The 57,671-nt window shown below is 67.1% G+C and carries 51 protein-coding genes and 1 pseudogene (2 of these 52 cut by a window edge); 28 read left to right on the forward strand and 24 right to left on the reverse strand.

Annotation, left to right across the window (positions count from 1 at the left end; all coding sequences use genetic code 11):
* On the forward strand, positions 1–395 hold the 3' portion of the coding sequence (locus J3476_RS10080; RefSeq protein WP_207066350.1) for a cytochrome P450. Its footprint begins 1,087 nt before the window's first position; 395 of the gene's 1,482 nt are visible here — the last part of the coding sequence; the start codon falls outside the window, past its left edge; its stop codon occupies positions 393–395.
* A gap of 33 nt (positions 396–428) precedes the next feature.
* Here the strand turns inward: J3476_RS10080 and J3476_RS10085 are convergent, their stop codons facing one another.
* Positions 429–935: a homocitrate synthase gene (locus J3476_RS10085; RefSeq protein ID WP_373889046.1), complete on the reverse strand. Its 507-nt coding sequence runs from the start codon at positions 933–935 to the stop codon at positions 429–431.
* A gap of 200 nt (positions 936–1,135) precedes the next feature.
* On the opposite strand from J3476_RS10085, the gene J3476_RS10090 reads away from it, so the two are divergent.
* Entirely contained in the window at positions 1,136–1,900 is a 765-nt protein-coding gene (locus J3476_RS10090; protein WP_207066352.1) for a sulfite exporter TauE/SafE family protein, read from the forward strand.
* Positions 1,901–1,915: 15 nt separating this feature from the next.
* Here the strand turns inward: J3476_RS10090 and J3476_RS10095 are convergent, their stop codons facing one another.
* Both J3476_RS10095 and J3476_RS10100 read right to left on the reverse strand, forming a co-directional pair.
* On the reverse strand, positions 1,916–2,968 hold the full coding sequence (locus J3476_RS10095) for a phosphotransferase family protein (protein WP_207066353.1): 1,053 nt from the start codon (positions 2,966–2,968) through the stop codon (positions 1,916–1,918).
* Between the two features lie 83 nt (positions 2,969–3,051).
* Complete coding sequence (locus tag J3476_RS10100; protein ID WP_207066354.1) at positions 3,052–3,819, reverse strand: SDR family NAD(P)-dependent oxidoreductase; 768 nt, start codon at positions 3,817–3,819, stop codon at positions 3,052–3,054.
* Positions 3,820–3,960: 141 nt separating this feature from the next.
* On the opposite strand from J3476_RS10100, the gene J3476_RS10105 reads away from it, so the two are divergent.
* From J3476_RS10105 to J3476_RS10120, 4 genes are read left to right on the forward strand one after another with little or no spacing between them, the layout of a single operon-like run.
* Complete coding sequence (locus tag J3476_RS10105; protein ID WP_207066355.1) at positions 3,961–5,580, forward strand: molybdopterin-dependent oxidoreductase; 1,620 nt, start codon at positions 3,961–3,963, stop codon at positions 5,578–5,580.
* Positions 5,581–5,611: 31 nt separating this feature from the next.
* Positions 5,612–7,150 (forward strand): ATP-dependent DNA ligase, encoded by a 1,539-nt coding sequence (locus J3476_RS10110; protein ID WP_207066356.1) that lies wholly within the window; start codon positions 5,612–5,614, stop codon positions 7,148–7,150.
* Positions 7,151–7,201: 51 nt separating this feature from the next.
* The gene (locus tag J3476_RS10115) at positions 7,202–8,581 is read left to right on the forward strand and encodes an MFS transporter (protein WP_286182852.1); all 1,380 of its coding nucleotides are present in this window, start codon (positions 7,202–7,204) and stop codon (positions 8,579–8,581) included.
* Positions 8,582–8,620: 39 nt separating this feature from the next.
* Positions 8,621–9,919 (forward strand): amidohydrolase family protein, encoded by a 1,299-nt coding sequence (locus J3476_RS10120; RefSeq protein ID WP_207066357.1) that lies wholly within the window; start codon positions 8,621–8,623, stop codon positions 9,917–9,919.
* Here the strand turns inward: J3476_RS10120 and J3476_RS10125 are convergent.
* Together J3476_RS10125 and J3476_RS10130 are read right to left on the reverse strand one after the other, a co-directional pair.
* Positions 9,901–11,139, reverse strand: a complete 1,239-nt coding sequence (locus tag J3476_RS10125) for a cytochrome P450 (RefSeq protein ID WP_207066358.1) — start codon at positions 11,137–11,139, stop codon at positions 9,901–9,903. The two genes, J3476_RS10120 and J3476_RS10125, sit on opposite strands and share 19 nt — an antisense overlap.
* Positions 11,136–12,179 (reverse strand): LLM class F420-dependent oxidoreductase, encoded by a 1,044-nt coding sequence (locus tag J3476_RS10130; protein WP_207066359.1) that lies wholly within the window; start codon positions 12,177–12,179, stop codon positions 11,136–11,138. The genes J3476_RS10125 and J3476_RS10130 overlap by 4 nt, the downstream gene beginning before the upstream one ends.
* Positions 12,180–12,256: 77 nt before the next feature.
* Between J3476_RS10130 and J3476_RS10135 the strand changes: the two genes are divergently transcribed.
* From J3476_RS10135 to J3476_RS10170, 8 genes are all read left to right on the forward strand, one after another.
* Positions 12,257–13,753 carry an acyl-CoA carboxylase subunit beta gene (locus J3476_RS10135; RefSeq protein WP_207066360.1) on the forward strand — a complete coding sequence of 499 codons (1,497 nt, stop codon included), beginning with the start codon at positions 12,257–12,259 and terminating at the stop codon, positions 13,751–13,753.
* A gap of 180 nt (positions 13,754–13,933) precedes the next feature.
* Entirely contained in the window at positions 13,934–14,680 is a 747-nt protein-coding gene (locus J3476_RS10140) for a GntR family transcriptional regulator (protein ID WP_207066361.1), read from the forward strand.
* Positions 14,677–15,720, forward strand: coding sequence for an ABC transporter substrate-binding protein (locus tag J3476_RS10145; RefSeq protein WP_207066362.1), 1,044 nt, complete (start codon positions 14,677–14,679; stop codon positions 15,718–15,720). The genes J3476_RS10140 and J3476_RS10145 overlap by 4 nt, the downstream gene beginning before the upstream one ends.
* Positions 15,717–16,556 carry an ABC transporter permease gene (locus tag J3476_RS10150; protein WP_207066363.1) on the forward strand — a complete coding sequence of 280 codons (840 nt, stop codon included), beginning with the start codon at positions 15,717–15,719 and terminating at the stop codon, positions 16,554–16,556. Before J3476_RS10145 ends, J3476_RS10150 begins: the two co-directional genes overlap by 4 nt.
* 1 nt (position 16,557) lies before the next feature.
* On the forward strand, positions 16,558–17,403 hold the full coding sequence (locus J3476_RS10155; protein WP_207066364.1) for an ABC transporter permease: 846 nt from the start codon (positions 16,558–16,560) through the stop codon (positions 17,401–17,403).
* 24 nt (positions 17,404–17,427) lie between these two features.
* Positions 17,428–18,192, forward strand: coding sequence for an ABC transporter ATP-binding protein (locus J3476_RS10160; RefSeq protein ID WP_163673897.1), 765 nt, complete (start codon positions 17,428–17,430; stop codon positions 18,190–18,192).
* A gap of 23 nt (positions 18,193–18,215) precedes the next feature.
* Positions 18,216–19,754 (forward strand): aldehyde dehydrogenase, encoded by a 1,539-nt coding sequence (locus tag J3476_RS10165; RefSeq protein WP_207066365.1) that lies wholly within the window; start codon positions 18,216–18,218, stop codon positions 19,752–19,754.
* A 1-nt stretch (position 19,755) separates the two neighbouring features.
* Positions 19,756–20,508 (forward strand): enoyl-CoA hydratase/isomerase family protein, encoded by a 753-nt coding sequence (locus J3476_RS10170; protein WP_207066366.1) that lies wholly within the window; start codon positions 19,756–19,758, stop codon positions 20,506–20,508.
* Positions 20,509–20,565: 57 nt separating this feature from the next.
* Here the strand turns inward: J3476_RS10170 and J3476_RS10175 are convergent, their stop codons facing one another.
* Together J3476_RS10175 and J3476_RS10180 are read right to left on the reverse strand one after the other, a co-directional pair.
* Positions 20,566–21,609 (reverse strand): TIGR03857 family LLM class F420-dependent oxidoreductase, encoded by a 1,044-nt coding sequence (locus tag J3476_RS10175; RefSeq protein WP_207066367.1) that lies wholly within the window; start codon positions 21,607–21,609, stop codon positions 20,566–20,568.
* Positions 21,610–21,625: 16 nt separating this feature from the next.
* Positions 21,626–22,003, reverse strand: coding sequence for a nuclear transport factor 2 family protein (locus J3476_RS10180; protein WP_207066368.1), 378 nt, complete (start codon positions 22,001–22,003; stop codon positions 21,626–21,628).
* Positions 22,004–22,130: 127 nt separating this feature from the next.
* On the opposite strand from J3476_RS10180, the gene J3476_RS10185 reads away from it, so the two are divergent.
* Positions 22,131–22,751, forward strand: a complete 621-nt coding sequence (locus tag J3476_RS10185) for a TetR/AcrR family transcriptional regulator (protein ID WP_207066369.1) — start codon at positions 22,131–22,133, stop codon at positions 22,749–22,751.
* A 43-nt stretch (positions 22,752–22,794) separates the two neighbouring features.
* Here the strand turns inward: J3476_RS10185 and J3476_RS10190 are convergent.
* Positions 22,795–24,423: pseudogene (locus J3476_RS10190) on the reverse strand (flavin-containing monooxygenase).
* A 121-nt stretch (positions 24,424–24,544) separates the two neighbouring features.
* On the opposite strand from J3476_RS10190, the gene J3476_RS10195 reads away from it, so the two are divergent.
* The 4 genes from J3476_RS10195 to J3476_RS10210 all read left to right on the forward strand — a co-directional run bounded on the left by J3476_RS10195 (position 24,545) and on the right by J3476_RS10210 (position 30,186).
* Positions 24,545–25,579 (forward strand): aromatic ring-hydroxylating dioxygenase subunit alpha, encoded by a 1,035-nt coding sequence (locus J3476_RS10195; RefSeq protein ID WP_207066370.1) that lies wholly within the window; start codon positions 24,545–24,547, stop codon positions 25,577–25,579.
* Positions 25,580–25,715: 136 nt separating this feature from the next.
* The gene (locus J3476_RS10200; protein WP_207066371.1) at positions 25,716–27,368 is read left to right on the forward strand and encodes an acyl-CoA synthetase; all 1,653 of its coding nucleotides are present in this window, start codon (positions 25,716–25,718) and stop codon (positions 27,366–27,368) included.
* 219 nt (positions 27,369–27,587) lie between these two features.
* Positions 27,588–28,781, forward strand: coding sequence for a cytochrome P450 (locus J3476_RS10205; protein ID WP_207066372.1), 1,194 nt, complete (start codon positions 27,588–27,590; stop codon positions 28,779–28,781).
* 193 nt (positions 28,782–28,974) lie between these two features.
* Positions 28,975–30,186 (forward strand): CoA transferase, encoded by a 1,212-nt coding sequence (locus J3476_RS10210; RefSeq protein WP_207066415.1) that lies wholly within the window; start codon positions 28,975–28,977, stop codon positions 30,184–30,186.
* An 11-nt stretch (positions 30,187–30,197) separates the two neighbouring features.
* Here J3476_RS10210 and J3476_RS10215 read toward each other — a convergent pair whose 3' ends face one another.
* The gene (locus J3476_RS10215; protein WP_207066373.1) at positions 30,198–32,420 is read right to left on the reverse strand and encodes a molybdopterin-dependent oxidoreductase; all 2,223 of its coding nucleotides are present in this window, start codon (positions 32,418–32,420) and stop codon (positions 30,198–30,200) included.
* 45 nt (positions 32,421–32,465) lie between these two features.
* Here J3476_RS10215 and J3476_RS10220 point away from each other — a divergent pair, with 45 nt between their 5' ends.
* Positions 32,466–32,840 (forward strand): NYN domain-containing protein, encoded by a 375-nt coding sequence (locus tag J3476_RS10220; protein WP_207066374.1) that lies wholly within the window; start codon positions 32,466–32,468, stop codon positions 32,838–32,840.
* A 3-nt stretch (positions 32,841–32,843) separates the two neighbouring features.
* On the opposite strand, the gene J3476_RS10225 is transcribed toward J3476_RS10220, so the two are convergent.
* A complete protein-coding gene (locus tag J3476_RS10225; protein WP_286182859.1) occupies positions 32,844–34,064 on the reverse strand; it encodes a cytochrome P450 in 1,221 nt (406 codons plus the stop codon).
* A 330-nt stretch (positions 34,065–34,394) separates the two neighbouring features.
* Here J3476_RS10225 and J3476_RS10230 point away from each other — a divergent pair, with 330 nt between their 5' ends.
* The gene (locus tag J3476_RS10230) at positions 34,395–35,540 is read left to right on the forward strand and encodes a thiolase family protein (RefSeq protein ID WP_207066375.1); all 1,146 of its coding nucleotides are present in this window, start codon (positions 34,395–34,397) and stop codon (positions 35,538–35,540) included.
* A 207-nt stretch (positions 35,541–35,747) separates the two neighbouring features.
* On the opposite strand, the gene J3476_RS10235 is transcribed toward J3476_RS10230, so the two are convergent.
* The 8 genes from J3476_RS10235 to J3476_RS10270 all read right to left on the reverse strand — a co-directional run bounded on the left by J3476_RS10235 (position 35,748) and on the right by J3476_RS10270 (position 44,542).
* Positions 35,748–36,917, reverse strand: coding sequence for an acyl-CoA dehydrogenase family protein (locus J3476_RS10235; RefSeq protein ID WP_207066376.1), 1,170 nt, complete (start codon positions 36,915–36,917; stop codon positions 35,748–35,750).
* A 3-nt stretch (positions 36,918–36,920) separates the two neighbouring features.
* Positions 36,921–37,961 (reverse strand): acyl-CoA dehydrogenase family protein, encoded by a 1,041-nt coding sequence (locus J3476_RS10240; RefSeq protein ID WP_207066377.1) that lies wholly within the window; start codon positions 37,959–37,961, stop codon positions 36,921–36,923.
* Positions 37,962–37,963: 2 nt separating this feature from the next.
* Positions 37,964–38,728 (reverse strand): amidohydrolase family protein, encoded by a 765-nt coding sequence (locus tag J3476_RS10245; RefSeq protein ID WP_286182864.1) that lies wholly within the window; start codon positions 38,726–38,728, stop codon positions 37,964–37,966.
* A gap of 89 nt (positions 38,729–38,817) precedes the next feature.
* Complete coding sequence (locus tag J3476_RS10250) at positions 38,818–40,446, reverse strand: acyl-CoA synthetase (RefSeq protein WP_207066379.1); 1,629 nt, start codon at positions 40,444–40,446, stop codon at positions 38,818–38,820.
* Positions 40,447–40,488: 42 nt separating this feature from the next.
* Positions 40,489–41,715: an amidohydrolase family protein gene (locus J3476_RS10255; RefSeq protein ID WP_207066380.1), complete on the reverse strand. Its 1,227-nt coding sequence runs from the start codon at positions 41,713–41,715 to the stop codon at positions 40,489–40,491.
* Positions 41,712–42,536 carry an enoyl-CoA hydratase gene (locus tag J3476_RS10260; RefSeq protein WP_207066381.1) on the reverse strand — a complete coding sequence of 275 codons (825 nt, stop codon included), beginning with the start codon at positions 42,534–42,536 and terminating at the stop codon, positions 41,712–41,714. The genes J3476_RS10255 and J3476_RS10260 overlap by 4 nt, the downstream gene beginning before the upstream one ends.
* A 109-nt stretch (positions 42,537–42,645) precedes the next feature.
* A complete protein-coding gene (locus tag J3476_RS10265; protein ID WP_207066382.1) occupies positions 42,646–43,653 on the reverse strand; it encodes a dihydrodipicolinate synthase family protein in 1,008 nt (335 codons plus the stop codon).
* Positions 43,654–43,780: 127 nt separating this feature from the next.
* Complete coding sequence (locus tag J3476_RS10270) at positions 43,781–44,542, reverse strand: crotonase/enoyl-CoA hydratase family protein (RefSeq protein WP_207066383.1); 762 nt, start codon at positions 44,540–44,542, stop codon at positions 43,781–43,783.
* A 265-nt stretch (positions 44,543–44,807) separates the two neighbouring features.
* Between J3476_RS10270 and J3476_RS10275 the strand changes: the two genes are divergently transcribed.
* Positions 44,808–45,572, forward strand: coding sequence for a TetR/AcrR family transcriptional regulator (locus J3476_RS10275; protein WP_207066384.1), 765 nt, complete (start codon positions 44,808–44,810; stop codon positions 45,570–45,572).
* A gap of 30 nt (positions 45,573–45,602) precedes the next feature.
* Here J3476_RS10275 and J3476_RS10280 read toward each other — a convergent pair whose 3' ends face one another.
* The 3 genes from J3476_RS10280 to J3476_RS10290 all read right to left on the reverse strand — a co-directional run bounded on the left by J3476_RS10280 (position 45,603) and on the right by J3476_RS10290 (position 48,554).
* Positions 45,603–46,778 (reverse strand): thiolase family protein, encoded by a 1,176-nt coding sequence (locus J3476_RS10280; RefSeq protein ID WP_207066385.1) that lies wholly within the window; start codon positions 46,776–46,778, stop codon positions 45,603–45,605.
* Between the two features lie 78 nt (positions 46,779–46,856).
* The gene (locus tag J3476_RS10285) at positions 46,857–47,768 is read right to left on the reverse strand and encodes an enoyl-CoA hydratase/isomerase family protein (RefSeq protein ID WP_207066386.1); all 912 of its coding nucleotides are present in this window, start codon (positions 47,766–47,768) and stop codon (positions 46,857–46,859) included.
* Positions 47,769–47,780: 12 nt separating this feature from the next.
* Complete coding sequence (locus tag J3476_RS10290) at positions 47,781–48,554, reverse strand: FadR/GntR family transcriptional regulator (RefSeq protein ID WP_207066387.1); 774 nt, start codon at positions 48,552–48,554, stop codon at positions 47,781–47,783.
* A gap of 106 nt (positions 48,555–48,660) precedes the next feature.
* Here J3476_RS10290 and J3476_RS10295 point away from each other — a divergent pair, with 106 nt between their 5' ends.
* Genes J3476_RS10295 through J3476_RS10320 form a run of 6 tightly spaced genes read left to right on the forward strand, consistent with a single transcriptional unit; the run spans position 48,661 to position 55,613 of the window.
* The gene (locus J3476_RS10295) at positions 48,661–49,467 is read left to right on the forward strand and encodes an enoyl-CoA hydratase/isomerase family protein (protein WP_286182861.1); all 807 of its coding nucleotides are present in this window, start codon (positions 48,661–48,663) and stop codon (positions 49,465–49,467) included.
* A 14-nt stretch (positions 49,468–49,481) separates the two neighbouring features.
* Entirely contained in the window at positions 49,482–50,297 is an 816-nt protein-coding gene (locus J3476_RS10300) for an enoyl-CoA hydratase/isomerase family protein (protein ID WP_286188531.1), read from the forward strand.
* 10 nt (positions 50,298–50,307) lie between these two features.
* Entirely contained in the window at positions 50,308–51,090 is a 783-nt protein-coding gene (locus tag J3476_RS10305) for an enoyl-CoA hydratase/isomerase family protein (RefSeq protein WP_207066390.1), read from the forward strand.
* Positions 51,090–52,532, forward strand: coding sequence for a class I adenylate-forming enzyme family protein (locus J3476_RS10310; protein WP_207066391.1), 1,443 nt, complete (start codon positions 51,090–51,092; stop codon positions 52,530–52,532). The genes J3476_RS10305 and J3476_RS10310 overlap by 1 nt, the downstream gene beginning before the upstream one ends.
* A 5-nt stretch (positions 52,533–52,537) precedes the next feature.
* Positions 52,538–54,100, forward strand: a complete 1,563-nt coding sequence (locus tag J3476_RS10315) for a class I adenylate-forming enzyme family protein (protein ID WP_207066392.1) — start codon at positions 52,538–52,540, stop codon at positions 54,098–54,100.
* On the forward strand, positions 54,093–55,613 hold the full coding sequence (locus tag J3476_RS10320) for a class I adenylate-forming enzyme family protein (RefSeq protein WP_207066393.1): 1,521 nt from the start codon (positions 54,093–54,095) through the stop codon (positions 55,611–55,613). Before J3476_RS10315 ends, J3476_RS10320 begins: the two co-directional genes overlap by 8 nt.
* On the opposite strand, the gene J3476_RS10325 is transcribed toward J3476_RS10320, so the two are convergent.
* The 3 genes from J3476_RS10325 to J3476_RS10335 all read right to left on the reverse strand — a co-directional run.
* Positions 55,606–56,790, reverse strand: coding sequence for a CaiB/BaiF CoA-transferase family protein (locus J3476_RS10325; RefSeq protein WP_207066417.1), 1,185 nt, complete (start codon positions 56,788–56,790; stop codon positions 55,606–55,608). The genes J3476_RS10320 and J3476_RS10325 overlap by 8 nt on opposite strands.
* Before the next feature lie 61 nt (positions 56,791–56,851).
* Complete coding sequence (locus J3476_RS10330) at positions 56,852–57,520, reverse strand: GntR family transcriptional regulator (protein WP_207066394.1); 669 nt, start codon at positions 57,518–57,520, stop codon at positions 56,852–56,854.
* 4 nt (positions 57,521–57,524) lie between these two features.
* Positions 57,525–57,671 carry the 3' end of an acyl-CoA dehydrogenase family protein gene (locus J3476_RS10335; protein WP_207066395.1) on the reverse strand. Its footprint extends 1,047 nt past the window's final position, so only the last 147 of its 1,194 coding nucleotides appear in the window; its start codon lies off the right edge, out of view; it ends in the stop codon at positions 57,525–57,527.

Below are 57,671 nucleotides of genomic sequence, written 5' to 3' on the forward strand. Positions count from 1 at the left end.
AGACCCCGCTGCCCTTCAACTTCCGCCAGGCCGTGCGCGACACCGACCTGCTGGGGTATTACATCCCCGAGGGCACCGCGATCATGACGTGGCCGGCGCTGAACCACCGCCTTCCCGAGTTGTGGACCGACCCGGAGAAGTTCGATCCCGAACGCTTCGCCGAACCGCGCAACGAGCACAAGAAGCACCGTTACGCGTTCGCCCCGTTCGGCGGCGGCGCGCACAAGTGCATCGGCATGGTGTTCGGGCAGTTGGAGATCAAGACGGTCATGCACCGGCTGCTGCGCAAGTACCGCCTCGAGCTCACCCACCCGGGATATACGCCGCGCTACGACTACGGCGGCATGGCCGTCCCGGTCGACGGCATGCCCATCGTGCTGCGCCCGCTGCGCTGAGCGCTTCGGGGCGGGGGCGCTGCGGCGCGGATCTCAGGCCGACGCCAGCAACCGGTTCGCGCAGGCGATCACTGCTCGCAGGGCGGACTGGGTGGGGTCGGCTGACCAGCCCATCGCCCACTCGCTGCGGGTGCCGTCGCACCCCCGGATGAACGTCGCGGTGTGCTCACCGGCCGGGAGCTGGTGAAACGCGGTCATCTCGACGGCGATCCCCCGCTCGTAGAGCATCGCGGTCAACGCCGCGACGGGGCCCGTCGCCGCGGCCTGGGAGGTGTCGATGGAGTCCCCCAGCGCCAACGTCGCCTGATAGGTGCGGGCCTGCGGCCCGATGCGGCGGGCAGGGCGCTGCTCGTCGTCGCAGGACCACTGGCCCAATCGCACCGGTCCGGCCGTTGGTGCGTATTCGTCGACGAACTCGTCGAACGTCTTGGTGGCGGCATGCTCCCTAAGCGCACGCGGCATCGGATGGTCGATATGGGTCGCAAAAGGCATCACAGCGCGTGGTGCCGCACTGGCTGGGGAAGCGATCAGAGAATTCATGGTGCCGGCCTTCGGATGAGGAAGTGACCGACGAAGTAGCGACGACCCACAGCGAGGGGTCGGTCAGGATCAGACCCCGCTGCGGGTTGCTACTACGAGTCGACTCGGCACGGCAGCGATGCTACACCTCCGGGTGCCGGTGAGCGCAAACACATATCGCCGATGGGCTGGTGGCGGGATCGGGTTGTCACAATGTGCCGGTGTCCTGGTCGCAAGCGGTGCTGCTGTTCGCGGCCGGAATCCTGGGTGGATTGACCGGAAGCATCGCCGGTCTCGCATCGGTGGCCACCTACCCTGCGCTGCTCGCCATCGGACTGCCGCCGGTCACCGCCAACGTCACCAACACCGTGGCGCTGGTGTTCAACGGGGTCGGTTCGGTGGTGGGTTCGCGACCCGAACTGGCGGGTCAGGGCGCGTCTCTACGTCGCGTGCTGCCGGTGGCCGCGCTGGGCGGTGTAGTCGGTGCGGCACTGCTGCTGTCCACCCCGGCTGAGGGCTTCGAACGGCTCGTGCCGCTGTTGTTGGGGTTCGCCGCCGTGGCGATCCTGATCCCGGTACGGCCCACGCGCTATTCGCGGGTGTCCAGCCACAACCGGCACACCGTGAAAGTCGCCGCCCAGGCGGTGGCGATCTTCGCCATCTGTATCTACGGCGGATACTTCGGCGCTGCCGCCGGGGTGCTGCTGCTGGCCTTGTTACTCCGGGTCGGCGACGAGCGGCTGGCCCACGCCAACGCGGCCAAGAACGTCATCCTCGGCGTCGCCAACAGCGTGGCCGCATTGATCTTCGCGGTGATCGCGCCGGTGCAGTGGGGCGCGGTCGCGGCGCTGGGCCTCGGCTGCCTGCTCGGTGCGCGCCTCGGTCCGGTCATCGTGCGTCACGCACCGGTGCGGCCGATGCGGTTCGCCATCGGGCTGGCAGGACTCGCGCTGGCGGTCAAGCTGGGGTGGGACGCCTACCGGTGACGGCCCGAACGCGGGTCACAGAAACGGATTGTCGTCCCGGGTCACCCGAGTTCCCAGCTCGATCAGGTTGACCGCCGAGGCGTGCAGACGTTCGCCGGCTTCGGAGCTGGCCTGGCCGGCGAGGTAGCGCGACCACGTGCCCTCGATGACGATGGCCAGCTTGAAACACGCCATCGCCAGGTACCAGGTCAGCCGACCGGTGGGACGCCCGCCCGCATCCTGGTAGGCCTCGAGCAACTCCGCGCGGGTCGCCAGACCACCGAGCGCGCCCAGTTCGGCGCCGGCGTCGATCGGGTTCGGACCTTGCGGCCAGCAGATCAGGATCCAGCCGAGGTCCAGCAGCGGGTCCCCGACCGTGCACATCTCCCAGTCGATGAACGCCGCGAGCTCGGGGACCTCACGACGCAGCAGCACGTTGTTCAGATGGGCGTCGCCGTGCATGATGCCGGGCTCGGCGTCCGGGGGCCGGTTGGCCTCCAGCCACTCGGCCAGCGGGTGCACCGACGGGAACGACTCGGGTTCGTAGCGCTCGTGGCGGTAGCTGTCCAACAACCGCATGAATTGCGGAACCTGGCGCGCCAGAAAGGATCCCGGGCGTTTGAGCTCGGCGAGGGGACGGTCCTGCCACGCTACCCGGCCCAGCCGGGCCAGACTGGCCGCGTAGGACAAACCGACGCGATGTCGCATGCCGGCGTCCTGCACGTACGCGTCGTCGACGTCGGTGCCGGGGTTGAACCCGTCGACGGCCTCCATCAGGTAGAACACCACTCCGAGCACGTCGAGGTCCTCGCAGCCGGCGATCAGCTCCGGATGCGGCACATCGGAGCCGGCGAGTGTGCTCAGAACCGCGATCTCGCGGCGCATGGTGTTGTCGCTGGTCGGCCGGGGATGCTCGGGTGGGCGGCGCAGGACCATCGGCTGGCCGTCGACCCGCAGGCGCACGACGATGTTCTGCGAGCCACCGGTCAGCGGCTCGACATCGGTCACCGAATTGCCGATCCCGGTCCGTTGTACCCAGCGCTGCAATGCTTCCTGGTCGGTCTCGGTGAGCATCACGTCAATGGGCATCCCGTCATCCTGCCAGCGACTCCGACGTGGATGGCCCTGAACAGAGAACGTCCTCAGCGGCGACACCCACGCCGAATCACCGTTTACTTGGGGGCGAAGCGCTGTCCCGCGTCCAGCCGCAGACACTGTCCGTTGAGCATCGGGTTCTCCACGATCGCCAGTGCGAGCTTGGCGTACTCCTCGGGCTTGCCGAGGCGTTTGGGGAACGCCGCATCCTTCGTCAGCATCGACACGTACTCATCCGGGATGCCCTCGGTCAGACCGGTGGCGAACAGGCTCGGCGCGATCGCCAGCGCGCGGATACCCAGGCTTCCCATGTCACGCGCCATGGTCAGGCACATCCCGGCGATCGCCGCCTTCGAGGCGGTGTAGGCGACCTGCCCGATCTGGCCCTCGAACGCCGCGATGGACGCGGTGTTGATGATGACGCCGCGCTCCTCGGCTGCCTCATCGACGGGATCGTTCGTCGACATGTGCCATGCGGCCAGCCGGCTGATGTTGAAGGTGCCGATGAGGTTGAGGTCGATGCTCTTGCGGAACGAGTCGAGACTGTGCGGGCCGTCCTTCTTCAGGGTGCGTTCGGCGATCCCGCCGCCGGCGGTGGTGACCGCGATGTGCAGGCCTCCGAGAGCGTCGACGGCTGCGTTGAGCACGGTTTCGGTGCCCTCGAAGTCGGTGACGTCGACCTCGTGGAAAGTGCCACCGATCTCGGCGGCGACGTCCTTGCCGTTCGACTGGGGACGGTCCAGCACGGCGACGGCCGCGCCACGCTTGGCCAGCGCCTCCGCGGTCGCTCGACCGAACCCGGACGCGCCCCCGACGACGACGGCTTTCTTGCCCTCGATCTCCATCTAGCTCCCTTTCCGTGACTCTGCTGACGCTCTTCCAGGACTTCTCTGGACTTTCCAAACTGTGGTGGAACTGTAAAGCAACCTAGCGGATGACATAGTTCGGTAACCCTTTTGGGTACCTCCCGGCGGTAACTTGGCGGCATGAGCGCAGACGGCCCGCGCGCGGCGGGCGGCATCGCCGCAGCCGCAGTCGCCGTCGGTGTCGCGCAACTGCTCGCTGCCGCGTTCGGCCCGCAGGCCGATGTGCGTACCGCGGTCGGCTCTGCCGTCATCGAGCTGACCCCAGGCCCGGTCAAGGAGTGGGCGATCCAGCTGTTCGGCACCGCGAACAAGCTGGTTCTGTCGGTGGCCATCTTGGTGGTGATCGCGCTGCTCGCCGCGGTCGCCGGTCTCGCCGAACGCAAGCGCCGCCCGATCGGCAGCGCGATGATCGCGATCGCCGGTGTGGTCGGGTGCGCCGCGGTGCTCAGCCGTGCGCAGGGCTCCGCGGTGGACGTCATCCCGACCATCGTCGGCGCAGTCTGCGGCATCGGGACTCTGCGGCTGCTGATCTCGGACCGGTTTGCCACCACCGGCGGAGCCGGTGAGAGTGGTGAAGCCGGCGGAGCCGGTGAGAGTGGTGAAACCAGCCCAGCCGGCAGAGCCGGTGAAAGTGCTGAAGACAGCGAGGCCGGGCCTCCCGACCGTGCGAAACGCCGGTCGCTGCTCACGCTGGGCCTGATCGGCGCCGGGGTCGCCAGCGGCGTCGCCGGGGCCGTCATCACCCGGCTGACCTCGTCGGTGGCCGGTGATCGACAGCAGTTCGCGCTGCCCGAGGTAGACGTGCCCGCTGCCCCGATTCCGCCGACGGTGCAACCGAAGAACGTCGACCTACCGTCGTTCGTCACCGCCAACCCCGACTTCTACCGCATCGACACCGCGCTGACGGTGCCCCAGCTCAGCCGGGAGCAGTGGGAACTCAGAATTCACGGCATGGTCGATCGTGAGGTGACCTTCCGCTGGGGCGACCTGGACCGTTTCGAAGCCGTCGAGCAGGCCGTCACACTGACCTGCGTCTCCAATCCGGTGGGCGGCGAACTGATCTCGAATGCGGTGTGGACCGGTTACCGGGTGCGCGATCTGCTCGCCGAAGCCGGCGTCCGCGACGACGCCGACATGGTGCTGTCCCGGTCGATCGACGGCTGGACCGCCGGCACTCCGGTCGACGCCCTCACCGGCGAGAAGGCGATGCTCGCCGTCGCGATGAACGGCGAACCGCTTCCCGTCGAGCACGGTTACCCGGCCCGCCTCGTCGTGCCGGGCCTCTACGGCTACGTGTCGGCCACCAAGTGGGTGATCGACATGGAGGTCACCCGTTTCGACAGCGCCGAGGCGTACTGGACGCGGCTGGGCTGGTCGGCCCGCGGCCCGATCAAGACCGAATCCCGCATCGACGTCCCACGCAGCGGCCAGGACGTACCCGCGGGCCAGGTGACGTTCGGCGGTGTCGCGTGGGCGCAGGACCGCGGGGTGCGTGCCGTCGAGGTCCGCGTCGACGGCCCGGACGGCGAGGGCCGCTGGCAGCAGGCCACGCTCGGTGCCGCGTACTCCGACGAGACGTGGCGGCTGTGGAGCCTCGACTGGGAGGCCCGGCAACCGGGACCGCACACGATCACCGTGCGCGCCACCGACAACACCGGTTACACGCAGACCTCCGAGCGGGCCGATCCGGTTCCCGACGGCGCGACGGGCTGGCATTCCGTCGATTTCGCCGTGACGTGACGCTGTCGGTGCGTCATGTCAGGCTGACGCCGTGTTGTTGCTAGAGGTTGCCCGTGCCTCCGCGGACGTCGCCGGCACGTCGGCTCGGCTGGCCAAGGTCGCGCGCATCGCCGATCTGCTGCGGCTCGCCGGGCCCGAGCCCCGCGAGGTCGCCGTCATCGTGTCGTGGTTGTCCGGTGAGCTGACCCAACGCCAGATCGGTGTCGGCTGGGCCGCACTGCGCACCGTCCCGGAACCCGCGACGGTGCCGGTGCTGAAGGTGCTCGAGGTCGACGACAGGTTCGGCATGATCGGCGCGACCGCCGGGAAGGGCTCGCAGGCTCGCCGCGCCGAACTGCTGGCCGAACTGTTCGGTGCGGCCACCGATGTGGAACAGATGTTCCTGCGCCGCCTGCTCACCGGCGAACTGCGCCAGGGCGCCCTGGTCGGGGTGATGGCCGACGCGGTCGCCCGGGCCGCCGACCTGCGGGGTGCGGCGGTCCGTCGCGCCGCAATGCTCAGCGGCGACCTGCCGGCGGTGGCCGCCGCGGCGATGACCGACGGTGCGGCGGCGCTCGAGCGGTTCACGCTGCAGGTGGGCACCCCCGTGGGGCCCATGCTCGCGCAGACGGCGACCGGTGTCGGTGACGCTCTCGAGCGACTGGGCGGCACGGCCGTCTTCGAAGCCAAGCTCGACGGAGCCCGGGTCCAGATCCACCGCGACGGCCAGGCGGTGAGGATCTACACCCGCAGCCTCGACGACGTCACCGCACGGCTGCCCGAAATCGAGGCCGCCACCTTGGCCCTGCCGGTCAGCAGGCTGATCGCCGACGCCGAGGCGATCGCGTTACGCGCCGACGGCCGACCCCACCGCTTCCAGGTCACCGCTTCGCGATTCGGCCGGCGCGGCGGCGTCGCGGCGGCCGACGCCCAGCAACTGTCGGTGTTCTTCTTCGACGTGTTGCACATCGACGGCCGGGATGTACTCGACCTACCCGCCGGTGATCGGCTCGCGTTACTCGACGCCGCGGTGCCCGCACCGCAGCGCGTCGACCGATTGACCACCTCGGATACCGTTGCGGCCCAGCAGTTTCTGGACGCCACGCTCGCGGCCGGCCACGAGGGTGTGATGGCCAAGTCCCCCACTGCGCCGTACGAGGCCGGCCGCCGCGGCGCGGGCTGGCTGAAGGTCAAACCGGTGCACACGCTCGATCTCGTCGTTCTGGCTGTCGAATGGGGCTCGGGCCGGCGCACCGGCAGATTGTCCAACATCCACCTCGGCGCGCTGGACCCGGCGACCGGCAACTTCGTCATGCTGGGCAAGACCTTCAAGGGAATGACCGACGAGATTCTGGCCTGGCAGACCGAGCGCTTCCTGAGCCTGGCCGACGGCCCCACCGACGGTTACGTCGTCTCGGTGCGTCCCGAGCAGGTGGTCGAGATCGCGTTCGACGGGATCCAAACGTCGTCGCGCTACCCCGGGGGGATGGCGCTGCGGTTCGCCCGGGTGCTGCGCTACCGCGACGACAAACCCCCTTCCGAGGCCGACACCATCGACACGGTGCGCGCCATCTGGGAACGCGCCAACTGATCCGTCGCCGCGCTGGCATGATGTGGCTTTGCCCGACCACCTGGAGGTGCGGTGAACAGCAGTCACGGTTCGGACAGCAACACGATCGACGGGGTCCCCCGCCGCCGGATCGTGCTGGCCTCGATGGTCGGCACCACCATCGAGTTCTACGACTTCTACATCTATGCCACCGCGGCCGTCTCGGTGTTCCCCCACCTGTTCTTCCCGAAGGGCGACCCGACCACAGCGCTGCTGGCCTCGCTGGCCACGTTCGGCCTTGCGTTCGTCGCCCGCCCGGTGGGCTCCATCCTGTTCGGTCATTTCGGCGACCGGGCAGGGCGCAAGACCACGCTGGTCGCCTCGTTGTTGCTGATGGGTATCGCGACGTTCGCGATCGGGCTGTTGCCGACCTACTCCCAGGTGGGCCTTGTCGCGCCGGCGCTGCTCGCGGTGATGCGGTTCGCGCAGGGCCTGGCGCTCGGCGGCGAATGGAGTGGCGCGGCGTTGTTGGCCACCGAGACGGCGGCCCCCGGTAAGCGGGGGTGGGCCGCGATGTGGCCGCAGCTGGGGGCGCCACTGGGCTTCCTGTTGGCCAACAGCCTGTTCGTGGGACTGATCCTGATGCTGGGCCACAGCAACGTCGACCCCGACCCGGACGGCGCGTTCCTCACCTGGGGATGGCGGGTGCCGTTCCTGTTGAGCGCGGTGATGGTCGCCATCGGACTCTATGTGCGGCTGCGCATCCTGGAGACCCCGGTGTTCAGCCGGGCCGTCGCTCGCGGCGAGAAGGTCAAGGCGCCGCTGGCCGAGGTGTTCCGCACCAGTTGGCGGCAGCTGATCATCGGCACGTTCGTGATGCTTGCGACGTACACCTTGTTCTACATCGTGACGACGTGGGCACTGAGCTTCGGCACCGCCAAGCTGCCGCCCGACGGTGCGGGGCTCGGCTTCGCCTATGTCGACTTCCTGGAATTGCAGCTGATCGCGGTGCTGTTCTTCGCGGCCACCCTGCCGGTCGCCGGTCTGCTCGCCGATCGGTTCGGGCGGCGACGGACGTTGTTGGTGGTGACCGCCGGGATCATGGTGTACGGCGCGCTGTTCGCCCCGATGCTCGGCTCCGGCAACACTTCGGCGGGCACCATGCTGCTGTTCCTGATCATCGGAATGACGTTGATGGGCTTGACCTTCGGTCCGATGAGCGCGGTGCTGCCGGAGCTGTTCCCGACCAACGTCCGCTACACCGGGTCGGGGATCTCGTACAACGTCTCGAGCATTCTCGGTGCCGCGGTGGCTCCGTTCATCGCCACCTGGCTGGCTACCAGTTTCGGTGTCGCGTGGGTGGGGCTGTACCTGTTCATCGCGGCGTCACTGACCTTCGTCGCGATCCTGGTGATGCGCGAGACCCGGGACGCGTCACTGGACTCGGCCGACCGGATAGACCTGGCGCGCTAAACTGTCGTCCATACGGTAAGCGAATACAGGACGGCGGCCATGAACAAAGACGACATGATCCTGATCAGCGTGGACGACCACGTGGTGGAGCCGCCGGACATGTTCAAGAACCACCTGCCCAAGAAGTACCTGGAAGAGGCACCACGTCTGGTGCACAACGAGGACGGCTCCGACACCTGGCAGTTCCGCGATGTGGTGATCCCCAACGTGGCGCTCAACGCCGTCGCGGGTCGGCCCAAGGAGGAATACGGGCTGGAACCACAGGGTCTCGACGAGATCCGGCCGGGCTGCTGGAAGGTCGACGAGCGGGTCAAGGACATGAACGCCGGCGGCATCCTCGGGTCCGTGTGCTTCCCGTCGTTTCCCGGCTTCGCGGGACGGCTGTTCGCCACCGAGGACCCGGAGTTCAGCCTGGCGCTGCTGCAGGCCTACAACGACTGGCATGTCGAGGAGTGGTGCGGGGCCTACCCCGCCCGGTTCATCCCGATGACCCTGCCGGTGATCTGGGACGCCGAGGCCTGCGCCGCCGAGATCCGGCGCAACGCCGAACGGGGGGTGCACGCGCTGACTTTTTCCGAGAATCCCGCAGCCATGGGCTATCCCAGCTTTCACGACGGATACTGGGACCCGGTGTGGAAGGCGTTGGTGGACACCGACACCGTGATGAACGTCCACATCGGCTCCTCAGGCAAGTTGGCGATCACCGCCCCGGATGCGCCGATGGACGTGATGATCACGCTGCAGCCGATGAACATCGTCCAGGCTGCCGCCGACCTGTTGTGGTCCGCGCCGATCAAGAAGTATCCGGATCTGAAGATCGCGCTGTCGGAGGGCGGCACCGGATGGATCCCGTACTTCCTGGAACGGGCCGATCGCACCTACGAGATGCACTCCACGTGGACGGGCCAGGACTTCAGCGGCAAGCTGCCCAGCGAGGTCTTCCGGGAGCACTTCCTGACCTGTTTCATCTCCGACCCGGTCGGGGTGGCGCTGCGGAACCAGATCGGCATCGACAACATCTGCTGGGAGGCCGACTATCCGCACAGCGACTCGATGTGGCCCGAGGCCCCCGAGCAACTCGACGAGGTCCTGAAGGCCAACGACGTGCCGGACGACGAGATCAACAAGATGACGTTCGAGAACGCGATGCGCTGGTATCACTGGGACCCGTTCAGCCACATCGCCGAAGACCAGGCGACCGTCGGCGCGCTGCGCAAGGCGGCCGAAGGACACGACGTGTCCATCCAGGCCCTGTCGCACCACGAGAAGGGTTCCCGAGGTGCGGCGTTGCACGCGGCCGCCCGCGGCAACTCGGGTGGTCAGCCAGTCAGCGCGTAGCGGATGGGTAGGTGCTTGAGCCCGCCCACGAAGACGGTCGCCGTATGCTCGGCCGTTCCGGCCAGTTCCACCGAGGTGAGCCGGGGCAGCAATTCGGCGTAGAAGCTGGTGATCTCCATGCGGGCCAGCGCTGCGCCCAGACAGAAGTGCACTCCGTAGCCGAACGCGACGTGCTTGTTGGGGTCGCGACCGACGTCGAAGGTGAACGGATCGGTGAAGACGTCCTCGTCACGGTTGCCCGACGGGTAGGACAGCAGCACCGACTCCCCCGCGGCGATCGGGACGCCCCGAACGACGGTGTCTTGTCGGGCTGTCCGCATGAACACCTTGACCGGCGTGACCCACCGGATCATCTCCTCGACCGCGAGCGGCAGCAGCGCGGGCTCGCGCTGGAGCCGGTACAACTGGTCGGGATGTTCGATCAGGGCGTGCAGGCCACCCGAGATGGTGGCGCTGGTGGTGTCGTGCCCGGCGGTGGCGACGATCAGGTAGTAGGACACCGTGTCGATGTCGGACAGCGGCTCCCCGTCGATGCGGGCATTGGCGATCGCGGACGCGAGGTCCTCGGTCGGTTGAGCCCGCCGTGCAGCGGTGATCTCGTTGAAGTAGGTGAACATGTCGAACAACGCGAGCCCACGCTCCTCCATGGTCACGCCGCGCTGCAGCTCGGTGTCGTCGCTACCGAACAGTTCCTGGGTGTAGGTGAGCATGCGGGGAAAGTCGGACTCGGGTATGCCCAACAGGGACATGATGACGTAGAGCGGGAAGTTCACCGCGACCTCCTGGACGAAGTCGCACTCCCCGCCGCGCCGGAACATCTGATCGACGAAGTCCTTGGCCAGCTCGTCGACGCGGACCTTCAACGCGCGCATCGCTTTCGGGCGGAACCAGTCCGCACCGATCGACCGGATCTTGCGGTGCTGCGGATCGTCCATGTGGATCAGTGTGCTCACGCCCATCGCGGCCTGCTGGGCGTCGCCTTCGGCGGTGGTGAGCACCGGACGTGGCGCGTTGGTGAACACCGCGTCGTCGCGTTCGATCGCCATGATGTCGGCGTGTTTGGTGATCGCCCAGAAGGGGCGGTAGCCCTCGACATCGACCCACGACACCGGGGCGTTGCCGCGCAGATGCGTCATTGCCGCATGCAGCCGCGTTTCGTCGGCGTAGGCACTCGGGTCGGCGAACACCCTGGCTGCTTCGTCGGCGATCCGAACGCTCATCTCGTCTCCTTCGTCCCACTGCGCAGATCGGTCACCAGCTCGGCAATGGTGGTCTCGTCGATCGATGACGGAAAGCCCACCAGCACACGGTCGATCAGGCCGGCGCAGCGTGACCTGATCTTCGTCACCACGTCCCGGACCGGCGCCACCACCGCGAACTCGTCGAGGATCGTGTCGTCGATCAAGGCGCCCATCTCATCCCAGCGCCCGGCACGCGACAGGTGGTGCAGGTCGGTCTGCAGCTCCCCCCAGCCGTGGAGTTCCAGCACGCTGCGGTAGGCCGGGGTGGAGGCATAGAACGCGATCTGTTTGCGGGTGCCTGTCGCAGCCGTGGCGACTTCGGTGTCGTCGCGGCCGGTGACGACGAACATCGGGCAGGTGAGCTGGACGTCTGCGCGGGCCCGCCCCGCGCGTTGCAGACCCCGTGACAGCGTCGGCACCGTCACCTCCCGCAGGTAACGCTGCGTCGTGAACGCGTGGGCGAGCAGACCGTCGGCGACCTCGCCGACCATCTCGGTCATCCGATCCCCGACCGCGGCGACGAAGACCTTGGGGTCCCCGAAGCTGTGCGCGGGCGGGACGAACATCGGCGTCATCAACGTATGGGTGTAGAAGTCGCCGCGGAAATCCGGTGGTGTGTCGTTGCGCCAACACGACCAGATCGCGCGCATCGCCAGCACGAACTCCCGCATCCGGGCCACGGGTTTGCCCCACGGCATACTGAAGCGCTTCTCGATGTGCGGCTTGATCTGGGAGCCGAGGCCCAGGATGAGCCGGCCCCGGGAGTAGTCCTGGAGATCCCAGCCGATCTGGGCCAGTGTCATCGGATTCCGGGCGAACGCCACCGCGATGCTGGTGCCCAGGTCGATGCTGGTGGTGTGTTCAGCAGCCAGCGCCAGCGGCAGGAACGGGTCGTGGTTGATCTCGGCGGTCCAGCAGCCGTCGTAGCCCAGGCCCTGCAGGCGAATCGCCGCGTCCGCAGCGGTGGCGAGCGGACTGACGACGGCCGCATCCACCTTCAGGCCGCCTCCAGCACCCATGCTGATCGACGCTACAGTAAGCAATTCAGTATGGTCAACGCTGCAGGCCGCGTCGCCACCGAAGACAGGAGATACCGATGGCCGGGACCGGGGACTGGCAGGAAACTCTCGGCGAGCTCGCCCGTCGCCGGGATCACTCCCGCGCGATGGGTGGTGACGAGCGCCTGGCCAAGCATCACGGCAAGGGCAAGTTGGATGCCCGCGGCCGCATCGACCACCTCCTGGACAAGGGTTCATTCCGAGAGTTCGGCAGCCTGGTCGGCGGCGACATCGCCGCCGACGGAATCGTCGCCGGGGCCGGGTTGATCGACGGCCGGCCGGTGATGGTGGGCGCGGAAGATTTCACCACCCTGGCGGGCAGTATCGGCCCTGGCGGAAACGCGAAGCGTTATCGGCTGGCCGAACTGGCACTGTCGGATCGCATCCCGTTGGTGATGCTGTTGGAGGGCGCGGGTTTTCGTCCCAGCGGCGAGCACTACGGACGCACCCCGACCGATCTGTTGGCGCAGGCCCGGTGCTCGGGGAAGGTGCCCACTGTCAGTGGGCTGTTCGGGCCGTCGGCCGGGCACGGCGCCCTCGTTGCGCCGGTGTGCGACTGGACGATCATGACCAGCCAGGGCGCCATCTTCACCGCCGGCCCGCCGGTGGTCAAAGAGTCCACCGGAGAGGACATCTCGAAAGAGCAGCTTGGTGGACCGGACGTGGCGCTGAGCAGTGGCGTCATCCACAACCTGGGCAGCGACGATGCCGCGGTGCTCGACGACATTCGCCGCTACCTGTCTTATTTTCCGTCGAGCGCCTGGTCGTACCCGGCGTCGCGTGGCGCCGACGAGACGACCGGACCACGATCCACGCCCGAACTGCTCGAGATCGTGCCGCGGGGCAACCGCCGGGTCTATGACATGCGCGCGGTGCTCGACGCGGTGTTCGACAGTCCGGATTGGTTCGAGGTCCAACCCAAGTTCGGGCCGGCGATCATCTGCGCTCTGGCGCACCTGGGCGGGCATCCCGTCGCCGTGGTGGCCAACCAGCCGCGCGTGCTGGCCGGCTCGATCGACGCCGATGCGGCCGACAAGGCAGCGCATTTCATCACCGTGGCCGACTCGTTCCATCTCCCGATCGTCTTCCTCGCCGACAATCCGGGGATGCTGCCGGGCAGCCGTAGCGAGAAGAGCGGTGTATTGCGCAGTGGGGCACGCATGTTCGCCGCCCAGACCACGGCGACGACGATCAAGCTGCACGTGACGTTGCGCAAGGCCTACGGATTCGGGTCGATGGTGATGTCGTTGCTGGGATTCGACAATCAGAGCGCGACCTACGCCTACCCGGGCGCCACGATGGGCGCGATGAGCGCCGCCGCGCTGAGCCGGGCTTCGCACGCGGCCGAAGACGTGGAGGCGCGTCTGCGCCAGGCGGAAGTGGACGCGTCGTTCCGCTCGGCCGGCCACCTCGGCTTCGACGATCTGATTCACCCCGAGGAGACCCGCGACGCGCTTCTCGACGGCTTGTCACGGGGCATCCACCGCCGTCAGGCGGCCGCCGAGCCCGTCGCGCGCACCACGATCACACCCTGACCAACCCGACGGGCGTGACGTGTCACGCCTTTTTGCGCAGCGTCACGGCGGATCACCGCGCTTCGCCGAGGGCCGCAGCCTCGGCGTGGTGTGATGGGCCCCTCCAATCATCTCCGACGTGATTGACAGCACACCTTCCCGGTGTATACATTTTGGCCAGTAAGTAGACATGGAGGCCAAATGGCATACCAAAGCGCCGCGAGTCGGATCGCAAGCCAGCTGCGGAACGAGATTCTGCACGGGGAGGTGGCGCCCGGCTCGCGCCTCTCGCAACTGAGCATCGCCGAGCGCTTCGGAGTGAGCCGCATACCCGTGCGGGACGCGATCCAGCTGCTCGCCGGCGAGGGACTACTGCACCCGACATCGAAGGCGACCGCGATCGTCACCGGCATGTCGGTCCCCGAACTGCAGGAGCTCTACGAACTACGCGAAGCGGTCGAACCGCTCGCGACCCAGATTGCGGTGCCCAGCGTCGGGCGCGCGGACATCCTGTCGATGCGCAAGCACATGGAGCTGATGGAATCGAGCAACGAAGCGCCGATCTGGTTGGCAGCCAACGCCGAGTTTCACGCGTGCGTCTACAAACGGGCCAGCCGGCCCCGCATGATCGAACTCGTCGAACAATTGCGCCGGCTCACCGACCGGTACCTCTACATGCACCTCGAGGTCATCGGGCATACCGAACACCTCCACGCCGAGCACCTGGGAATCCTGCGCGCAGTGGAAAGCGGCGACGCAGCGCTCGCGGCGAGGCTCACCCGTGAGCATCTGGCGACCTCACATGACTACATCCTCTCCTACCTGCTCGAGCATCCCGGTGGAGCCGGGGTCGACGACGTCGTGAACTACCACGACCGCGGTAACCAAGAACCCGCACCCACGGCAAAGAAGCCGAGGGGCGCCCAAGTGAAGGGAACTCAATCGTGAACGGATTGGGACAACGGCTCGCAGCCGCTCTGCTCGCCGCGACCACCGCAATCACCATGTCCGGGTGTGTTTCCCGGCCAGGATCGGAAGCCAGCGGCGGCGAAGGGGGCGTCATCCGGTTCACGTTCGCACCGGATCCTGTCTGGGACTACATCACCGACCAGGGAATCCTGGCGGAGATGGAGGAACAGTCCGGGTTCACCATCGACGCGTCCTCGACCTGGGACGAGTTCGGCGTGTTCGCGGGCGGCCACGCCGACATCGTGTCCTCGGCCTCCTACGAGGTGCCCGTGATCGAACAGGAGACCGGGCGCGACACCGTAGTCATCGGCAAGTACAACATGGACCGCAGCGTGATCATCGCCCGCGCCGACAATCCGGCCACCACGCTGGCCGACCTGAAGGGTGAGGACATCTCGGCCTTCACCGCCGTATCGGCGACACTGGTCTGGGGCGCCTACGCCAAGAAGCTTCACGACGTCGACTTCCGTTCGGGAGGCGGCGACTACAACATCATCGTGTCGGACCCGCAGCAACAAGCCGAGCTCGTGGAGAAGGGCGAGGTCGCCGCGTGTGTGTGTCTGCCCGAGTTCGCCACCCCGGGGCTGCGCAGCGGCGAGCTGAAGGTGCTCTACGACGGCAAAGCTTCGTCTGACATGTATTCCGAGCTGGTGGTGCAAGGCCATGAGGGCCCGATGATCAACGTGTTCCTCGCCGGTGCCGAGTGGGCGGACCAGAATCCGGAGAAGGTGGAGTTTTTCCTCGACGTCTGGCAGCGCGGCCTGGAGGAGTGGGAGGCCAACCAGTCCACGATCATCGAGACCTATCCTCAGCACTTCGCGGTCGAGGCGCCTGAAGACATCACGTTCGTCCAGGAGTACGTCGGTGACCACGACTGGTTCGTCCGCGACGTGCGATTCGACCAGGCATGGGCCGACAACGAGTCCCAGGTGTTCCCGTTGCTCAAGGAGACCGGGTTCATGGAGCAGGACCAGGCACTGCCGAAGTTCCGGCCGTCTGAACAAGGCGGCGCTTCGTGACAGTAACCCAGAGCAGGCCCGAGAGCGGGGCGGGCGCGGCCCCCGATGAGGGCGCCGCTCCCGCCGCCCGCCCGAGGGCCGCGATGGCCCGCCGCGTCGGGCTCCAACTGGCCGGCTACGCAACGCTGTTGGCCATCTGGTCGATGTGCTCGCTGGTGGTGTTCACCGAGTACGTGCTTCCGGCACCGTGGACAGTCGCCGCCGAGATGTGGCATCTCGCCGCTGACGGCACCGCATTTGTCCAGTTCGGCTCCAGCATTGTCAAGATCGCCCTCGGGTTCGCCATCGGCACCGCGTTCGGGGTTCCGCTCGGCTTGCTGATGGGCCGCGTGCGCTACCAGAAGTACTTCTGGCAGCAACCTCTGCTGGTCCTGGGCAACGTACCTGGCTTGGCCTTCGCGGTATTCGCACTCATCTTGTTCGGCATCGGCGCCATCGGTCCGATCGTGGTGGTGGCGTTCGTTGCTCTTCCCTATGTGGCGCTCAACGTCGCCCAGGGCGTCGAGGAGGTGGACGCCAAGCTGATCGACATGAGCGCGGTGTACGGCATCGGACGAGCGGAGATCGTCAAGTCGGTGTTCCTGCCGTCTGTCATGCCGTTCCTGTTCGCCGCACTGCGATACGGGTTCGCCATGGCCTGGAAGGTGGAAGCGCTGACCGAGGTGTTCGGTGGTCGCAGCGGCATCGGGTTCATGATCCGTCAGTCCTATCAAGAATTTTCGGTGGCCGGTGTGCTGGCCTGGACCGGCTTCTTCGTGATCTTCATCCTGTTGATCGAACGAGTCTTCCTGGCCGGCCTGGAACGACGGTTCTTCGCGTGGAGAGGTGGACGGTGAGATGAGCGCACCTGCGATCAACCCCGGGCAGGCGGTCGACGGCCGAGTGACCCCGCGGCAGAACTGGCTGACCGGTCCGTTCGGGGCCAGTCTGGCGGCAGCGCTGGTATTTCTCGTGGCGTGGCAGCTGGCCGGCACGTTCGGGGAGCGAATTCCCGGGCCGATGCCGGTGGTGAATGCGGCGATCAGCGAGATCGAACGCGGCGAGTTCTTCTACAACTTCGCGATCAGCATGCAGCGCTTCGCGATCGGCATGGCACTGTCGATCGTTGTGGGCGTGGCCCTCGGCATCGCGATCGGCTCGTCGCGAATCTTCGACAACCTGTTCGGTGACGTCAATCTGGTCGGACTGGCGATACCGGCGGTGATCTGGGCGCTGTTGTGCACCATGTGGTTCGGGTTCGCCGACACGGCCCCGATCGTCACGGTGATCCTGTCGGCTGTTCCGTTCGTCGTCGTCAACGTCGCCGCAGGCGCCAGGTCGGTACCACCCGACCTCCTGGACATGTCGCAGTCCTACGACGTGCCGCGGACACGCCGATTACGCCACGCTGTCCTTCCCGCAGTGACCGGATACGTGGTAGCCGGCATCCGGTTCGGCGTGATGTCGGGCTGGAACGGATTGCTGTTGTCCGAGTGGTTCGGCTCCGCTGACGGCGTGGGTCACCGCGCGCGGTACTGGTACGACGCCAATCAACTTCCGGGCTTCGTGGCCTGGATAGCGTTCTTCATCGTCTTCATGGTGCTGACCGACCGTGTTGTGCTCGAGCGTCTTTCCCGGCGGGCGTTCCGGTGGCGTGACGGTGAATCCGCGCCCGGCAAACCATCCGCGGCAGCTGCCGCCTAGCAACCCGACATCAAGGAGACTGGCATGGCCAACGTCACTGTCACCGATCTGCTCAAAGTGTTCAACACGCCGACAGGTCCGCAGACCGTCATCAACCGAATCAACTTCGAGATCGCGGACCGTTCGTTCGTTTCTCTGGTCGGCCCGTCCGGCTGCGGAAAGACCACTCTGCTCAACATCATCGCCGGCATCGAGTCGGCCACGTCCGGAACGGTGAGCGTGGGCGCCGCAGGCCAGCAGGCCAAACTCGCCTACGTCTTCCAGGAGCCGCGGCTGCTGCCCTGGCGGTCGATCTTCGACAACCTGATGTACGTCCAGAAGGTGCGCGACGAGGCCGCCAAGGAGCGCGTCCATCAGGCGCTCACGCGCGTCGGATTGGGCCACGCCGAGCGCAAGTGGCCCGGGCAGCTCTCCGGCGGGCAGCAGCAGCGCGTCGGGATCGCCCGGGCCCTGTCCATCGAGCCCGACGTGTTGCTGATGGACGAGCCGTTCAGCCACCTCGACGCGATCACAGCGCGCGGTCTGCGCGAACACCTCCAGGAGCTGTGGGCCCAGACCCGGAAGACGGTGGTCTTCGTCACCCATGACGTGAGCGAAGCCGCGGAACTGTCCGACCGGATTCTCATGCTGGCGCCCGGCGGCACCATCCATGAAGACATCCCCGTCGACCTCGCTCGCCCGCGCAAGGCCTCCAACACCGAGGTCGCCGTGCTGGAGTCGTCGATTCTGCGCCGGTTCGAGGAACTCGAAGCCAGCTCCCGCCAACCCAGCGTCGCCACCAGCGCCTGACGACCTGACCGACAAGGAATCCCATGACTGACTCTTCGGTGGCTTCTGCCGCGTCCGCCACCTCGCGAAACGGCGAGCATGTCCACGGTCTTCTGATCGATGGCGAGCTGCGACCCGGCGGCGGCGAGATCCTCGAACTGATCAACCCTGCGACGGCAACCGTATTCGCCCGTTGTCACAGCGCCACCATGCAAGACACCGACGCTGCGGTGGTGTCCGCACGAACAGCGTTCGACTCCGGCGTGTGGTCGCAGATGCCGATCCATCAGCGTGCGCGGATACTGAACCGTTTCGGTGACCTTCTGGAACGCGACATGCACAAGCTGTATCGACTGGAGACCGACAACAACGGCCGGCCCATCACCGAAACCAAGGCCCAGATCACCCGACTGCCGGAGTGGTACCGCTACAACGCCGCGTTGCTGTTGGCTGACCGCACCTCCGTGGTCCCGATGTCCGGCTCCTATCACGCCTACACCTCACGGTTCCCCCTCGGCGTGGTCGCCACCCTGTCCTCGTTCAACCATCCGCTGATGATCGCCTCGAAGAGCGTTGCCCCGGCATTGGCCACTGGTAACAGCGTGGTACTCAAACCCTCTGAGCAGACGCCGTTGACGGCGTTGTTGATCGGCGAGCTGGCGCTGGAGGCCGGAGTCCCACCGGGTGTGTTCAACGTAATCCCCGGACTGGGTCCGGTCACCGGTGCCGGACTGGCCGAACATCCCCTGGTCGACAAGGTGGTGTTCACCGGCGGAACCGAGGTAGGCCGCAGCATCTCGATGGCCACCGCGTCGCGCTTTGCCAAATCGACGGTGGAGTTGGGCGGCAAGACACCGGTGCTGGTGTTCGAGGACGTCCCGGTCGAGGTATCCGCTCGCGGGGCGGCGTTCGGCGGTTTCGTCGGAGCCGGCCAAACATGCATCGCCGGAACTCGAATCGTGGTGCAGGAGAGCATCTATGACGAATTCGTCGCTGCCCTGGTTGCGCAGGCGGAGCGGATCAGAATCGGTGATCCGAGCCTACCCGACACCCAGCTCGGGCCGGTGATCTCCGAGCGCGCCCGCCAACGCATTCTCAACTACGTCGACATCGGCATCGGCGAGGGCGCGACGCTCGCCACCGGCGGCGTCGTTCCGGACGTACCGGGACTCGACGGGTACTTTCTCGCCCCCACCGTGCTGTCCAACGTGACCAACCAGATGCGGGTCGCACGGGAAGAGATCTTCGGGCCGGTGCTGGTGGTCATCCCCTTCACCGACGAAGCCGATGCGATCGGCATCGCCAACGACTCGCCGTACGGTTTGGGCTCGTCCATCTGGACGCGAGACGTCGCCCGTGCACATCGAGTCGCATCCAAGCTCGAGCAGGGCATCGTCTGGGTCAATGATCATCACCGGCTCGACCCGTGTTCCCCATGGGGTGGGGTTCGAGACAGCGGACACGGCCGGGAAGGCGGCTGGGAATCATTCAACGACTTCACCCACGTCCGCGCCGTCACGGTGCGCACCGCGCCCGACGACGTGGACTGGTACGGCGGCATCGCTCTGGAAAGGCTGAACTGACATGACCGCGCATCTGTTGAGCGAAAACTCGCTCCCCGCAGTACAGGGCCTCTCGTTCGAGCAGGACGGCTCGATACTGACCGTCCGGTTGGACAGTCCCGAGGGAAACCTGATGACCATGGACATGTGCGACGCACTGGTCGAGGTGCTCTCCGCTCCCCCGGATTCCGCACACATCATGCTCATCACAGGCGCCGGGGACCAATTCTGCATGGGTCGGGAACGCACGGCCGCCACTCCCGATGACCTACCCGCAGAAGTCCGCCGACTCGTCGCCCTCAATGAAGCGCTGACGGCGACACGTCTGGTCACCGTGGCGAGAGTGCACGGAGATGCAGCCGGGTTCGGTGTCGGGCTCGCCGCCCTGTGCGACGTGGCACTTGCCACCCGTGCAGCACAGCTCGGCTTTCCCGAGGTCCGCATCGATCTGGCACCGGCTCTGGTGTTGGCGTGGCTGCCGCGGATGGTCGGCAGACGCGCGGCCTTCTGGCTCACTGCCAGTGGGGCTCAGGTCTGCGCAGACGAGGCTGTTCGAATCGGGCTGCTCAACGACGTCGTCGACGATTCCGAAGCACTCGACGCCGCGGTCGAGCGGGCGATCGCGATGTTGTCGGCCGGACAACCTCGGGTCCACACCGAGATCAAAGCCATGCTCAACTCAGTGGAGTCGCTGTCGCAGCAACAGTCCTACGAGCTGGCCAGCGACAGGCTGGTACTCGGGTCACTCCGCCGCCGGCACGCGGCCGCCCCCTGAAAACTGCGAATTCGGCGTGGTTGTCGTCGCCGCCGAGCATCGACAACCACGCCGAATTCACTCGGATGCGCGGTAGGCCGTGACGATGGGTTCGAGTTCGTCGGGTGTGGCGCCGTGCATGATCAGCGCGTCGGCACCGTAGTCGAACTCCTTGCGGACCCGGTCCACGCACTGCTGAGGCGACCCGGTCGCCGACGGTTCCAGCCACTCCTCCGGGATCAGCGTGGCGATGTGCTCGATCTGCTCGGCGCTGGCCTTGTGGTCGATACCGCCGGGGATCGACTGCACCACCGCGTCGTCACGGAATCGTTGCAGCACTGCCGGATCCCAGCCGTTGGTGCTGACCAGCAGGTCTCCGTAACCCTGCAGATAGGTGGCCAGCCGGGCGACGGTCTTCTTCAGCCGCAACTCCTCGGGCAGATGATCGCCGACGGTGGCGAAGCAGGACCACACCCGCACGCTGGCGGGGTCACGACCAGCCTGCTCCGCGGCGTTCTTGACGGTTTTCACCGCGCGCTGCAGGGTCTCGGGGGTGAAGTAGGTGTGCAGGATGACGTCGTCGAACTCCCGCCCGCCCAGCGCCAGGGTCTTGGGGCCGAACGCGACCAATGCCAGCCTGATGTCCTCGTCGAAATCGGGGTCGAGGAACAGGATCTGGTACTTACCGATCGGCCCGTCGTGGTTGAAGATCATCTCGCCGTGCCAGAGCTTGCGCATGACCTGCGCGAAGTCCTCCATCTGGGAGGTCGTGACCGACGGGACTCCGAATGCCTGGTACATCGCGGCGATCCCACGTCCCAGCCCGAGCGTGAACCGGCCGCCGGAGAGTCGATGCATGGTGGTAGCCCACGAACCTGTGATGAGCGGGTGACGGGTGTTGTGGTTGGTCGCCGCCGTGGCGATTCGCATGCGCTCGGTCACCGCGAGCGCCGCGCCGGTCAGCGACGACGCTTCCTTGACGTTCCACCGCTCGGAGATGAACGCGGTGCCGAAGCCGAGTTGTTCACCGCGGCGAGCCTCGTCCATCAGCGTGGCCGGGCCTTCCCCGCCGGCGCCGGCCAGCAGGTAATACCCGAGTTCGTCCAAGATCCGCGCTGTCATCGGCGATTCGCTCCGCTCATGCCCACACTCCCTGCTTGTAGCCGCAATTCCAGACTTCGGTGATCCTGCCGTCGACCACCCGGAAGATCTCCATGCTGCCGATCGTCGTCTCGGTACCGTCCTTGAGGGTCATCGGTGACTGATAGACGACTGCGACATGCTCGCCGTCGTCGCCCGCGACCACGAGGTTGAGATCGAAGCGGATACTCTCGAACATCTCCCAGTGTCCGACCACCCGAGCGACGGCCTGCTCGTGGGTCAGCGTCGTCGACTCGCCCACGTCGTGGCGGATCACTGTGTCACCGAGGAGTTGTTCGGCGAGGGCGAAATCGCGCTGGTTCCAGACCACGAGGTTGTACTGCTCGACGACCTCGCGCGCCGACCGGTGCGTCATGCGAACACGGCGCCGCTCGGCACAGTGTCGGGCGTGCCTCTGGCCACCCCGCTCGAAGTCACGCCGACCTCCCGAGTTATTTGCCACTGCGCAACTAAGTTAGTTGTCGAGCGTCTAATATGCAAGGATGCCGTCCCCCGCCCGAGGCCTCTCCCAGCCCGAGCGCGTCGAGATGTCCAGTCGCCGCCTGGTCGAGGCAGCTGCCGCCCTGATCGTCGAAAAGGGCTGGGAAGCAACCACTGCCGCCGAGATCGGGCGGCGCGCCGGCTACAGCAGAGCGATGGTGCACGCCCGGTACGGCAACAAGGACGCCATTCTGGACGCATTCTTCCTGCACGAGTACGTCCGGGACCTCAGCCCGGAACCCGACCCGACCGCAACAGGACTGGCGGAGGCCGTTGGTCATTTCGACCGGGTGCGTCATCTGTTCGCCGAGGACAGCGAGTTCCTGCGGGCGATGTTCGTGGCCACGTTCGAGGCGGTCAAGAGCACCTCTCCGTTGCGGCCGCGGGTGCAGGCATGGCTGACGCGCGGCATCGACAAGGTGGAGGCGGGCCTGCGCCGTGGGGTACGAGACGGCTCGGTGCGCGCCGACACCGACATCGACAGGGCAACAGCCGATCTCAGCGCCGCAGTCTTCGGTTCGGCCTATCTGTGGACCGTGGGTGGCCAGAGCTACGACCTGGATCGTGAACTGCGCTATGTGCGTGACCGGTTCATCCGCGATTACGGCTCACCGCCGTACTGACGTCGCGCGGCCACGCCTCGGAAGCCGAGTGGACTCCGAGGCCTCACGCCAGCTTGAATCCGGCGTAGCCCGCATCGGCGATGTCATCGCACCGCCGCCGGTACTCCGGAATCCCCGCGGTGTAGCCCATGTACATGCGCTTCTTGCCGGGAACGTTGCCGCCGTTGTACCAGGATCGACAGTTCGGGTGTAGGAGCACGGTGGGCGCGACGAGTGCGGTGGCCTGCTCGATCCACTCCTGTTGCGCCTCGGGCAGCGCCTCGATCGTGCGGAAGCCGTGTTCGCGCAGCTACGACACGCAGGCACCGATCCATTCCACGTTCTGCTCCATGGCAGCCACGAAATTGGCTGCTGCCGAGGGGCTTCCGGGTCCCTGGATGGTGAACAGGTTCGGGAAGCCTGCTACCGCCAGACCGAGATAACTCAACGGCCCCTCCTCGGTCCAGAATTCTCGCAGCGACGCGCCGCCCCGACCCCGGACATCGATCCGGTTCAGCGCACCGGTCATCGCGTCGAATCCCGTGGCGTAGACGATCACGTCGAGTTCGTGCAGGCCAGTCGCGGTCTGGATTCCGTTTGGGCACACCGACTCGATCGGGTCGGTCCGCAGGTCGACCAGGGTGACGTCGTCCCGGTTGAAGGTCTCGTAGTAGCCCTGGTCGATGATCGGCCGCTTGCAGGCGAACGGATGACTCGGGGTCAGCGCCCGCGCTGTCTGAGGGTCGTCGACGATGCGCGCGATGGCTTGGCCGTACAGTTCGGCGGCCATCTGGTTGGCCTCGATGTCGAAGAACAGATCACCCCAGTTCAGCGCTCCCATGATGCCGTCGGTCTCGACCGCTTCCGCCCGCTCCTCGGCCGACGCCTCCTTCAGCGGCGGTTTGGCCAGCATGTCCAGCAGCACCGAGAAGGCGCTCAGCCGCGCCGCCCCGACCGGGTGTTCGCGCTGCGCCGCACGGATCTGGGGGTAGCTCGCCTTGAGCTCGTCGAGTTCGCCCGGCTCGAACGCGCGAACGTGCCAGGGCAGCGTGTACGCGGGTGAGCGCTGAAAAACGCTGAGGTGCTCGGCTTCCCGGGCCACCACCGGGATCAGTTGGACGCCGGTGGACCCGGTGCCGATGACGCCGACCCGCTTGCCGGAAAGGTCCACCACACCGTCGGGCCACCTGCTGGTGTGCAGCGAAGTGCCCGTGAAGCGGTCCATCCCGGGGATCGTGGGTTCCAGCGGCACCGAGAGAATGCCGGTGGCCGCGACGACGAACGGCGCGGCCACCGCGGCACCGCCCTCGGTGTGCACGGTCCACTCGGCTGCCTCGTCGCTGTAGGACATGGCCACGACGGCGGTGTCGAAGTCGATGTCCCGCCGCAGGTCGAGCCGGTCGGCCACGAAGTTGAGATAGGCCTCGATCTCGGGCTGGGCGGACATGGTCTCCGTCCACACCCACTCCTGCTGGATCTCTTCGGAGAACGAGTAGGAGTACTCGATGCTCTCGATGTCACACCGTGCGCCGGGGTAGCGGTTGACCAACCAGGTGCCACCGACCGCATGCGCCTTCTCCAGCACGCGAACCCGCAGACCGAGTTCGCGCAGATGATGCAGCGCGTAGAGACCGGAAAACCCGGCGCCGACGACGATCACGTCGAAGCGTGCGATGTCTCCGTCGATCGTCATTGTTCCTCCGACCTGGATCGGGTGGCTTCGGGCAGGCTACTGTGACTCTTACAGTATCGTCGCCCATAGCGGCTGGGCAGCGGATCGGCCGGATTCTGCGTCGAGGCAGCAGGGAGGCATGGTGAAGGTTCCGTTCACGTGGAAGGTCACCGGATGGTTCATGATCGGCTGGTCCGCGGAGTTCGGGGACCAGTCGGTGCGTCCGCTGCGCTTTCTCGGCGAGGATCTGGTCGCCTACCGCGACGAGTCGGGAGGCTTGCACGTACTCGAGGCGCACTGCCGGCATCTGGGTGCGCACATCGGCCATGGCGGCAAGGTCGTGGGGGAATGCGTCGAATGCCCGTTCCACGGATGGCGCTGGGGCCCGGACGGCACCAACCGTCACATCCCCTACCAGCCGGACCGGCCCAACCGCGCGCTGCGGTTGCGGTCGTACCCGGTACAGGAGCAGTACGGCTGCGTGTTCATGTGGTACCAGCCGCAGGGCAAGGAGCCGCAGTGGGAGCTGCCCGACCTCTTCCACAAGTTCCCCCAGTTCGAGACCGACCCGGACGCCTACTACCGGCCCTATCCGGAGTTCTCCAGCCGCGCCGACGCGATCCCCGTGCACCCGCAGATCGTCGCCGAGAACGGTCCGGACAGCTCACACTTCCGCTATGTGCACGGCGCGACCGTGACCCCGGTGTGTCTGCATTGGGAGCACGTCGGCGAGGAGTGGCGTTTCCTCACCGGCTGGCCGGACGTCACCAGTGACGACCCGACCACGATGGCGTTGCGGATCCACAGCCACTTCTCCGGTTTGGGCTTTGCGGTGAGCGCATTCGAGGGCTCGTCGAACCACCGTCTGATTTTCGCCTGCACACCCGTCGACGACGAGGTGTCGGACATGTTCTATTCGATCTGGTGGCCCAAGGTCGCCGGCGAGACGTCCGACATTCCTCCGGATGAGGTGCGCGCCAAGGTCGAACGTCAGTTCCTCAAGACGGTGTGGGAGGACTGTGACATCTGGCGCCATCAGCGCTACATCGAGAATCCGCCACTGGCGAAGGTCGACGCCAAGCCCTACATGGCGCTGCGCAGATGGGCGCAGCAGTTCTACGAGATTCCTGCCCACCCTCCCGCCGGGGTCACCGCCGACTCTGCGGCCCGCACATGAGTCGGCAGCACGCTGTCACTCCTGCCCACCGTGACCACCACCGACGACCTCATCGGCGCGTGGACGCCATGACTTCGACCATACACCTCCCGGCCAAGTGTCCACCCGCCGATCGGCGACGTTTACAGTTCCTGTCATGACCGACCCGATCGAGTTCACCGTGCCCGCCGCCGCCGACGCCGTCGCTGCTGTCATCGGCGATCGGGAGTTCATCATCCAGGGCGACCGCCGGTTCACCTACGCACAGATCGTCGAGCGCTCCAACCGACTGGCCGGGTATCTGCATTCGCGGGGCTTGGGGTGCCACACCGAACGCGGCCAGCTGGCCGGCCATGAAGTCGGGCAGGACTTGCTCGGCATCTATGCCCACAACGGACCCGAGTACGTCGAAGGCATGTTGGGCGCCTGGCGTGCACGGGTCGCCCCGTTCAACGTCAACTACCGCTACGTCAAGAGTGAGCTGCAGTATCTGTTGTCCGATGCGGGGGCGTCGGCGCTGCTCTACCACGCCGCGTTCGCACCGCGGCTGGCCGAGGTGCTGGCAGACCTGCCTGGGCTCGAGGTCCTGATCCAGATCGCCGACGAGTCGGGGAACGAATTGTTGCCCGGCGCGGTCGACTACGAGTCGATCGTGGCCGAGGGGCCGGCGACGGCGCCGCCGGTGCAACCATCACCCGATGACCTCTACGTGCTCTACACCGGAGGGACGACCGGTATGCCCAAGGGCGTGCTGTGGCGTCAGCACGACATCTTCGTGGCGTCATTCGGGGGGCGCAGCCTCTACACCGGCGAGCTGGCCACCACCTACGAGGAGATCGCCGCGCGGTGTACCGACTCGCCGGGTACCACGCTGCTGGTGCTACCGCCGCTGATGCACGGCGCCGCGCAGTGGGCGGTCTTCACGGCGATGAATACCGGCCAGTCCGTGGTGTTTTCACAGGTGACCAGCCACCTCGACGTCGACGACGTGGTGCGCACGATCGAGCGCGAGAAGGTCCTGGCCGTCACGGTCGTGGGCGACGCGATGGCGCGGCCGCTGGCCGACGCGCTGGAGCGCAGCACAGCCGACCTGTCCTCACTGGCCGTGGTGGCCAACGGAGGCGCGCAACTGACCCCGACGGCCAAGCAGCGCCTGATCGACGCCAAGCCCAACATGATGGTCGTCGACGGTGTCGGCTCCAGCGAGACCGGCGCCCAGATGACGCACATGTCCGCACCGGGTGCGGTGTCGACCGGCACGTTCACCGCCGGGCCGGACACCTTCGTCGCCGCCGAGGACCTCGGCTCCATTCTCGAGCCGGGCCACGAGGGGATGGGCTGGCTGGCGCAGCGCGGCTATGTCCCGCTGGGCTACAAGGGCGACGCCGCCAAGACCGCCGCGACGTTCCCCGTCATCGACGGGGTGCGCTATTCCGTTCCCGGGGACCGTGCGCGGCATCTCGCCGACGGAGCGATCGAGCTGCTCGGCCGCGACTCGGTCACGATCAACTCCGGCGGCGAGAAGATCTTCGCCGAAGAGGTCGAATCGGCGATCCTGTCTCACCCCGCCGTGGCCGACGTGGTGGTCGCCGGTCGGCCCAGCGACCGCTGGGGGCAGGAGGTGGTGGCCGTCGTGGCGTTGGCCGGCGGCGCCGAGGCCACGGAACAGGAGCTCGTCGACCACGCCGCGGCCGTCCTCGCGCGCTACAAGCTCCCCAAAGCCGTCGTGTTCCGCCCTGCCATCGAGCGCAGCCCGGCCGGCAAGGCGGACTACCGGTGGGCCCGAGAGCAGGCCGTCGGCGGTTCCTGAGTCAGCTCTTCCGGAGCCGGCGCCGGGTGCGCTCGACGAAGGACCGGAAGTCGGGACCGTCGCACCATCTCACCCTCCACCCGCACAACCCCGCCAGGCCGAACGCCGGTGACGCGTCCTCGACACCATCTACTGTAAGTATTACAGTATGACTTTGCAGATTGGTCGGCAGAACCGACGGGAGGCCCAGCTGTGCAATCGCCGGTACGAGACACCGAGATGGACGAACCCCTCGACCTGCGCGATCCCTACCCGATGTTCGCCCGGCGACGTTGCGAAGGCGGGGTGTTCCGCGGCACGGTGATGGACTGGTCCAAGACCCCGGCCTCGATGACTCCGCAGAACGTCTACGCAGCCGTGTCGTTCGATGCGGTCAACCGGGTGTTCCGTGACGGCAAGGTGTTCAACTCGACGATCTACGACTCCACCATCGGCCTGTTCATCGGCCCGACGATCCTGGCGATGGAGGGAAGGACGCACTGGGCACACCGCAATCTGGTTTCCGCGGCGTTCAAGTCGCGCTCGCTGGCGCGCTGGGAGCCCGAGATCGTCCGGCCGGTGGTCACCTCGCTGATCGACGAACTCGTCGACATCGGCGAGGCAGACCTGGTGCGGGACTTCACCTTCGAATTTCCCACCCGGGTGATCTCGGCGCTGCTGGGTCTCCCCCAGGAGGATCTGCCCTGGTTTCGCAAAAGGGCGGTGGCGTTGATCAGCTACGCGGTCGACTACCAGCGCGCTTTCGAGGCCTCGGCGGAGTTGGAGAACTATTTCCTCACCCTGATCGATCAACGGCGATCATCGCCGACCGAAGACATCATCGGCCACCTGGTGTCGGCTGAGATCGACGGCGAACGGCTGACCGACGAAGCGATCTTCTCGTTCCTGCGCCTGCTGCTGCCAGCCGGGCTGGAGACCACCTACCGGTCTTCGGGCAACCTGTTGTACCTGCTGCTGACCCACCACGAGCAGTTCGACGCCGTCAACGCCGACCACAGCCTGATCGGCTCGGCGATCGAAGAAGCACTGCGCTTCGAGACGCCGCTGACCACGGTGCAGCGCTACACGAGCGAGGACACCGAGATCGACGGGGTGCCGATCGAGGCCGGCTCGGTCATCGACGTGTGCATCGGCTCGGCCAACCGCGACGAGCGCCGCTGGGAACGCTCCGAGGAGTTCGACATCTTCCGCACGCGGACCCCGCACATCTCTTTCGCCGCCGGCGAGCACACCTGCATGGGGCTGCACCTGGCCAGGATGGAGACCAGGGTCGCCGTCGAATGCCTGCTCACGAGGCTCGACGACATCCGCTTGGTCACCGACGACGACCCGCACATCCACGGCCAGCCGTTCCGGTCACCGACGGCGCTGCCGGTGACGTTCCGGTCCGCTTCCGCCCAACCCGCGAAATAGAGTTCCTGGCTATGGGTAGGCCCGGATTCACAGCCCTGGCTTCTCACTCGCGGGAGCGACTGCACGTCGATCACCTGTCACCCCACGCCCTTCATGGAATTACAACGGTAACTATTACAGTAATTCCACCCGGCTACACTCACGCTGCCATGGGTCGACGCCGTCGTCAGGAGGAACTTCCGTGATCAAGGTGATGCAGGGCGTTCGGGTTCTCGAGGTCGCACAGTTCACCTTTGTGCCCGCCGCCGGCGCGATCCTCGCGGATTGGGGCGCCGACGTCATCAAGGTCGAACACCCGGTCCGCGGCGACACCCAACGTGGCTTCGTCAACATGGGCGGATTCCAGCTCGACCCCAATCGCCATCCCCTCATCGAGCACCCCAACCGCGGCAAGCGCAGCGTGGGCATCGACGTGTCCACCCCCGAAGGCCAGGAGGTGCTCTACGAGATCGCCAAGACCGCCGATGTGTTCCTGACCAACTACATGCCCCAGGCGCGGCAGAAGAACAAGTTCGACATCGAGCACATCCGCGCGGTCAACCCGAACATCATCTACGCCCGGGGCAGCGCCTACGGGGACAAGGGCGCCGAACGACTGGTCGGAGGCTTCGACGGCACCGCGTTCTGGACCCGCAGCGGCGTCGGGCACGCGCTGACCCCCGAGGAGCTGGGCGGGGCACTGCCGCAGGGCATTCCGGCCTTCGGCGACTCGATCGGCGGAATGAACATCGCGGGCGGGATCTCCGCGGCGCTGTTCCACCGCGAACGCACCGGCGAAGCCGTCGAGATCGACGTCTCCCTGCTCAGCACCGCATGGTGGGCCGCGGGTGCGAGCGTCACCCAAGGCATGGAGACCGGCGAGACGATGCGGTCACTGATGCCCGGCACCACAACGTCGGTCAACCCGTTCATGGCCAACTATCAGACCTCCGACGGTGAAACCATCAACCTGTGCATCGTCAGCCCGACCGGCTACATCCGCGACACGTTCGAACACCTCGGCCTGCCCGAACTTGCTGACGATCCGCGCTTCTGCGACGTACTGCCGCTGATAAACAACGCCCAAGCGGGTGTCGAACTCATCGCTGCGGCGATCGCGGCCAAGCCGTTCGAATACTGGCGCCAGCACCTCAAGTCGATGAAAGGTCAGTGGGCGCCGTTCCAGAGCCTGGTCGATCTGGCCACCGACGAGCAGGCCATCGCCAACGACATGATCGTCGAGGTGGACGCCAACGACGGTGGCAGGCCATTCAAAGTGGTTCGGGGACCGGTGCAGTTCAACCACGAACCGCTGGAGACCACCCGCGCCCCGCAGGCATCTGAGCACACCGAAATCGTACTCATGGAACTGGGGCTGGACTGGGACCGGATCGAGGCCCTCAAGGACGTGGGCGCCATCGCCTGACGCGCTGCGCGTCAGGGCTTTTCAAGGCCTGCCAGGGCGGAATTCGCCTTGTCGAGGCGCACCGGTACCCCCGTCAACCAGGCCATCCCGGACAACGCCTCCACGTCGTCGGGATCGCTGGAGGTCAGCTGGTTGACGTTGGCGCCGCCTGCGCGGTTGGCCAACCGCCACCCGCCGGTCCCTCTGTGACCCCAGCCGTGCGGCACCGCGATGACGCCGGGCACGATGTCCTTGGTCACGCAGACCTGGACGTTGATCTGACCGTAAGGCGAACTGACCGTCACCTCGGCCCCGTCGCTGATGTCCAATTCGGCGGCATCATCAGCGTTGATCAACCCGTGCTGGCCGCGATCACCGCGCATGAGCAGCGGCGCGTTGTGCATCCACGAGTTCTCCGAACGGGTTTCGCGCATACCGATCATCCGCAGCGGAAAGCCCTCGGGTTCCGTGCGGCGGGCCATCCCGGCGATCTCGGCGGCGATGTCCTGGTGGGCGAGCCGGATCCGGCGCTTCGGATAGCCGATCACCGAACCGAGGACACCGGTGGCCAGGTTATCGTCGAGGACCGTTCCGTGGGCGTGTTCTGCGGTGAGCCGGTCGAACGTCAGACCGCTGCGGCGCAATCCGAAACGGTCACCGCCCGCGCAGACCCGGATCACGCCGTCGGCGAACCTGCGAGGTGTGAACTCGATGCCGACCCGGCGCAGCAACCGGTTGGCCGCACCGAACATCGTGAACACCGTCGATTCACCGTTCAGGCGTCCGATCAGGTCACCGATGATCTCCCACTCCTGGCGCGCCTGCCCGGGCGGTTCGACGACGGCCTCGGTGGCCTGACGAAACGGCGTGGCCTGGAACATCTGGAAGGTCAGCGGGAAATCGTCGCGTTCGTACATCGTGGTGACCGGCAGCACGTAGTCGCAGTGCGCGGTGGTCTCGGTGAGGTAGAAGTCCAGCGCCACCGACAATTCGACCGACTCCAACGCCGACTCCAGCTCTGGACCGTTGGGTACCGACAGCACCGGGTTGCCGGCGCTGATGAACATCGCCCGGATCTGGCGCTGCCCCGGGGTGAGCATCTCCTTGGCCATCAGCGCGGCCGGCTCGGAGCCGATCACCGAGCGGAAACCGCCGATGCGCGAACGCCGCCGCCGGTAGGTGCGCCGCAACGCCGCGCCCATCGCGATGTTCACCAGCCGCTGACCGGGCAGCCCGAGACTGCCGAACACCGACCCGCCCGGCACATCGAGGTTGCCCGCCACCAGGTTGACCACATCGATCAGATACGAGGTCAGGGTGCCGTGGCGCCCGACGCAGGTGCCCAGCCGCCCGTAGATCGCCGCGCGCGGCGTGGCGGCGAGGTCTCGCGCCAGCGCACGCACCACGTCGGGCTCGATGCCGGTGTGCCGCTGGGTGGTCTCGGGCGCGAAGGACGCCACCAGCGCGCGCAGCCAGCCCAGCCCGTCGGCCTGCGCGCCGATCCGCCGCTCGTCGACGAGGTTCTCGTCGAACATCACCTGCAGCAACGACAGCAGCAGATAGGCGTCGGTGTCCGGCACGATCCCGCACCATTCGAACGCCGCAGCCGTCTCGGTCCGTCGTGGATCGACCACCACCACCCGCCCGCCGCGTTTGACGACGTCGTTCATCCGGTCCTTGATCCGCGGCGCGGTCAGGAAGCTGCCGTGTGAGACAACCGGATTCGCGCCGATCACGACCAGAAGGTCGACGCGGTTCAGGTCCGGTATTGGTACCGAGATCGGGGTGCCGTAGAGCAGTTGGCTGGCCATCAGCCGGCTGTTGGTGTCCTGCGAGGAAGCCGTGTAGAAGTGCGTGCCGCGGCCCAGCCCCTTGATGAACGCCAGGATCGACAGCACGTGGGCATAGCTGAACGCCCCCGGATTACCCATGTACCAGCCGACCGCGCCCGGCCCGTGCTCGCCCACGATGCGCGAGAGGCGGTTGGCGATATCGGTCATCGCCTCGTCCCAGCCGACTTGTTCGAAACCGGTGGGAGTGCGCCGCAGCGGCATGGTGACCCGGTCGGGGTCGTTGACCACCTCGGTGAAGGCGATGCCTTTCTGGCACGCGAATCCGGTGGACAGCGGGTGGTCCCTGTCGGGTCGCAACGCAACGAGCCGGCCGTCTTCGACGGTGGCAACCATGCCGCACAGCGGCTCACAGATGCGGCAGAACGTCACCTTGTGTTCGATGTTGGTGGTGGTGTCGGCCATGTCATCCACCTTCGCATGCAGCTGTTGGGGATAGTGTCGAAATCGGTGCGCTGGATAGTCGACGGGATGAACGTGATCGGCTGCCGTCCTGACGGGTGGTGGCGCGACCGCCGCGCCGCGATGGGCGCACTGGTGGAATGCCTCGGACAGTGGGCGGTGCGCGCGAACGCCGATGTGACGGTGGTGTTCGAACGTCCCCCTTCGCCGCCCATCGAGTCGCAGGCGGTCACCGTCACCCATGCTTCGGCGGCCGCGCCGAATTCCGCCGACGACGAGATCGTCCGCCTCGTCACCGCCGATCCCCGCCCCGAGCAGATCCGGGTCGCCACCTCCGACCGCGGTCTCGCGGACCGGGTGCGGGCGGCGGGGGCCTCCGTGTTTCCCGCCGAGCGGCTGCGCGACATGGTCGACCCGCGCTGAGCCTCACGCCAGGATCCGCACCGGGACATGCGAGTAGCCCGCGACGTTCTGCATGCTGACACGGCGGCAGCCGTCCCAGAGCACTTCGTAGCGCGGCATCAGATCCAGCAGCTTGTCCAGCGCTATCAGCGTTTCCATCCGCGCCAGTGCGGCGCCCAGGCAGCTGTGGATGCCGTAGCCGAATCCCAGGTTCTGCGCCTCGGTGCGATCGCGGTTGATGTCGAAGTCATCCGGTGCGGTCCAGGCATCGGGGTCGCGGTTGGCCGACGCTCCGAGCAGGAACACCGGGGCGCCTGCCGGGATCGTGACCCCGTTCATCGTGACCTCGTGGGTGGACCGGCGGACGTTGTACTGCACCGGGGCGTCGTAGCGCAGCAGTTCTTCGATCGCGGCGGGGATCTTCGAGCGGTCGTCGAGCAGCTGTTGCCACTGCTCGGGATGGCGGGCGAAGGTGGCGATGGCACCGCCTACCAACTTGGTCACCGTCTCGGCGCCGGCACCGCCGAGCAGCGTCGCGAACCCGGCGATCTCGGAGTCCCGCAGCCGGTCGGTGGCCCCGTCGTCACGGGTCACTTCGGCGGCGATCAGGGCACTGATCATGTCCTCGCGCGGAGCTTCGCGGCGCTCCTGGATGAGCTGGTAGTACATCAGCCACATCTCGGCCATCGCCTGCTTGCCGGATTCCGAGATGTCGATCTGGCCGGGTTCGCGGTGCAACGATTCGTCGATCCAGAGCCTGACCTGCTGACGCCGCTCTTCGGGGACCCCCAGCATCTGGGTGATCACATCCACCGGGAAGTACACCGAGAAGTCGCTGACCACATCGAAACTGGGCCCGGCGGACGCTGCCGCGAGGAATCTGTCCACGGTGTCGGACACCATGTCGTGCAAAGCGCTGATCGCGCGCGGGGTGAACACCTTGTTCACCAGGCTGCGCATCACCCGGTGTTCGGGCGGGTCGATCGAGATGATCATCTTGGCCGGCGCCTTCTGTCCGGTGCGCACCATGCCCAGGTCGACGCCATAGGCCGACGAATAGGTGGCGAAGTCCTTCAACCCGGCCGCCACGTCGGCGTGCCGGCTCAGTGCGTAGAAGTCGTACTCCGCGTTGTAGAACACCGGCGCCTGCGTCCGCAGCCGGGGATAGAACGCGTGCGGATCCCGGTAGAAATCCGCGGAGAAGGGGTCGAACACCACGGCGTCCTGCTCGGTGTCGGCGGCCACGCGCCCACCTCCTGTAAGGCATCCGGTTGCGCTTTCGATAAGCCTATCCTGCTGACGGCCCCGCGCGAGCGCAACGTCGAACCACACGCGGGCGACACCCAGCTGGACGCGTCGCCGTCCGGCGCGCGCAGTTGCTCTTCGCCATCCGGCGCGCGCAGTTGCTCTTCGCCATCTGGCGGGCGCAGTTGCTCTTCGCCATCAGGCGCGCGCAGTCTGCGCTTCGCCGAACCGCGCATTCTCATCCTGGGGGCATTACCGTAAGATTTACTGTTGCATGGACTCCGAACGGCCGGATCCACTTCTTCCGCCGCCCCGAAAGGATTCACCACGATGACTGATGTCGCGATCATCGGTGTCGGCCTGCACCCGTTCGGCCGGTTCGAGGGTAAATCCGCGATGGACATGGGGGTCGACGCGATCGGCGCCGCGGTGTCAGACGCCGGGATCAGCTGGTACGACATCCAGTTCGGGGTGGGCGGCAGTTGGACGGTGGCCAATCCGGACGCCATCGTCGGCATGGTCGGGTTGTCCGGCATCCCCTTCACCAACGTTTTCAACGCCTGTGCCACCGCAGCCAGCGCCACCAAGGCCTGTGCGGACGGAATCCGGTTGGGCGACTACGACATCGGCATCGCCGTCGGCATGGACAAGCACCCTCGAGGCGCGTTCACCGAGGACCCGGCGCTGGTGGGCATGCCGGCCTGGTACGCCGAGAACGGCCAGTATCTGACCACCCAGTTCTTCGGCATGAAGGCCAACCGCTACCTGCATCAGCACGGCATCAGCCGTCAGACGCTGGCCAAGGTCGTCACCAAGAACCTGCGCAATGGTGCCCTCAATCCCCACGCATTCCGCCGCAAACCGATGACCGAAGACGCTGTGCTGAATTCACCGATGCTGAATTATCCGCTGACCCAGTACATGTTCTGCTCACCTGATGAAGGAGCGGCCGCAGTCATCATGTGCCGGGCCGACCTCGCCCACCGCTACACCGACAAACCGGTGTACGTGCGCGCGGTCGAGGTGCGTACCCGCAAGTACGGCGCCTACGAGGTGAACACCACCTTCGCCCCGGTGGACGAAGACGTGGCGCCCACCGTGTACGCCGCCCGTGCAGCGTTCGAGAAGGCCGGAATCGAACCCTCTGACGTCGACGTGATCCAGTTGCAGGACACCGATGCCGGCGCTGAGATCATCCACATGGCCGAGGCCGGGTTCTGCGCCGACGGCGACCAGGAGAAATTGCTCGCCGACGGCGCCACGGAGATCGGCGGGTCGATGCCGATCAACACCGACGGTGGACTGCTGGCCAACGGAGAGCCGATCGGCGCCTCCGGACTGCGCCAGGTCCACGAGATCGTCCGGCAACTGCGCGGCCAGGCCGGCGACCGCCAGATCCCCGGCGAACCGAAGGTCGGCTTCGCTCAGCTCTACGGCGCGCCCGGCACGGCGGGCGCGACCATCCTGAGCACCTAGCAGCTCACCTGCACGCCCAACCCCAGTTCCTCTCGCCAAACCGGCGACCCAGTTACTCACGCCCAACCAGCGACCCAGTTACTCACGCCCAACCAGCGACCCAGTTACTCACGCCCAACCAGCGGCCCAGTTCCTCACGCCGAGCGTGAACTGAGTGCGAAAACGCGCGGGATTTTTCGCGGTGAGTTCACCCTCGGCGACTGAACGTCAGGACTCCTTCGTGGCAGTCGGCGCGGCATAGGCGGGCTTGCCGAGTCCCAGCACGTACTGGGCGATCATGTTCCGGAACACCTCGAGCGTGCCGCCGTAGATGCCGACGAGTGGTGCGAACCGGTAGATGTATTCGGCGGCCCCGTCGTCGGCGGCTCCGTCCGCACCGTCGGGAAGCGCTGAGGCCGCGCCCAGCATGTCCATCAAATCCGGAGAGATGTCGCGCATGGTCTGTGCGAGGGCGACCCGGCCGAAGATGCTCGGCGCGGACAGGGCCGCCTCCATCCGGGCGACGCTGCGGCCCAGCCGGTAAGCCACCGCGCCGTCGTCGACCGCGCACCGCTGCGCGGCCTTGTCCACCGCGGTGGCCATGAACATCGCCTGGTGCATCATGATCGACACGTCCGCCAACCCGTCGTCGGCCGCGTCGACCGCGCCGTGCTCGGCGTTCAGCGGCTCGCGCACCACCGTCCAGCCGTCGTTGACCGCGCCCAACCGATAGCGATCGTCGACCCGCACGTCGCTGTAGTAGACGATGTTGGTGCGGTCTCCGTCCACGGTGCGGATGCCCTGAATCTCCACCCCCGGGGAGTCCAGCGGAACCAGGAACATGGTCAGGCTCTTGTGTTTGGGAGCCGTCGGGTCGGTATTGGTGATCAGGAAGACGTACTGACAGTTGTGCGCGCCGGTGGTGAACATCTTCGATCCGTTGATGATCCACCCGTCACCATCACGCACCGCCCTGGTCTTGCAGGTGGCCACATCCGAGCCGCCCTCGGGCTCGGTGTAGCCCAGGCACATGCGGACATGCCCGCTGTAGACCCCTGGCAGCACTTCCTCCCTCAGCTCGGGCGAGGCGAACTTCTCCACCGACCGGGCGATCATCGCCGTCGTGCCGGAGGTCACCCACGGCACATGAGCGCGGCGCTTCTCAAATTCCCAGATCCGGCGCCGCACCCGGGTGAAAGCCTTGTCCGAATCCGGTTTCCATTCCTGCTCGAGGTAGCCGGCCGCCCCGAGCGCGAGATGCACGCCCTCGTCGAAGTTGTCACCGGTCTCGCGGTCGCGCCGGATGACGTCCTCGGTGACGATCTCGCTGAGGAACTCGCGAACGTCGTCCTGGAACTTCTGGTCCTCGTCGGACAATTGCACCCGGGAGAAATCCATTGCTCAGCTCCGCCCTTCCCGTTCGGCCACGACCGCGGCGATGTACTTCGCGGTGGTCGCGGGGTCACCCCCGGCGATCGCCCAGCCCCGAGCCCGCACCAGATAGGCCGTAGCGGCCGCCTCGGCGGACACCCCCAGACCGCCCTGCACGTGGACCGCCATCGTCGCCGCCTTGGCCGCCTCCTCGGCCATGAACACGAACACCGACGGCGCCAGCTCGCGCCGCTCGGCCGGTTCGTTGTCCAAAAACCAGGCCGCGCGCCGCGCGAGGTTGCGTCCACCTTGCACGGTGATGGCGATGTTGGCCAGCGGGTGCGAGATGGCCTGCAGCGTCCCGATCGGTACCCCCAGTGTGTAGCGGGTCTTGGCGAACTCGGCGGCGATGGTCATCGTCTCCTCCACCAGCCCGACCAGAGCCGCGCCGGTGAGCAACCGCCATTCGTCCAGTGCCCGCTGGTATTCGGCGAGCGCGTCGGCCCCATCGGCCAGCACGGTGCGGCTGTCGGCAGTTGCCGGGTCGATCCACGCCATCGGCAGCTTGCCGATGTTGTCGACACGGGCCGGCCGAGAAGCGAAGGTCAAGGCGACGATCTCGGTCCCGTCCCGGACCAGCACCTGTTCAGCGACCGACCCGGCCGGAATCAGCCGCCTGCCCGTCACGGCGTCCTGCCGCGGGTCCAGGGCGAGCAGTTTCGTGCCGTTGACCACGTCGGCGTTCACCTCGCCGAGCCGGGCCAGCAACCGTTGAGCACAGACGTGGTCGATCCATGGCACCGGGGCCAGCGACCGACCGATCTCCTCGGCCACCAACGTCAGGTCCACCAGCGTCGCCCCGTCACCACCGACCGACTCCGGCACCGCCATGGTCGTTGCGCCCATGGCACACAGCCGCTCCCACAGATTCTTGTCGAACCCTGACCCCTCGGCCGCGCGCACTGTCTCGATCGGGCACCGGGAGGCGAAGAAGTCCCTGTAGGCCGCCTGCAATGCCTGATGGTCTTCGGACAGGCTGTAGTCCAGCCTGCGCAGTTCGTAGCGGTCCATACTCAGTCGGTCTCCTGTCCGAAGAAGAAGCTCTCGGCATTGTTGAACAGATAGTTGTCCAGGACCTCGGGCGGCAGCTCGAGCGCGAGCGCCTCAGGTACGACGCGACTCTGCCGCAACACCGGCCAGTCGGAGGCGAAGATCACCTTGGTCTTGCCGCGGGTACGCAGGTAGTGCAATAGGCTTTCGGGCAACCGCTTGGGTGACCATGCCGACGTCATGATGCGCAGGTTGGCGTACTTGATCAGCAACCGAATCGCGATGTCCCACCACGGATCGGCCCCGTGGATCATGCACAACTTCAGTTCGGGAAATCGTACGCACACCCGGTCCAGGTGGATCGGGTTCTGCACCTCTCCGGGGATCGGTGGACCGGGGATCCCGGTGTTGACGCACAGCGGCAGCCCGAGCTCGGCACACTTGGCGTAAAGCGGGTAGTAGACCGCGTCGCTGGGCGGGTACATGCCGTCGCCCCAGAAGCTCGGGCCGACCGCGGCGTAGGCGACGGGCAGGTCCCTGCGCACGGCGGTCAGCTCGGCCAGCGCCGGCACCGGGCGCAGCAGGTTGACCCCGCCGATGGCCAGCGCGAACCGGTCGGGTCGCTTCTCGACGAATTCGCGGGCAGTCACCGACGGCTTGACCAGATTGTCCATCAGAATCGCCTTGACGACGCCGTACTCGTCCATCTCGTCGAGCAGAGCAGGTAGCTCGACCTGGTCATAGAGGGACTGGGGTCCCTTGAAATAGTCGTCGCGCACCTTGAGCATGAACTCCGGTTGCTTGGCGGTCTCGCCGAAGTGGACGTTCACCAGGCAGTCGATGACTCTGGGATTGGCTGTCGGGGAAACCGATTGCGTCACGGGACCACCATCGTGTTCGATTCGGCGGCAAGAGCTTTCGCCCAGCGATAGTCCGCCTTGCCATTGCCGAGCCTGCGCACCTCGTCGACGACGATGAACTCCTTGGGCGTCTTGAACCGTGCCAGCGCCGCGGTGCAGGCGACGCGCAGGTCATCGCCCGCCACCGTGATGCCGGGTCGGGTGGCGACCAGAGCCACGATCTCCTGGCCCCAGCGGTCGCTGTCGCGCCCGACGACCAGGGCGTCGGCCACGCCGGGGTGCGCGCGCAGCACAGCTTCGACCTCCTCGACGAACACCTTCTCGCCGCCGGTGTTGACGACCAACGAGTCCCTGCCGTACAACCGCAGCGTGCCGTCAGCCTCGAGGCTGGCCCGATCTCCGGACACCACCACCCGCTGCCCCTGGACCACCGGGAACGTCGCGCGTGTCGCATCGGGGTCGCCGAAGTAGCCCAGCGGGATTCGCCCCTTGCGCACCACCCAGCCGATCTCCGGGTCGCCCGGCTCGACGAACCTGGCCAGATCAGCCGAGACGACCGTCCCGCCCTCGCGCAGGTCGAACGTCTCGCGGCTGGACCCCATCCGGTTGTGCCCGAACCCCATGTTGCCGGTTTCCGACGACCCGTAACCGTTGATGATCGTCACATGCGGAAGCTTGTCCAGCAACGCCTGAACGTGTTTGGGATTGGTTGCCGCGCCGCCGGTTCCGACGGCGTAGAGCGTGGACAGATCGTAGCTGCCGCGGTTGAGCTCCTCGATCAACGGAGCAGCATAGGCGTCACCCACCATGGTCATCAGCCCGACCTTCTCCCGTTCAGCGGTCCGTAACACCGTCTTCGGATCGAATTTCGCGCGATCGTCGTAGAGCACCACGGGTAGACCCGCCAGAGCCCCGGAGAACACCGTCCACAGGCCCGCGGCGTGCATCAGCGGAGACACCGCGAACCAGGGCGGGCCCTGGTTGTCACGTACCTTGTGGTGGATCTCGGTGGCCGATTCATGGTCTGCGCCAAGCATCGATGACACGTAGGTGTCGCTCTGCCGCCACAACACACCTTTGGGCCGGCCGGTGGTGCCGCCGGTGCAGTACATCATCAGGTCGTCGGGTGAACCCTTGATCCAGCTGTCTGGATCACCTGCGGTGATTGCATCGTCGAGATCGACAGAACCGGGTAGCGCCGGGGCGTCGCTGCCGTCGTCGACCGCGATCATCAGCTCCGCGCCCGCCGGGGGCAGCACATCGGCGAACTTGGCGCCCAGTGCGCGGTGACAGACCACCGCCCGGGGCTTGACGTAGTCGAGGAGTTCTGCCACCTCACGCGGGGTGTAGTGATGGTTCACATTGACCGGCACGCAACGCGCCTTCAACGCCCCGATCACCACCTCCGGGTAGCGATCGTTGTACATGATCAACGCGACCCGGTCCTGGCCGCACTGCCAGCCGTCGAGCTGATCACGATCGCAGTGGACACCGAAATCGCGCTCCGCCAAAAAGTTCGCGAAGCGGCGGGTGCGCTCTGCCATCTCGGCGTAGGTCGTCGTGCGCTCGCCGCACACCGTCATGTGCCGGTCTCCGACGACATCGGCGATGGCGTCGACGACATCACCGATAGTCCACTCCCCCATGATTATTCGCTCCTCACGTGCACAGACCTGGTCCGATGACCGCTACGCGGTGACCAGAGCGTCTTCGCCCAGTAGCGTCAGCGCGTTGTCGCGCATCACTTTCCGGGTGTCTTCGGCACTGAACTCCGGGAACTGGGGAATGTCCGCGGTGAACGTCATCGGGTCGGCCAGGCCTTCTCCGTGCGGCCAGTCGGATCCGAACAGGATCTTGTCCACCCCGATGGTCTCGGCGAGCAGCTTCACGTCGTCTTCGTAGTAGGGCGCGATCCACACGTTGTTGCGCAGCTGTTCGACCGGGTCCGCCTTGTAGTGAGAGGGCGCGGTGTTGGCGGACTTCTTCAGCCGCTTGATCAACCGGTAGACGAAGTAGGACCCGTTCTCGATGCTGGCCACCTTCAACTTCGGATGCCGGGTGAACACCTGGTGCACGATCATCGAGGCCATCGCGTCGTGAATGGCCCGGTCGTCGAGGAGCACCTGGTCCAGCGGATCCTTCTTGCCGAATCCCTCGAAGGTGTCTTGGCCACCCCACAGCGCCGCGATGGCCAGGTATCCGCTGTCGGAGAGGTGGAAGACCACCGGCACGCCAGCCTCGGCGAGCCGGGCCCACACCGGATCGTGCACGGGATCACCCAGCGAGCGCGGCTTGACCAACCCGGGCACGGGCGCGGGCCGCACGCAGACGATCTTGGCGCCTCGGCTCAGCACGAACTCGACCTCTTCGACCGCTTTGTCGGGATCAGCCAACGAGATGATCGGCGCGGACAAAAAGCGGTGGTCGGGACGGTCGAATCCCCAGTCCTCGTCGAGCCACAGATTGAACGCGTGCACCGAGGCCATCGTCGCCTCGATGTCGCTTTTCAACGCCTCCTCGACGCCACAGGCGAACGTCGGCAGCATGAAGACGGTCTCGAGGTTCTGCTTGTCGAGGATCTTCACCCGGGCATCGCGATTCTGGTACTCGGGGTGCTCAGACAGCCGGTCGACCTTCATCAGCGAGGCCGGATCGACACCGTCGGGAATCTCGCCGCGGAACAACAGATCCAGACACCCCGGTTCGATGATGGGATCGAACGTCGGATTGGGGATGAAATGGTTGACGACACCCCCCATCACAGCGAAGGTGCGTTTGCCCTCGGTGAGCATCTGCACCCCGCGACGCTTGAACTCCTTGGGCAGATGCCGGGTGAACGCGTCCAGCGGCTCGTAGTAGTGGTTGTCCACGTCGATCGCGCGGTAGTCCAGTGGCTGCACGGGATGTGCGGTCATGGCTTTTCCTCCTCCAACGGCGGGAAGTTCGGCGGTCGCTTTTCGAAGAATGCGGTGATGCCTTCGATGAAATCGGGGCGTTGCATCGATTCGTGCATGAGTTTTTCGGCCTGAGCGCTGGTGGCGACCATGTCGCGCAGCGCGTCGTCGTACACCTGCCGCTTGATGACCGCCAACGCGGTGGGCGCGCAGTTGCGCGCGATGTCGTCGGCGTAAGCCAAGGCTCGCGGAAGCAGTTCGTCGGAGGGCACGACCTCTTTGACCAGCCCCAGCTCGAGTGCTTCCTCTGCGTAGAAGGTGCGTCCACTGAGCAGGAGGTCCAGCGCGGAGCTCCAGCCGACCACACGGGGCAGGATCCAGGAGATGCCGTACTCGGCGATCAGACCGCGACGGGCGAACGCGGTGGTGAACTTCGCGCCCGCGGCGGCGAAGCGGATGTCGCACATCAGGGCCTGGGTCAGTCCGATCCCGGCGCAGGCGCCGTTGATCGCCGCGATGATCGGCTTGTTCACCCCGGTGACGAAGTACGGATGCCGCTCGCCGACCAGTTGCGTCACGTCGGTATCCGACGAAGTGCTCGCTTCGCCGATCGCGTCGAGATCCCCCATGTCCGCACCCGCACAGAACGCCCGGCCGTTGCCGGTCAGCACCACCACCCGCACGTCCGGATCACGCGCAGCACGATCGATACAGCGATAGAACGCACCGGCCAAACCGCCGCCCCAGGCATTCATCCGGTCCGGCCGGTTGAGCGTCACCACGGCCACGCCGCTGTCGCGCAGCTCGAACAGAACGGGACTCGTCGTGTCGGAAACGGTCACCGCGACGTCCTCATCGCTCGATCAGCTCCTCGCACTTCAGCCGCGATATTTGCTCATACTGTACACCTATCGGTACATCCTTCGACAAGCCGCGTTCGAGGGGTCGCGCTCAGTGCTCGACCAACCCGAAACGCCGGTAGGCATTGCGGATCTGGGCTTTCGCAGCCTCGGGCAGAGCCGCCTGCGGAGGTCGCGATTCGGGGTGGTTGCCGATCGGCAGCCCCAGTACGGACGCGGCATACTTGAACGCACCGCCCCAGTGGGTGAAGTAGTCGGGACGGCCCGGATAGCAGGTGAACCAGGGACCCCGATCGGCCTCGAACTGATCCATGCCACTGACCCGTGCGTAGTCCATCGCTTCGATCAGCTTGCCGTCCCAGATCAGGTTCCAGTAGTCGGTGAAGACCCGCCGCTGCGGAGTCTCCATCAGGTAGCCGGCTGTGCCCAGCTGCGCGGCGCACACGATCCCCTCGTGCAACCAGCCGGCCCGGTAGACGGTGGTGTCACATTCCCAGATCACAAGCTCCGGCGCCAGATCGTGTAGCCGCCTGCTGTTCGCGGGCCGGAAGGCGCCCTCCTTGGAGGCGCACACCGCAGGGATCTCGGCGACGATGCGGGCGCTCTCGTCGGCGGTCAGCACATACCCTGACGACGGCGAGTTGAACATCCCCAGCGCGATGTCGGTGCGATCGGCGACGTAGCGGAAGAAGTTCAGCACACCCTCGCCGCCGTGGGTCTCCATCATCGGTGTTTGCAGGTAGACGATGTCCGCTCCGGCCGCCTCGGCGTGGCGAGTCAGCTCGAGGCAGTCCTTGGCCGCCGTCGCCGCAGCGCAGGCCTGCACCACCACCTCGGGGTTGATCGCACGTGCCTCCTCGATCGCCACCTCGAGAAGTCGCTTGCGCTCCTCGATGGTCAACGACCAGAACTCGGCTACACCACTTGTACACCAGAGCATTTCATGGTTCAGGTCGCCGACGCAGTGACGCACCAGATGCCGGTAGGCGGCCCAGTCGATGTCGTCCCCGTCGGGCCCGCAGAACGGCGTGTACAGCGAGTCTCCGATTCCGCGCAGGGCTACCCGCGCCCAGTCCCGCGCCTCCGCCGCCGTGGCCATTCGCCGCCCCTCGATCGATCAGTCGTCACCGCCGTCGACGATGATGTCGGCACCGAACCCCATCCCACACCCACCGCCGACCACGGCGACGGTGACACCGGCGTTCATCGGAGACCTCCCGAGCAGGTCAGGTACCGGTCCAGTTCGGCTTGCGTTTCTCGGCGAACGCAGTGGCCCCTTCCATCGCGTCCTTGGACGAGAACACCGCAAACACCAGTTCGCCCTGCTTCTTCCACATCTCCGCCTCCGTCCAGTCGGCGGACTTGGTCATGACCTCCTTGGTCACCGCGACCGCGAGCGGACCGTTGGCGGTGATCCGCTCGGCCAACTCCAGTGCGCCGGCCAACGCCTCACCCGGTTCGGTCAGCACGTTGACGAACCCCCACGCGGACGCCTCCTCGGCGGTGAAACTGTCGCCGGTCAACGCGAGTTCGAGCGCCTTTTGATACGGAATCTTCTTCTGCAGTCGCAGCAACCCGCCCCCGGCGGCGACCAGACCACGCTTGACCTCGGGGATGCCGAACTTCGCGTTCTTGGCCGCCACGATCAGATCAGTGGCCAGCACGATTTCCGTACCGCCGGCCAGCGCATAGCCCTCGACGGCCGCGATCAGCGGCTTGCGCGGCGGGCGCTCGGTGAAACCGATCCCGCGCCCCTCGATCGCGGGCACCTCACCGGCCATGAACGCCTTGAGGTCCATTCCCGCGCAGAAGTTGCCGCCCGCGCCGGTGATGATCCCCACCGAAAGCTCGGGCGTGTCGTCGAGTTCGTCCACCGCATCGGCCAAGCCTTGCGCCACTGCAAGATTGAAGGCGTTGCGCGCCTCCGGCCGGTTGATCGTGATGATCAGCGTCCGTCCCTGACGCTCGAGCAGAACCTCGTCTGACACTGTGCCCCTTTCGCATTCCGCCACGCTCGACGGACAGGATATCGCCGGGTATCGCTGGAAAAGCTTACTATAGGACTTACAGTAGTAGGGTGAATCGACGGCGGCCGTTCCCCCTCCGATGTCTGCCGGTAAGGTCACAGCTACGGCGAGGCAGCGACTTGGACGCAAAGACGCAGTTCACGACACGCGCTGTCGACTCATTCCGGACAATCATCCCGCACCGGGGAGTCGTGCGCGCAGCAACGAAGTGACGGAGGTTCCCTCAGTGGCGAAGCAGGCGACCGCAGAGAAACGCCAGCGGCGTGAGCGCGGTTCCATCAATCCCGACGACATCATCAAGGGCGCGTTCGAACTGGCCGAACAGGTCGGCATCGACAACCTGAGCATGCCGTTGCTGGGCAAACATCTGGGTGTCGGCGTCACCAGCATCTACTGGTATTTCCGCAAGAAGGACGACCTGCTGAACGCGATGACCGACCGCGCGTTGCGCCAGTACGCCTTCGCCACCCCGTATGTCGAGGCCAAGGACTGGCGCCAGACGCTGGCCAACCACGCCCGGTCGATGCGCGAGACCTTCAACGGCAACCCGATCCTGTGCGATCTGATATTGATCCGCTCCGCACTGAGCCCCCGGACGGCCCAGGTGGGCGTGCAGGAAGTGGAAAAGGCCATCAACAGCCTGGTCGAGGCCGGACTGTCACCGGAACAGGCCTTCGACACCTATTCGGCCATGTCGACGCATGTCCGGGGGTCGGTGGTGCTCCAGCGTCTCCGGGACAAGAACCTCGCCGCCGAGGACAGCCCCCGCGACATCGACGAATCGGTGGACCCGGACAGCACACCGTTGTTGGCGACCATCGTCCAGGCCGGGCACCATCGCGTCGCGTCCGACGACCGCAGTTTCGAGTTCGGACTGGAATGCATTCTCGATCACGCCGCCAGATTGCTCGAGGCGAATACGAAGACACCCCGCAAGCCCGCCAAGAGTCCTCGTGCCGGAACCCGGGGTAAGGCCGCCTCCCGCACATAGACCCCAGGATCTGCGACCTCAACCGGAGTCTCAGACCTCGACGATGACGGCGCCGCCCTGGCCACCGCCGGCGCACATGGCCGCCATACCGATTCCGCCCCCGCGGCGTTGCAGCTCGTAGATCAGCGTGGTCACCATGCGAGCGCCGGACGCGGCGATCGGGTGGCCGAGACTGCAGCCGCTGCCGGAGAAGTTGACCAGCTCCTCGTCGAGGCCGTACTCCTTGCAGGCGGCGATCGGCACCGAGGCGAACGCCTCGTTGATCTCCCACAGCGCGATGTCCGACGGGGTGAGCCCGGCGCGATCGAGCACCTTGCCGATGACCTTGACCGCACCCAGCCCGGTGTCGCGGGGCGAGACCCCGGCCGCCCCCCAGGCCTTGACGGTGGCCATCACATCGAGCCCGTTGGCCGCGGCGTAGTCGCGCTCGACCACCGCGACGCCGGCCGCGGCGTCGTTGGTGCCGCTGGCGTTGCCCGCGGTGATCGAGAAGCCCTCGATCTCGGGATGCAGCACTTTCAGTCCGGCCAGCTTCTCCACGGTGGTGTCGCCGCGGGGCTGCTCGTCGACGCTGAAGTCGACCACCGATCCGTCGAACTGGGTGACCTTCAGCGGCACGATCTCGTCGGCGAACTTGCCGGCATCGATCGCCGCGATGGCGCGGTGGTGTGAGCGCGCCGCCCACGCGTCCATCTCCTCGCGGCTGATGCCGTAGGACTGCGCGGTGTTCCAGCCGACGGTGATGGACATGTCACGAGTCGGCGCGTCCGGGGTCTCGACGTGGGTGGGCGGCATCCACTTCTCTTCGAACTTCAGCTCCGGACCGGGGATGCGCCAGTTGACCAGCGGGGTCATCGACAGCGACTGCACCCCGCCGGCGATCAGCACCCGCTCCATCCCGGAGCCGATTTGGGCCGAGGCATTGCCGATCGCGGTGAGGCTGCCGGCGCAGTGCCGATTGACCGACTGGCCGGGAATATCCGTCAGGCCGGTGGCATCGGCCGCGTAGCGCGCCAGATCTCCACCACCGTAGTGCGATTCGGCAAAGATGATGTCATCGATCTCGGCTGGGTCCACTCCCGAGCGGCGCACCACCTCGGGCAGCACCGTGGTGATCAGGGTCTCCGGCGGAGTGTTGACCAGCGTGCCCTTGAAAGACCGGCCGATGGCCGTCCTGGCGGCACCGACGATGACGGGTGTGGGCATATCTCGACCTCGGTTTCAACGGAATGCGACGTTACAAAACTAACAGATACTGTAGTGCGGGCAGTAGGGTGAGCCGACTCACTCGGATGTCTGGCCCGGTTCCCGGGCGGGTTCGGGGACGAAGAAGTGCTCGTCACGGAGCCGGAACGCCGCCCTGGTGCCGTGCTCGGCGCGGGTCTTGACGAAGTTGAACTCCCCCGGCGCGAACTGCAGATTCGTGCCGAATGCGTGAAAGAGATAGCTGGCCACCTCCTCCCCCTGATAGGCCTGGGTCTGCTCGACCAGCCGGAACGCTTCCTTGGCCATCACGACGCCGTCAGCCGGCATCTTCGCGGCCTTCTCGGCCCAGTAGCGCGCCCGCGCCGTCACAGCTGCCCCATCGCAGGTGTCGGTGAACACCCCGAGGTGCTCGATCTCACCGGCGGTGATGATGTCACCGGTGAGCAGCAGTCGCCGGGCCAGCACCGGACCCAGGCGGTGGAAGAACATGTGCAGGCTGCCCAGCGCCGGCCCGAGGAACCGCGTGGCCGGCATTCCGATCCGGGTGGCGCGTCCGACCACCGAGATGTCCGTCATCAGCGCCATCTCGAAGCCGCCACCCAGCGCATAGCCGTTGATCTCGCCGACCGTGACCTTCGGGAAGCCCATCAGGTTGTGATAGAAGCCGAACGACCTGCGGTCGACGGTGAGCCGGCGCCGCTGGCTGGGTCGCGCCCTGCGGGCACCGTCGGATGTGTCGGCACTCTCGGAGCCGTACCAGCCATAGGCGTTGTTCATGTCGGCGCCGGTGCTGAACACCCCCTCTGCGCCGCGCAGCAGCACCACGGTGAGGTCGTCGTCGTCGGCCACCTCGTCGAGGTGGCGGGCCAGCAGATCGCGCATGGAGGCGTCGTAGGAGTTGCGTTGCGCGGGATTGTTCAGCGTGATCGTCGCGATGCGGCTGTCGCGGTCGGCGTCGAAGAGCACGCGGTCGTCGGCGGTGGAGGTCATCGGATCCCCTGTTCAGTCGCGGTTCGAGATCAACTTGGCTTCGATGGTCCGGTCCGCACCGGCCGCCAGCGTGGTGCGCCGGGCGGCGGCCAGGTGGGCGGCCGCCAGGCGCTGGGCGCGGGCGGTGTTGCCGTCGGCGATCGCGCCGAGCAGCCGGTGGTGATCGCGCAACGCGGCGCGCATCGTCGTGGGGTTTATCGGGTCGTCGGGATGGTGTTCGTCGCTCCACACCGCCGACTCGTGCGCCGACCAGATCACCTCCAGCGCGCCGATGAGCAGGATCATCGGCTCGTTGCCGCACCGCGAGACGAGCTCTTCGTGAAACCGGCGGGCGTTGGGGACGTAGCGCGCCGGAGTGTCGAACTGCTCGGACTGCGCGTCTATCGCCGCCTGCAGATGTGGCACCACCTCGGTCATGCGGTCCGCGCGGGCCGCGCACAGCCCGGCGCAGATCGGTTCCAGGTGCAGCAGCGCCTCGCTGACGTCACCCGGCGTCGCCGCCCGTGTCTGCAGCACCATGCTGATCATCTGGGCGGTGCGCTCGGCCGACGGCAGATGCACCACCGCCCCGCCGACGTTGCCGCGCCGGACCGAGATCAGACCGTCGGACTCCAGGATGTGGATGGCCTCGCGCACCGCCGGAGGGCTGACGCCGAATTCGGCGAACAGGGCCTCCTGCGACGGCAGGACGTCACCCTCGGCCAGCCGGCCGGTGAGGATGTCGTCGCGCAGCCGAGACGCCACGAGCTCTGCCACCCGGGGCTGGCGAATGCGCTGCACTGACACTGTTCCGCAGACGGCCTTTCCTTGCTAAGTTGTACAGGATAGTAATCGAACTACCAACGGTATGGCTATCTGTATAGCCCGCCGGGTGCGGAGAGGACGGCAGCCGGTGCGTGACGACGCCGACGCGGGCGCGGTGCGCCAGAGCCGCAACGGCTCGGTCCTGCGAATCACCCTGGACCGGCCGTCCAGACGTAACTCGCTGAGCCACACCATGATCGACGAGCTCGTCGCCATCATGACCACCGCCGCCACCGATGACTCGTTGCGCGCGGTGTGCCTGACCGGGGCCGGCGGCGACTTCTGCGCCGGCGCCGACTGGGTGGCCACCAACAGCGAGGGGCGCCGCCCCAGGACCGGCGACCTCACCCGGCGGATCCCGCACACGGCCAACCGGCTCGTCGAGCTCGTCGCGACCATGCAGCTTCCGGTGGTGTGCCGGCTGCGCGGGTGGGCGGTCGGCCTGGGCGCCAATCTGGCCCTGGCCGCCGACTTCGCCGTCGCGGCAACCGAAGCCACGCTGTGGGAACCCTTCGTCGACCGCGGTTTCAGCCCGGACTCCGGGGCGAGCTGGCTGGTTCCGCGGCTGGCCGGGGTGAGCAGGGCCAAACGCATGCTGCTGCTGGGCGAGAAGGTCAACGGATCCGAGGCGGCGCAGTGGGGACTGATCCACGACGCCGTCGCCGACGATGAGCTCGACACCGCCACCGACGAGCTGCTCGAGCGGCTGGCCTCCGGGCCCACGGTGGCGATCGGGCTGGCCAAGCAGGCCATCAACTACGGCCTGCACGCCACACTGGGCCAGTCGATGGCCCATGAACTGGCCAGCCTCGAACTGAGCTGTCGGACCGCTGATTTCAAGGAGGGTCTGGCCGCTTTCCGGGACCGGCGCACACCGGACTTCCAAGGCAGATGAGCGAAGGACACCACGTGGGGACAGCCGAGAACTACGACACCATCACCTATGAGGTGACCGGACACACCGCGACCATCACGTTGAATCGCCCACAGGCGCTCAACGCGCTGTCGCCACACATGATCACCGAGTTACGCGCTGCCTACGACGAAGCCGAGAGTGACGACGACATCTGGTTGATGATCGTCACCGGCAACGGCCGGGCGTTCTGCACCGGCGCCGACGTCACCGAGATCCCCGAGGACGGCAAGGTCATCTACGAGCGGCCCTATCTGTCCACCTACGACCAGTGGGAGGCCCCGCAGGAGGGCACTCCCCCGTTTCGCCGGATGGCCAAGCCGGTACTGGCGGCCATCAACGGCATCTGCTGCGGCGCCGGCCTGGACTGGGTGACCACCGGTGACATCGTGATCGCCTCGGACAGGGCGACGTTCTTCGATCCGCACGTCAGTATCGGCCTGGTGGCCGCCCGGGAGATGGTGCGACTGGCCCGGGCATTGCCGCGCTCGGTGGCGTTGCGGATGGCGCTGACGGGCAAGCACGAACGGATGAACGCGCAGCGCGCCTACGAGCTCGGGATGATCACCGAGGTGGTCGAACACGAGCGGCTGCTCGAGCGGGCCCACGAGATCGCAGACCTCGTCAACTCCAACGCCCCGCTGGCCGTGCGCGGCACGCGGCTGGCCATCCACAAGACGCTGGACCTGCCGCTGCTGGAGGGGGAGATCCTCGCCGAGACGTTCCGCGAGCGGGTGGTGCGTACCGAGGACGCCCAGGAGGGTCCGCTGGCGTTCCGGGAGAAGCGGGCCCCGAATTGGCAGTGCCGGTAAGGGTTCACCGATGGAGGACTTCGAAACCGTACTGCTCGACCTGGACCACCGAGACCGGGTCGCGACGGTCACCCTGAACCGGCCGGAGGCGCTGAACTCGTTCAACCGCCGGATGTGCGAGGAAATGCGGCGGGTCTGGCACCTGATCAAGGCCGACGAGGGCATCAACGCGGTGGTGCTGCGCGCCGCGGGCGAGCGCGCTTTCTCGGCTGGCCTGGACGTCAAGTCCAGGTACGGGCAGCCCGACATCGTGTGGAACCACGAGGATCCCGGCGAGCTGCTCAGCCCGAAGTGGCAGAAGATGTGGAAGCCGGTGGTCTGCGCGGTGCAGGGCATGTGCACCGCGGGCGCGCTGTATTTCGTCAACGAGGCCGACGTGGTGATCTGCTCCGACGGTGCGACGTTTTTCGACTCCCACGTCAGCGCCGGGCTGGTCTCGGCGCTCGAGCCGGTCGGGCTGATGCGCCGCGTCGGGCTCGGCGACACGCTGCGGATGGCGCTGATGGGCAACGACGAGCGGGTCGGCGCGCAGACCGCGCTGCGCATCGGGCTGGTCACCGAGGTGGTCGGCGAACAACAACTCTGGGACCGCGCCCACGACATCGCGGCGTGCATCGCCACCAAGCCGCCGACCGCCACCCAGGGCACCGTCAAGGCGATCTGGGAATCTCTCGACAAGCCCTACCGCGCGGCGATGGACCAGGGCCTGATCTACACCCGGCTGGGCAACCCGCTCGCCAAGGCCGAACTCGCCGAGCGGCCCATCCCGAAGTCGACACCCCGGATCCGCTGATGGGCCACCCCCTGTCGCGACGCATCGACGCGGTGCTCGACCTCGACCCCGCCGCGCGGGCCCTCGAATTCGACGGCCGGTGGCACACCTTCGCCGAGGTGGCCACCCTCGCCCGCAGGGTGGCGGCACTGGCCGGCCGGGGCCGGGTCGGGATCATGCTGCGCAACGAGCCCGCCCACGTCGCAGCCCTGCTCGGGGTGCTCTCGACGGGAGGAACCGTGGTGGCGATCAACCCGGGCCGCGGCGACGAGCGGACCCGCGCGGACATCGAGGCGTTGCGGCTGCCGGTGCTCGTCGGCCTGGCCGGTGACCTGACCGCGCTGGCCGGCGAGTCCGCCGCGACCAGGATCGCCATCAGCGATCTACAGACCCCACCCGAGGTCGGTGAAGGCACCGCGCCCGACGACCCCGGCCGGCCCGGCGTCGCGGTGTCGATGCTGACCAGCGGAACCACCGGCCCGCCCAAACGGGTCGACCTGACCTACGACATGTTGGCCCGCAGCGTCATCGGCGCCGATCCGGAGCAGGCCGACGCACCGACGCGGGTGCGCAGCGGCGTCGCCATCGTCAACGCTCCGCTGGTACACGTCGGCGGGGTGTTCCGGGTGCTGCTGTGCATCGCCGAAGCCCGGCCGTTCGTGCTGTTGCGTCGGTTCGAACTGGACCCGTGGGCGCGCGCGGTGCGCGAGTACCGGCCCCGCGCAGTGTCGCTGGTCCCGGCCGCACTGCGGATGGTGTTGCACTCGGATCTGACCCGCGCCGACCTCGCCGGGGTCAGCGCGGTCACCTCGGGAACCGCACCGCTGTCGGCCGACGATGCCGACGCGTTCACCGAGAAATTCGGCATTCCCGTGCTGACCTCCTACGCGGCAACGGAATTCGGTGGTGGCGTGGCCGGCTGGACCCCGGCCGACCACCGGGATCACTGGCAGGCCAAACGAGGCAGTGTCGGGCGCGCCAACCCTGGCGCACAGCTGCGGGTCGTCGACCCCGACACCGGTGCGCCGCTCGGGCCCGACGAGCCAGGGCTCCTGGAGGTCATCCCTGCGCAGTTCGGCCCGGATGCCGGATGGCTGCGCACCACCGACATCGCCCGCATCGACGCCGACGGATTCCTGTGGATTCTCGGGCGGTCCGATCAGGCGATCATCCGGGGCGGCTTCAAGGTGATGCCGGACGACGTGCGCGCGGCGCTGGAGCAGCATCCCGCAGTCACCGGCGCCGCTGTGGTCGGGCAGCCTGACCCGCGACTCGGAGAGACGCCGGTGGCGCTGGTCGAACTACGAGCCGACGCCTCCGTCGACGACCTGATCGACTTCCTGCACACCCGGCTGGCGCGTTACGAGGTCCCCACCGAGATCATGGTGGTCGACTCCCTCCCCCGAACCCCTTCGGGCAAGCCCGACCTGACCGCCGTACGGTCACACCTCGCCCGGGTGTGACGCGCATGGTCCCGGCTGAAGTGACAATCCCTGCGCTGCTGCACGCCCGGGCCGGCCTCGGCGACAAGGCACTGCTCGTGTGTGACGACGAGCGCCTCAGCTACACCCAGGCAACCGCCCGCTCATCGGCGTTGGCGGCGCGACTGATCGCGCTCGGGGTCGGCAAGGGCACCCACGTCGGTCTGCTGTACCCCAACGGGGCACAGTTCGTGGTCGCGATGCTGGCAGCCGCCCGGATCGGCGCGGTGGTGGTGCCGTTCTCGACCTTCAGCACCGCTCCGGAACTGCGGGCCCAGCTCCTCCACAGCGATGTGGCGGTGCTGCTGGCGACAAGGTCCCATCGTTCGCACCACTACGTGCAGCGGCTGACCGAGGCGCTCGGCGAGGCGCTGCCGGCGCCCGGCCCGATCATGAGCGCGGTGGTGCCGGCGCTGCGCCACATCGTGTTCACCGAGGACGTGTCGGAAATGCCGGGCGGCGACCACGCCGCGGTGGCGGCGCTCGAAGACGACGTCGATGGATGTGATGTGCTCTCGGTGATCTACACGTCGGGCTCCACCAGCGCCCCCAAGGGCGTCGTGCACACACACGAGGCTCTGCTGGCCCATCAACACAACCTCAACACGATCCGCCGGTTCCAGGGTGAGGACCGCCTGTTCTGCAACTCGCCGTTCTTCTGGATCGGCGGGTTCGCGTTCGGGTTGCTGGCCACCATGGTCGCCGGGGCCACGCTGGTCTGCTCCACGGCCACCGACGCGGCGGTGACACTGGACCTGATCGAGTCCGAGAAGCCAACCCTCACCAATGGTTTCGTCGGTGGCATCGCACACCTCACCCGGCACCCGAGCTTCCCGGCACGGGACCTGAGCTCGATGCGGCGCGGCAACCTGTACCCCATCATGTCGCCCGACGTCCGCCCCGCCGATCCACAGCTGCGTCACAACATGCTCGGCATGACCGAGGCCGGCAGCGTGGTGCTCATCAGCGGAGACGAGTCCGACCAGCCCGAATCCCGGCGCGGTGGCTACGGATGCCCCGCCCCCGGATTCGAGACCCGGGTCGTCGACCCCGACACCGGTGCGGAGGCCTCCGCGGGAGAACTGTTGCTTCGAGGGCCGTTTCTGATGGAGGGCTACCACGGCCGACGTCGCGAGGACTGCTTCGACCCCGACGGCTGGTTCCACACCGGGGACCTCGTGCGCCGCGACGACGACGGGCTGTTCTACTTCCTCGGGCGTGCCGGTTCGATGATCAAGACATCCGGGGCGAATGTGGCGCCCTCAGAGGTGGAGAACGCACTGACCGAAGTCTGTGAGGCGCTCGGTGTCGAAGCCACCGTCCACGTTCTCGGCCTCGACCACCCGGAGCGCGGTCAGGTCGTCGCCGCGGTGATCGCCACCGACGGCGGACACCCGGTCGATGAGAGTCGGCTGCGCGAAGAGCTCCGCACCCGGCTGTCCAGCTACAAGATCCCGCGCCGGTTCGCCATCATCCGGCGCGCCGACCTCCCGTTGCGCTCCAGCGGCAAGGTGGATCTCGCCGCACTGGCAGGGCTGTTCGATGTCTGACACGATCGACGCCCTGCTGCGCGATGCAGCCCGCCGCCACCCCGCCAAGGACGCCGTCGTGGACCCCGGGGAGCGGCTCACCTACCGCGAGCTCGACATCCAGACCCTCGAACTGGCCGCCGCGTTCCTCGACGCCGGTATCGACAAGGGCTGCCGGATCGGTCTGCTGATGCCCAACGGCGTCTCCTGGGCCCGGATCGCGTTCGCGCTGACCAGGATCGGCGCCGTGCTGGTTCCGCTGAGCACCTTGTTCACCGCGCCGGAGTTGAGCGCGGCGCTCCGGACCGCGGCCGTGCAGCACCTGATCGCGGTCGACGAGTTCCGGGGGCGGCATTATCTGGACGACCTGCCGCCGGTCGGCGAGCTGCCCGCGCTGCGGGCCGTGCACTCTGCTGCGGCGCTGCCCGCCACGACAGGCGCGCCCGCACACCGGGTCGCGGACGTGCTGGCGCGGACCGTGCGCCCGGCCGACCCGCTGGCCATCCTGTTCACCTCGGGCAGCAGCGGCGCCCCCAAGGGGGTCCGGCACTCGCACGGCAACGCCGTCGATGCGGTGCGGTCAGGCCTGGCGGCCCGCTGCGTGGACGCCGACACCCGGCTGTACCTGCCGATGCCGTTCTTCTGGGTCGGCGGATTCGCCGGCGGCCTGTTGTCGGCGCTGGTAGCGGGCGCCACCCTGGTGACCGAGGCGGTGCCCGAACCGGATTCGACGTTGCGGTTGCTGGCCGCCGAACGGGTGACGCTGTTCCGCGGCTGGCCGGACCAGGCCGAGGCGTTGGCCCGACACCGCGACCTGGCCGGCGCGGCGACAGCCGACCTCAGCGCGTTGAAGCCCGGCAGCCTCGACGCGCTGCTTCCCGCAGGCGAGCGCTCCCGGCCGGGGTCCAGGGCCCGGCTGTTCGGAATGACCGAGTCGTTCGGCCCGTACTGTGGCTACCCGGCCGACACCGACATGCCCGAATCCGCCTGGGGCAGCTGTGGAAAGCCGTTCGACGGGATGACGGTGCGGGTAGTCGACCCCGACACCGGCACGCCGGTGGCCACCGGCGAATCCGGGATGATCCAGATCCGGGGACCCCACGTGATGCGGGGCATCTGCCGGCGCAGCAGGACCGACGTCTTCACGCCCGACGGTTATTACCCCACCGGCGATCTCGGCCACCTCGACGCCGACGGCTTCCTGTTCTTCGACGGCCGGGCGGACGACATGTTCAAGGTCAGCGGAGCCACGGTGTATCCGAGCGAGGTCGAGCGGGCGTTGCGCGGCCTGCCCGGTGTCCGCGCGGCGTTCGTGACCAACGTCGCGGGCCCGGCCGGTGGGCGGGTCGGCGCCGCCGTCGTGTGCGACGCACCGACGACCGTCGCGGACCTGCGCGCCGCAGCCAGGGCGGTGCTCAGCACCTTCAAGGTGCCCACGGTGTGGACGCTGCTCGACGACGAGGATGGGGTGCCCCGCGGGGCAACCGGAAAGGTCGACGCGGCCCGGTTGCGGGCGATGCTTCTGCTCAGATGACCTGGCGGGTGCGCAGGCCGGCGATGTCGGCGTCGGAATAGCCCGCCTCGCGGAGCACCTCGTCGGAGTGCTCCCCCAGCAGGGGTGCACGCCTGCGGATCTCACCCGGGGTCTGCGAGAGCCGGAACGGCGTCTCGATGATCGGCACGTCGTGCGCGGCGCCGGGGAAGTCGACCCGCTTGAGGTATCCCATCGCCGCGACGTGCGGGTCGTCGAGGACATCGGCGGTGGAGTGCATCGGCGCGGCCGGCAGCTTCGCCGACTCGAGCAGTCCGAGGACCTCGGCCTTGGTCTTGTCCGCGCACCACCGACTCATGATGTCGTTGAGTTCGTCACCGTGACGCCACCGCAGGTCGTCGTCGGCGAACCTGGGGTCATCGGCGAGTTCGGGGCGCCCGACCAACCGGCACCACCGCCTGAACATGGGCTGACCGGCCACCTGCAGAAGTACCCACCCGCCGTCGCGGGTGGGATACAGATCGCAGGGCGCCACGGACGTGCCCTGGTTGGCCATGCGGGGCTTGTCGGTTCCCAGCAGGTCACGTTCGATCAGGAAGGCGTTGGACAGCATCAGCGCGGTGGGTAGCAATGCTCCTTCGACATGCTGACCCACCCCGGTGCGGTCGCGGTGATACAGCGCCATCATCACGCCGATGGTCATCGTCAGCGCCGTGCCGAAGTCGGCGTACGGGACCACCGTGCGAATGGGTCGGTCCGGCAGCCCCTGACGGTAGGTCGCCCCCGACATGACTTGTCCTGCCCCGTCGAACCCGATGCGGTCGCTGTAAGGACCGCCCTCGCCGTAAGCGGTGGCGCTGGCCAGGATGATGTCCGGCTTGACCGCGCGCAGCGAGTCGTAATCCAGCCCACTGGCCCGCATGCTCGCGGCAGGCATGTTGGCGATGACCATGTCGGCGCCGGCCACCAGCCGACGGGTTACCGTCCTGCCCTCGTCGGTCGTGGTGTCCAGCGTCAGCGAGCGCTTGTTGCGATTGCACTGCAGAAAGGTTGCGCCTTCGCCGGTCTCGGTGACCGACTGCACCCACCGATCTTCCCCACCGTCCCGCTTCTCGACGCGGATGACGTCGGCGCCCATGTCGGCCAACAGGGCCGAACACCACGGCGCGGCGATGAAGCGGCCGAAATCCAGCACCCGTAACCCGTCGAGGACCCGCATCGACGCTTTCCCCTCCTCGGTCATCGCGCCGCGACCGTGCGGGTGGGCGGCGACACCGACATCACTCGATCACGCCGCGGCGGGTCAGGTGGGCGATCAACGGCTCGGCTCCGGCGGCCAGATGCTCCGACATCGCGCTGCGCGCCGCAGACTCGTCGCGAGCGCGGAGCGCGGACAGGATGTGGCGGTGGTGGGCGTTGGACTTCTCGGGCCACCCACTGATGGCGGGAAACAGCGATTCCGGCGCGTAGCGGGTGATTTGCGACATCAGTTGGGCCAGCTTCGGCGAATCTGCGGCCACGTTGATCGCCCGGTGGAACTCGTGGTTCAGCCGTACCGCGCGTTCCCCGTCGTCGGCGGCGTAGGCACGCTCCAACTCGTTCTGGATCTGCTCGAGCTCGCGCAACTGGGCTTCCGTGATACCGAGCGCCGCCCTGGCCGTCAGTTCCCCGCCGAGGTAGGCCTGCACGTTCGACACGTCGGTGACGTCGCGGTGCGTCACCGGACGCACCACGAAACCGCGGCGGGGTTGCTGCTCGAGCAACCCTTCTGCCTTGAGTTCGAACAGCGCCTCGCGCACCGGGGTGACGCTGACACCCAGCTCCGCGGCGAGCTGGTCCAGACGCACGTAGGCCCCGGCTGCGTAGAACCCGTCGAAGATCCGCCGACGGACAAAGCGTGCAACATCCTCGGCAAGCTGCGGACGCACGGCGAAATCGGGGACGCTCATCCCGTCACACCCGGTAGTCCGCGAGCAACCGCTTGCTGATGATGTTCTTCTGGATCTCGCTGGTGCCCTCGCCGATCAGCAGGAACGGCGCGTCGCGCATGAGCCGCTCGATCTCGTACTCCTTGGAGTAGCCGTAGCCGCCATGGATCCG

This window comes from Mycobacterium sp. PO1, assembly GCF_017312405.1.
Taxonomy (GTDB): Bacteria; Actinomycetota; Actinomycetes; order Mycobacteriales; family Mycobacteriaceae; genus Mycobacterium.

What these genes read in the sequence shown, in the direction of transcription:
- J3476_RS10085 (WP_373889046.1), bottom strand. Translation starts at nt 935, where the DNA reads ATGAATTCTCTGATCGCTTCCCCAGCCAGTGCGGCACCACGCGCTGTG.
- J3476_RS10095 (WP_207066353.1), bottom strand. Translation starts at nt 2,968, where the DNA reads ATGCCCATTGACGTGATGCTCACCGAGACCGACCAGGAAGCATTGCAG.
- J3476_RS10100 (WP_207066354.1), bottom strand. Translation starts at nt 3,819, where the DNA reads ATGGAGATCGAGGGCAAGAAAGCCGTCGTCGTCGGGGGCGCGTCCGGG.
- J3476_RS10105 (WP_207066355.1), top strand. Translation starts at nt 3,961, where the DNA reads ATGAGCGCAGACGGCCCGCGCGCGGCGGGCGGCATCGCCGCAGCCGCA.
- J3476_RS10120 (WP_207066357.1), top strand. Translation starts at nt 8,621, where the DNA reads ATGAACAAAGACGACATGATCCTGATCAGCGTGGACGACCACGTGGTG.
- J3476_RS10125 (WP_207066358.1), bottom strand. Translation starts at nt 11,139, where the DNA reads ATGAGCGTTCGGATCGCCGACGAAGCAGCCAGGGTGTTCGCCGACCCG.
- J3476_RS10130 (WP_207066359.1), bottom strand. Translation starts at nt 12,179, where the DNA reads ATGGGTGCTGGAGGCGGCCTGAAGGTGGATGCGGCCGTCGTCAGTCCG.
- J3476_RS10135 (WP_207066360.1), top strand. Translation starts at nt 12,257, where the DNA reads ATGGCCGGGACCGGGGACTGGCAGGAAACTCTCGGCGAGCTCGCCCGT.
- J3476_RS10140 (WP_207066361.1), top strand. Translation starts at nt 13,934, where the DNA reads ATGGCATACCAAAGCGCCGCGAGTCGGATCGCAAGCCAGCTGCGGAAC.
- J3476_RS10155 (WP_207066364.1), top strand. Translation starts at nt 16,558, where the DNA reads ATGAGCGCACCTGCGATCAACCCCGGGCAGGCGGTCGACGGCCGAGTG.
- J3476_RS10160 (WP_163673897.1), top strand. Translation starts at nt 17,428, where the DNA reads ATGGCCAACGTCACTGTCACCGATCTGCTCAAAGTGTTCAACACGCCG.
- J3476_RS10165 (WP_207066365.1), top strand. Translation starts at nt 18,216, where the DNA reads ATGACTGACTCTTCGGTGGCTTCTGCCGCGTCCGCCACCTCGCGAAAC.
- J3476_RS10170 (WP_207066366.1), top strand. Translation starts at nt 19,756, where the DNA reads ATGACCGCGCATCTGTTGAGCGAAAACTCGCTCCCCGCAGTACAGGGC.
- J3476_RS10175 (WP_207066367.1), bottom strand. Translation starts at nt 21,609, where the DNA reads ATGACAGCGCGGATCTTGGACGAACTCGGGTATTACCTGCTGGCCGGC.
- J3476_RS10180 (WP_207066368.1), bottom strand. Translation starts at nt 22,003, where the DNA reads ATGACGCACCGGTCGGCGCGCGAGGTCGTCGAGCAGTACAACCTCGTG.
- J3476_RS10185 (WP_207066369.1), top strand. Translation starts at nt 22,131, where the DNA reads ATGCCGTCCCCCGCCCGAGGCCTCTCCCAGCCCGAGCGCGTCGAGATG.
- J3476_RS10200 (WP_207066371.1), top strand. Translation starts at nt 25,716, where the DNA reads ATGACCGACCCGATCGAGTTCACCGTGCCCGCCGCCGCCGACGCCGTC.
- J3476_RS10205 (WP_207066372.1), top strand. Translation starts at nt 27,588, where the DNA reads ATGGACGAACCCCTCGACCTGCGCGATCCCTACCCGATGTTCGCCCGG.
- J3476_RS10210 (WP_207066415.1), top strand. Translation starts at nt 28,975, where the DNA reads ATGCAGGGCGTTCGGGTTCTCGAGGTCGCACAGTTCACCTTTGTGCCC.
- J3476_RS10215 (WP_207066373.1), bottom strand. Translation starts at nt 32,420, where the DNA reads ATGGCCGACACCACCACCAACATCGAACACAAGGTGACGTTCTGCCGC.
- J3476_RS10230 (WP_207066375.1), top strand. Translation starts at nt 34,395, where the DNA reads ATGACTGATGTCGCGATCATCGGTGTCGGCCTGCACCCGTTCGGCCGG.
- J3476_RS10235 (WP_207066376.1), bottom strand. Translation starts at nt 36,917, where the DNA reads ATGGATTTCTCCCGGGTGCAATTGTCCGACGAGGACCAGAAGTTCCAG.
- J3476_RS10240 (WP_207066377.1), bottom strand. Translation starts at nt 37,961, where the DNA reads ATGGACCGCTACGAACTGCGCAGGCTGGACTACAGCCTGTCCGAAGAC.
- J3476_RS10245 (WP_286182864.1), bottom strand. Translation starts at nt 38,728, where the DNA reads ATGCTCAAGGTGCGCGACGACTATTTCAAGGGACCCCAGTCCCTCTAT.
- J3476_RS10250 (WP_207066379.1), bottom strand. Translation starts at nt 40,446, where the DNA reads ATGGGGGAGTGGACTATCGGTGATGTCGTCGACGCCATCGCCGATGTC.
- J3476_RS10255 (WP_207066380.1), bottom strand. Translation starts at nt 41,715, where the DNA reads ATGACCGCACATCCCGTGCAGCCACTGGACTACCGCGCGATCGACGTG.
- J3476_RS10265 (WP_207066382.1), bottom strand. Translation starts at nt 43,653, where the DNA reads ATGGCCACGGCGGCGGAGGCGCGGGACTGGGCGCGGGTAGCCCTGCGC.
- J3476_RS10280 (WP_207066385.1), bottom strand. Translation starts at nt 46,778, where the DNA reads ATGCCCACACCCGTCATCGTCGGTGCCGCCAGGACGGCCATCGGCCGG.
- J3476_RS10285 (WP_207066386.1), bottom strand. Translation starts at nt 47,768, where the DNA reads ATGACCTCCACCGCCGACGACCGCGTGCTCTTCGACGCCGACCGCGAC.
- J3476_RS10305 (WP_207066390.1), top strand. Translation starts at nt 50,308, where the DNA reads ATGGAGGACTTCGAAACCGTACTGCTCGACCTGGACCACCGAGACCGG.
- J3476_RS10310 (WP_207066391.1), top strand. Translation starts at nt 51,090, where the DNA reads ATGGGCCACCCCCTGTCGCGACGCATCGACGCGGTGCTCGACCTCGAC.
- J3476_RS10315 (WP_207066392.1), top strand. Translation starts at nt 52,538, where the DNA reads ATGGTCCCGGCTGAAGTGACAATCCCTGCGCTGCTGCACGCCCGGGCC.
- J3476_RS10320 (WP_207066393.1), top strand. Translation starts at nt 54,093, where the DNA reads ATGTCTGACACGATCGACGCCCTGCTGCGCGATGCAGCCCGCCGCCAC.
- J3476_RS10325 (WP_207066417.1), bottom strand. Translation starts at nt 56,790, where the DNA reads ATGCGGGTCCTCGACGGGTTACGGGTGCTGGATTTCGGCCGCTTCATC.
- J3476_RS10330 (WP_207066394.1), bottom strand. Translation starts at nt 57,520, where the DNA reads ATGAGCGTCCCCGATTTCGCCGTGCGTCCGCAGCTTGCCGAGGATGTT.